The sequence below is a fragment of the bacterium genome (assembly GCA_030685015.1).
Classification (GTDB): Bacteria; CAIWAD01; CAIWAD01; order CAIWAD01; family CAIWAD01; genus CAIWAD01.
This window is the reverse complement of record JAUXWS010000043.1, coordinates 56379-114049: the sequence shown is the minus strand read 5'-3', so window position 1 is coordinate 114049 and position 57671 is coordinate 56379. Positions and strand designations below refer to the sequence as shown.

Genomic DNA, 57671 nt, shown 5'->3' with positions numbered 1-57671 from the left:
TTGAGCTACATCGTCCGCAACGACCGCGACCCCCAGCGGCGACAGACGGCGATCCAATTGTTGGAGAAGCACTGCCGAGGGCAGGAGTCCTGCCAAGTGCTGGTCTACGCCATGACCCAGGATCCGGTGGCCTCGGTCCGCCGCGAGGCCGCCTTGGCCCTGCAGGACGATCGCCAGAACGAGATGGTCCGACAGTCCTTCATCAAGATGATGGTCGAGGATCCTGCCCAGGATCTGCGCCAACTTGCTCACGGCGTCCTGTCGGAGGAGACGGAGCAGATGCAGGTGCAAGAGATGGGGCGCTAAGGGCAGAAATCCTGGAGTCCAGGCGGGAGGTTGGCATGCGATTGACCCGGGTCTTCCTGGTTGCACTGGTGGCGGCCCTGGCCCCCATCGCCCATGGTGCGCAAAGCCATTTCTTCAAGGACATCACCGTCCAGGCCGGCGACACCCTGGATGGTGATTTGTCGGTCTACCGCGGCAAGCTCATCGTCTGGGGGACCGTGCGGGGCAATGTGGCCGTGATGTTCGGCGATTGCCGGATCGAGGAGGGAGGAGCGGTTCTTGGCAATCTGGTGGTGGTGCAAGGCGGGCTCGAGTTGCATGACCCTGCCCAGATCACCGGCCGCATCTCCCAACGGGATTTCCTTGAATCGGCGGCGCGGGATGGGTCGTCGCCCTTCGCCATGGAATCCGTTCCCCTTTCCAGTGAGAGTTCTTCCAGCAGTGAAACGGAGGTAGAAACGACCCGCACTTGGGAGAGCGAAGACACCGACCTCCATCTCTCCTTCAACCGGGTGGCGGGCTTGCAGATCGGTCTCGCGTTGCCATCTGGCCGAAGACCGGTCAGCATCAAGGATCTGGTCGATCTGAACGGTTACGCGGCCTGGGCCTTCGGCACCAAGCGGCCAGAATGGAAACTGAAACTGCGCCGCAAGCTGCTCCACAACGGCCGTTTCTACCTCGCCGCCGGCATGCACCGCTACACGGACACGCAGGATGGCTGGATGCTCAGCTCGACAGAGAACTCCCTGTCCGGTTGGCTCTTGAAGCTGGACTTCCATGATTTCTACGACAATCGTGGCTACATGGCGGAGACGGGCAGCTTCCTCTTCAAGGACCGCTTGCAAGTCAATGTCGGCGCCTTCCGCGAGCACTACGGTCCACTGGATGTCGGCACCCAGTGGAATTGGTCCGGCAATGACAGCCCCTATCGCCTCAATCTGTATTCAGACAGCACGGGTTATCCAACCAGTCAGAACCAGGGAGTGCGCGTCGGACTGGATCTGTACATGTGGAAGGCAACGCGGCATGAGGATGCGTGGGCCAAGCGCGCGGGGCTGACCATCAATTACGAACGTGGCCTCGAGGGAAGTGGCCACGACTATGCCTACGAGCGGATTCTGGCGAACATCCGCTTTGGAATGCCCTTTGGCGCTCGCCACCGTGAGCACTTCGGCGGCCGCATCCTGGCGGGCAACCAGTCCGGACGCCTGCCGGCCCATTATCTCTTTCGTCTGGGCGGACCCGATGCCCTGCCTGGCTACCGGCCCAAGTCGATTGATCTTGTGGGGAAGGACGACTCCTTCGATCGGATGAGTCCCACCTTGGTCGGCGGCAGCTCCATGGTGTTGGCCAGCATCGAGAATCGCTTCTCTGGCGACCTGTTCAACATCTGGCCGCTATCTTCCTTCGATTTGCTGCTCATGGCCGACCTGGGTCAAGTGGTGGCGGGGGGCATCCGTGACATGACCAAGGCCGGTTTCCGCTCGGATTTTGGCATTGGCATCGCCGACGAGGACGACGACTTCAGACTGGCCCTGTTCCGCGCCACCGATTCGGGGGAGGCGGACTGGAGGCTGTTGTGCCGGATTCAGCGCCGATTCTAGCGCTGGGGAGACCATCATGTGGAACGCCATGATCTCGAGTCTGCTGGTGCTTGCCACTCTGGCCGTGCCAGCGGCGCTGGCCCAGCAGGTGCGCCTGCAGCGGGAGTTCAATGCGGACGGCGCCAAACGGTTGGTCCTCAACCTGCAGGTGGGGGCTGCCACCATGACCATGACCACGCACAAAGGTCCGCCCATGGTGCGGCTGGACATCAGCCATGCCAGTGGATCCGCGCCCAAGATCGACTACGCGGTGGTGGGCGGGGATGGCCGCTTGAACATCAGTTCCGGCCAAGGGGAAGGACAGGGTTTCTCCATCCTGGGAAGCCGCAAGGGCGGCACATTCAAGGACACCTGGACGATCAGCCTGTCGCGTGACCTGCCCTGCAACCTGGATGTTGAGTTCGGATTGGGCTCCGGCCAGGCGGATTTTGGAGGTTTGAACATCGAGGAGCTGAAGTTCGCAACGGGGTTGAGCGAGGTTGAACTGAACTTCTCGACGCCATGCCAGGGGGAGGCCCGCAACGTGGAGTTGGCCACGGGATTGGGTTCGATGGAGGTGCGTGGCCTGTCCAATTTGCGCATGAAGCGGTTCCAGTTCGCCGGCGGACTGGGATCAGCCGTGCTGGAATTCAGCGGACAATATCGCCAGAGTCTGGATGTCACCCTGGATGTGGGCATGGGAAGCCTGGATCTGCGCGTTCCCGAAAACATCGGTGTCAAGATCCGTCACGACGACAATTTCCTCTCCAGCCATGAGTTCGACCGGTTGGAGCGAACCAGCAGCGACACATGGTTCTCGTCCAATTGGCGCGAGGGGCCGGGCAATCTCTCCTTGCAGTTGTCAGTGGGCATGGGCAGCGTCGATCTGGAATGGATTCCGGTCAAGGGCCGCTGAGCTCTGTCGATGGCAGATCCTCGCTTGATCCCTCCGACTTCGCCTTGCCAAAGGGTCGACTGATTGACACGTTGTTTCCATGGCAAGAGTCTTCCTTGATCAGCTTTGGCGCTTGTCACTGGACATCGCTCCCCTCCTGCTTCTGGGCTTGATCGTGGCCGGTATCCTGCATGTGCTGGTCTCGGAGCGGGCCGTGCTGCGCCATCTGGGCCGGCCGGGCTGGTGGACTGTGGTCAAGGCCACACTGCTGGCGATTCCCCTTCCCTTGTGCAGTTGCAGCGTGGTGCCAGTGGTGGCCTCACTGCGGCGCAAGGGGGCCACCAATGGAGCCAGCGTCAGTTTTCTTATTGCGGCGCCCCAGATCGGCGCCGATTCCTTCCTTCTCACCCAAGGCCTGCTGGGGCCGCTCTTCGCCCTCTTTCGCATTGCCGCTTCGGCCGTCACGGCCCTGGTGGCCGGCGTGGCCCTGGATCGGACCGCCCAACCTTCCGGGCAAGCCGTTCCCCAGCTGCTTGAATCCCCTGGGATCGTCTGGCGGACGGCACCGCTGGCCTTCTGGCGTCATGTCCGCGAGTTGACAGGCAGCCTGGCCAACAACCTGCTGATCGGCCTCGCCGTCGCCGCCCTCATTCTCGTCCTGCTGCCGGAAGGCTGGTTGGACAGCTGGCAGGGCCGCAATCCCTTGCTCTCCATGTTTCCCATGCTGCTCATTGGCTTGCCGGTCTATATCTGCGCCACGGCGGCCACACCCATCGCCGCCGCCTTGGTGATGAAGGGATTGCATCCGGGGGCGGCCCTCGTCTTCCTGTTGGCTGGACCAGCCACCAACATGGTCACCCTCGTCCTGCTGCGCAGCACCCTGGGTTGGCGCTCATTGGCCGTGTACATCGCATCCATCGCCGGCGTCTCCTTGTTGGCGGGCTGGCTCCTTGGCGAATTCTGGACGGGATCGGCCCTGCCCGCCGCCCATAGCCATGCCCATGGGCACGAAATCAGCTGGTTGACCGGGGCGGGGTGGCTGGCCATGGTCCTGCTGTTGGCGTGGCACTACGTCGACAAGCTCGGCGCGACCTTCCGGCAAGGCGGGCCGGATGCGGCCCTGCCCAGCGCGGAAGATCTGAGTCTAAGCGTGGCAGGCATGACCTGCACCCATTGTGCCGGCCGGGTGGATCTGGCCCTGCGCGACACGGGGCTGGTGGCCGACCTGTCGGTGGACCTGGCTTCGGGCAGCGTCCGGGTTTGGCCGCGGATCGGCGTGGACCGCACCACGCTGCTTCCTCAGCTCAGATTGGCCGTGCGTGAAGCTGGATATGACGCGCCCGAAGATTGAGAGGAAGCGTCGCCAGCCATCGGTGGCGGGCAGTCGGTTCAGACGAAGGCGATGATAAGCGTCCAGGCCAGGACATGGGCGGCCAGCAACTGTCCGGCCGCCAGCACCATATGCCGCCCCGCCAGAACCCTCTCCTCGTCAAGCCACACCGCGCCCTGATCGTCCATCATGTCATGCTCCGGGCGGCGGATCCATGGCAACCAAGCATGCATGAGCACCTCCTGCCCGGGCAGTTGCAGCATCCGTGCCAGGAATTTCCATTCATCTATCGGATAGCCGAAGCAAGCAATGCGGAAATCGGATTCGTCAACCGAGGCATCTGGTGCAGTTCAGCGGGGTTGGTTGAAGTGAGCCATGCGGGCCTACCCCTCGATCGCTAAGTTGCCCCCATGTTCAACGCGGCAGCCACGCGACCCGGCATCCGATTTCAGCTGAAGGATTTCGAGGGTCCGCTCGATCTTCTCCTCTTTCTCATCAGCGAGAACGAGCTGGACATCTGGGACATCCCCATCGTCGCCATCACCCGGCAATACCAGGATTGGATGAACGACATCGGGGAGCTTGACCTCGAAGACGCTGGCGATTACATCCTGATGTCCGCCACTCTGCTTCACATCAAGGCGCGTCTGCTTTTGCCGCGGGAAGACGAAGAGGCGGACGAGGTGGAGGATCCGCGCCGGGAGTTGGCCCTGCGCCTGTTGGACTACCAGCGGCTGCGCGAACTCAGTCAGGGCCTGGGCCGGCTGGAGGAGAGGGGCGCATCCATCTGGCTGCGCGGATGGAGCGCCATGGATCTGGTGGAGCCTGGCCTGCGGGACGACAGCCTGCGCGCCGTGTCGCTCTACGACTTGGGCCGCTGTTATGCCGAACTGGTGGCCAGACCCGAGCGACCCCGGCACCACCATGTCGAGCTCTTTCCCCTCACGGTCGAGGACCAGATTCGCGCCATCCGCGAGCAGCTCACGCGACGGCAGGTGATGCCCCTTTCGGGTCTGGAAGGCGGGGAGCGGGACCGTCCCCGCCACATCATCAGCTTCCTGGCTGTCCTGGACATGATGCGCCAGCGCGAGGTGATCGCTCGACAGACGCGCACCAGCGGAGACCTCTGGCTCTTCCCGCCCCGGCGTCAGCACCAATGGTTGAAGGAATTACGGGATTTGGCCGAATGAGACAGCATCCCAGACTTGTGCCTGGACCTGAAGAGATCCAGCCCGGGCTTTTCGCGACGGAGGAGGCGACATCGTGGGAGGGGGGCGATCCCCACTTCGAGGAGACGCGGCCGGAGGACCTCCCGATGGATGGCCGGGATGTCCTGGAGGTGCTCGTTTTCGCTTCCGATGAAGTGCTGGAGACAGCCCGGCTGGCCAGGCTCCTGGAACGCAGCGAAGAAGAGCTGCAGGATCTCATCGCCGCCCTCAACCAGGACTATGCCGCCCAGGGCCGCTCCTTTCGCCTGGTTCATCTGGCCGGCGGCTGGCAACTGGCGGCCTGTCCCCGCTATGCCCCCATCCTGCGCCGACTCCTGAAGGAGCGGGTCCGGCCGCGATTGAGCCGGGCGGCCCTGGAAACCCTTGCCGTGGTGGCCTTCCGCCAGCCGGTGACCAAGGGTGACATCGAAGCCGTCCGCGGCGTGAAATCGGACGCCGTGCTGCGCACCCTGCTCGAGAGGAGCCTGGTGATGATCAGCGGACGAAGCGAGGGAGTCGGTCGCCCGCTGCTCTATCGCACCACGCGGGAATTCCTGGAGACCTTCGCCCTGGGGTCGCTGCAGGATCTGCCCCGACTGCGGGAGGTGCAGGACTGGCTCAAGGGCGCCCGGGATCGGGGGCCGGAGGACTTGCCGCCCGATCCCCTCGCTCCCCGGCAGCCACCTCTGGACGAGGGGTTGGACATCGCCCATAGCGGGATGGTTGGCCAGGATGGGCTGCCGGCATGAGGTTGAACCGCTTCATCTCCCAGGGGGGGCATTGCAGCCGGCGTCGGGCGGACGATCTGATCCGCACGGGCCAGGTGCGGGTGAACGGTCAGGTGGTCACGGAGCTGGGCAGCCAGGTTGATCCCGCCGTGGATGAGGTGCGGGCCGAGGGCCGGCTGGTCCAGTCCGCCGCCCGCCAAGTGGTCCTGCTCCTCAACAAGCCCAAGGGGGTTCTCTGCACCGCCAGCGATCCGCACGGCCGGCGGACCGTGTTGGATCTGGTGCAGCTTGACCTGCGCGTCGTGCCGGTGGGACGGCTGGACGGGGATTCCTCCGGCGCCCTGCTCCTGACCAATGATGGTGATCTGATGCATCGCCTGCTCCATCCCTCGGGCCATGTGCCCAAGGAGTACATCCTGTTGACGGACCGGGAATTGACGGCAGAGGAGCTGCAGCGCTTGACGGCCGGCGTGCGCCTGGACGGGCGCCGCACCAAACCGTGCGAACTGGAGCGGATCGGTCGGCCGGGCAGCCGGCCCCGCTACCGGATGGTTCTGACCGAGGGCCGCAATCGGCAGATCCGCCGCATGATGACGGATCAGGGTGTGACGGTGGAGCGCCTGCATCGCCGCAGCATCGCCGGCTTGACCGTGGAAGGGCTTGAGCCCGGTGAATGGCGCGTGCTGCTGCGCAAAGAGATCGATCAGCTGCGTCGCTTGTGTCGGCCGCTGGTCGACGGCGAGGAAAAAAGCCTCCCGCCCGGCTCCACTCCCGCCCCGGGTGTTGGCCAGGTCCGGAAGCGGGTTCCAGGATCGAGGCAGGCCGGATTCAAAACGACCAAGGCCAGGAAGCCAAGCCGGAACTCTCATCATGGCTGAGGGAGGGGCCGTCTTCCAGGTGGCCATCGACGGACCGGCGGCCTCCGGCAAGAGCAGCACGGCGCGGCTGGTCGCCGCCGGGCTGGGCATCCGCTACCTGGACACTGGCGCCATGTATCGCGCCCTCACGCTGGACATCCTCCGCCAGGGTGTCTCCCCCGAGGCCGAAGCGCTTGTGGTGAAGCGCTTGGAGACGCTGGATCTGCGCTTGCAGGAGGGCCGGATCTGGCTGGCCGGCGAGGACGTGGGGGAGGCGATCCGCGCCAACGAGGTGAGCGTACGCATGGGTCCCATCTGCGCCATGCCCACCGTACGCGCCTGGATGGTGGCCCTGCAGCGACGCCTGGGCAGCCTCGAAAGCACAGTGCTGGACGGCCGCGACATCGGCACGGTCGTCTTTCCCGCGGCCCGCTTCAAGTTCTTTCTCGTGGCCGACCTGGAGGAGAGGGCCCGCCGCCGGCAAAGAGAACTGGCCGCTGTCGGCCAACCGGTCGAGCTGGCGCTCCTGGCCGAAGAGCTGCGCCGGCGGGATGAAAGCGACGCCGCCCGCAGCACGGGTCCCTTGACCAAAGCCGCCGATGCCGTGGAGCTGGATACCACCCGGCTTGGGCTGCAAGAGCAGGCGGAACTCATCCTTGGCCTGATCCGCGCTGGCCTGGAGCGCGGCGGGGAACCGTCCTGAGATGCGGCCCAGCTATCGTCTGGCCGCCTTCCTGCTGCGGTCCCTCTTTCGACTGACCTATCGCTTGGACGTGGTCGGCCTGGAACAGGTGCCCCTCGATCGTCCGCTCATCCTGGCGGCCAACCACCAGTCCAACCTCGATCCTCCCCTCATCGGCGCCTTCTACCCGCGCGAGATCAGCTTCGTGGCCAAGAAGCAGCTCTTCGCCCGCGCCTGGATGGCCCGCCTGCTCCACCATTTCAACGCCATTCCCATCGATCGCGCCGGGGTGGACCGGCGGGCCATCCGCGCCATCCGCTCCCGCTTGGAGGAAGGACGCGACCTGATCGTGTTCCCGGAGGGCACGCGCAGCAAGGATGGACGCCTGGGACGCCCCCGCGCCGGACTGGGCATGATCGTGGGGGCGGCGGAAGCCGATGTCCTGCCTGTCCTGGTACTGGGCAGCCGCCTGCGGCCCGGCCTGCCCGGCTTCCGGCCCACCCTGCGTCTGCAGTTCGGAACCGTCATTGCGCGGGCCAGCCTTCCGCTGGAAGGAGCGGTCGCGGGTGGCGAGTCCCGCTCGCGCAGCGCCCGGGCCGAGGCGCTGACCGCCGCCGTCTTCGGCCGGATCGAGGCCATGCACGCCGCTGCGACCCGCTCCTGAGCGTTGCGGCGGCCCCTATGACGTGTTACTCTGGTGACAGGAACAAGGGAGTGATCCATGGCCTTGCCGCTGTCGCGCGAACAGGTTCTGCACGAGATAGAATCTCTTGGTTATCATCCGGATCGACTGGCCATCCGCGAACTGCGGCGCCTGGTTGAGCACCTGGAGGTCCTGGCCGGCGAGCCCTTCATCCGGATGGAGTTTGGCGTGCCGAATTTGCCTGTGCCCCAGGTGGCGGTCGATGCCGAGATTGAAGCGATCCGCACCCTGGAGGTGCAGCGCAGCTACCCGCCCTTCGACGGTATTCCAATCCTGAAAGAAGAATGCGTCCACTTCGTGCGCAATTTCGTGGGGATCGAGGTGCCGCCCGACGTGTGCATGCCCACCTGCGGCGCCATGCAGGGCGGTTTCGTCAGCCTAATCCTGGGAGCCCGCATGGTGAAGGGCCGGGACACCGTGCTCTTCCTTGATCCCGGCTTTCCCGTCAACAAGATGCAGGCCCGTTTCTTTGGCCTGAAGTCCGACTCCATTGACTTCTACGACCATCGCGGTGCTCGGCTCATCAAGGCCGTGGACGAGCGATTGGCCCGGGGCGACGTGGGGGCCGTCATCTGGTCCAGCCCCAACAATCCGGCCTGGATCTGCCTGACCCAAGAGGAACTGGACGGTTTGGCCCTATGTGGCGACCGCCATGATGTGCTCTTCATCGAAGATGCGGCCTATTTCGGAATGGACCTGCGCCAGGATGTGTTCCACCCGGGCGAGCCGCCTTACCAGCCCAGTGTGGCGCGTTGTGGACACACCTGGGTCCTGCTCTTGTCCGGATCCAAATTGTTCAGTTTTGCAGGGCAGCGAGTGGGCATGATGGTGGTCAGCCCCACCCTGGCCGCACGCCGCTTCGAGAACTTCCTGCCGTACTTCGGCACCGACCGTTTCCTGCACGCCTTTATCCATGGCGGGATCTACTGCAGCACGGCGGGTGTCACCCACAGCGGGCAGCATGCCCTGGCCGCCCTTCTGCGCATGGCCAACGAAGGGGACCGCTCCTTCCTGGACAACGTGCGGGAGTACGCCAGTCGCGCCGCCTGGCTCAAGGCCTGCTTCCTGCGCCACGGCTTCCGGCTGGTCTACGACAACGACCTGGGCCAGCCCATCGCCGACGGCTTCTACTTCACCATCTGCCGGCCTGGACTCAGCGGCACGGAGCTACAACTGGAGCTGCTCCGCCACGGGATCAGCATGATCACGCTCGAGATCACGGGGAGCAGCCGCCACGAGGGACTGCGCGCATGTGTCTCCTTCACGGGGCACGACCAGTTCGAGCGCGTGGAGGGCCGCCTCGAGGCCCTGGCCCGCGAGCAAGGCCGTTGACAGGAATCGAGGGCGGAAAGCCTTTTCCCGACGCTTCTTAGATCCTATCTTCACGGCTTGCCCAATCCGGCACGTCAGGCCGGGGGCACGTCCAGAAACCATCAAGCAGGCAACAAGGAATCAACATGTCCGACGACAAGCGCAAGGTCCCCGGGGGCTTCGGGGACGAGGCCATCTTCCAGGATGAGTTCAGCTATTCCACCGACGAGCGCCAGGAGCTGGAGCAACTCTACGACAAGACCTTCAGCAACAATGAGGAGAACTCCATCACAACCGGCACGGTGGTGAACATCACCGAGCGGGACGTGGCGGTGGACATCGGCTTCAAATCCGAGGGTTGGATTCCCATCGACGAGTTCGAGGATCCCACCAACCTCAAAATCGGCGACCAGGTGGACGTCTTCATCGAGAAATTCGAGGGCGTCAACGGCGCGTTGCAGCTTTCCAAGAAGCGCGCCGACGTGGAACGCACCTGGATGCGCCTGAAGGAGCTGGAGACCGAGGGCGCCGTGATCGAAGGCAAGGTTGTGCGTCGCATCAAGGGCGGCCTGGTGGTGGACTTGATGGGGATCGACGCCTTCCTGCCCGGCAGCCAGATCGACATCCATCCCGTGCGCGACTTCGACAGCCTGCTGGGCAAGAAGATGGACTTCCGTATTGTCAAGATCAACGACGTGCGCAAGAACATCGTGGTCAGCCGCAAGGTCCTCATCGAGGAGGATATGCGGGAGATCCGCGACAAGGTCCTGACCGAGCTGGAGGTGGGCCAGATCCGCGAAGGCGTGGTCAAGAACATCACCAATTTCGGCGTGTTCGTGGACCTGGGCGGTGTGGACGGCCTGCTGCACATCACCGACCTCAGCTGGGGCCGGGTCAATCATCCTTCCGACGTGGTCAAGCTGGACCAGAAGATCACGGTCAAGGTGCTCAACTTCGATCGCGAGCGGAACCGCATCAGCATCGGCCTCAAACAGCTGCTTGAGCATCCGTGGAACGACGTGGAGGCCCGCTTCCCCATCGAGACCCGCGTCAACGGCAAGGTGGTGAGCCTGACCCGCTACGGCGCTTTCGTCGAGCTGGCTCCCGGCGTGGAGGGCCTCATCCACATCAGCGAGATGAGCTGGACCCAGCACGTCAAGCATCCCAGCCAAATCCTGTCCGTGGGGCAGGAGGTGGAGGTGATGGTGCTTGAGGTGCGCAAGGACGAGCGCAAGATCAGCCTCGGTCTGAAGCAGACCGAAGCCAACCCCTGGGAAGCCCTGGCCGAGAAGTACGCCGTGGGCAGCGTCCATGAGGGCGTCATCCGCGACTTGGTGCCCTTCGGCGTCTTCGTCGAGCTGGAGCCGGGGATCGAGGGACTGGTCCACATCAGCGACCTTTCCTGGACCCGCAAGCTGCGCCATCCGGGCGAGATGGTGAAGAAAGACGACGCCCTGCGCGTGCAGGTGCTTTCCTTCGATCGTGACGAGCGGCGCATCGCCCTGGGAGTCAAGCAGCTCGAGGAGAATCCCTGGGAGAGCTTCGAGGGGCAGTACGACGTGGGCTCCGAGGTGGAGTGCGAGGTGGCCAAGGTCATCGACAAGGGAGTGGTCGTCACGCTGCCCTTCGGCCTCGAGGGCTTTGTGCCCAACAGCAAGCTGCGTCCCATGGAAGTGGACGGCAGCAAGGTGGCTCTGAAAGAGGGCGACACCACGGTCTTCAAGGTGATCGAGTACGACCGCGACAACAAGAAGGTCATCCTGGCCACGCCCCGCCAGTTGAGCGAGGAGGCCAAGACGGTGGCCGAGTACAAGAAGACCACCCGGCCCGCCGGAGGCGGTGCCATTGCCGATGCTTTCCGCGAGGCAGGCTTCGGCGGGGACGACCGGGACTCCTGATCCCGTTCCATCGGTTGACACGATCCGTGGGCGGTCCGCGCTGATTCAGTGCGGACCGCCTTCGCCTGAGGCCGGAACGCATGGCGGAAGAGCGGCGCATCGCGGCAGCCACGCTGGGCTGCAAACTGAACCAGTACGAGACCGAGGCCGTGGTCGGCCAATTCCGTCGTTTGGGCTGGGTGCGCGTGCCCTTCGAGACGGAGGCGGATCTCGTCCTGATCGACACCTGCACCGTGACGGACCGGGCCGACCAGAAGGCCCGCCACCTGGTCCGCCAGGTCATCCGACGGAATCCGGAGGCCATCGTCGTGGTGATGGGCTGCTACGGCCAGTCCGCCGCGCGGGAGTTGGCGCGCATACCAGGCGTGGACTACGTGGTGGGCACGCGCGGCAAGCTGGAGCTGCCGCAACGTCTGGAGCCACTCGCCAAGCAGGATGAACCGATCCTGCTGGTGGCCAGGCCGGGTGGCCGGGAGGATCGCGAGCTGCTGTCCCTGGACGGCTTCGAGGGCCAGACCCGCGCCTGGTTGAAGATCCAGGACGGCTGCGACGTGTTCTGCAGCTTCTGCATCATTCCCTTCACCCGGGGCCGCAGCCGCAGCATGCTGCCCGACGCCGTGCTGCGACAGGCCCGCCGGTTGATCGAGACGGGCTTCCGCGAGCTGGTCGTCACCGGCGTCCACATCGGGGACTACGGCCGGGATCTGCAGCCCGCGCGCTCGTTGGCCTGGCTGTGCCAGGGCCTGTTGGAGCTGCCCGGCCTGATCCGCCTGCGCCTCTCATCCATCGAACCGTGGGACATCACCGACGACCTGCTGCGGGCCATGGCGGCCGATCCCCGCTTCTGCCCCCATTTGCACACCGCCCTGCAGTCTGGTTCCGACGCCATCTTGGCGGCCATGGGCCGTCGCATCGACCGGCGTGGCCTGCTCGACCTCTTCGGCCGCATCGAGCGCCTGCTGCCCGGCGCCGGCCTGGGCACCGACCTGATCGCCGGCTTCCCGGGGGAGGAGGACGCTCATCATCGCGAGACGATGGAGCTGCTGCGTCGCCTGCCCCTCAGCCGGCTCCACGTCTTTCCCTTCAGTCCCCGCTCCGGGACGGGAGCCGCCCGCCTGCCGGGCGCCGTCCCGCGGGACGTCAAACGCGCCCGTTGCCGCGAGTTGCTCGACCTGGGCCAAGACCTGCAACGTGCCGCCCACCAGGCCGCCCTGGGCCGCCGTTGCCAGGTGCTGGTGGAGGGTTCGACCCAGGGCGACTCCCTCTTCGGCTACACGGCGGACTACCTCCGGGTTGAGCTGCCCCTGGCGGGACTTCCCGCGGCCGCCCTGGCCGGCGGCTTGCACGAGGTGATCCTGCTGGAGGACCGGGGCGATTGGCTGCGGGGAAGGCTGGCGGCGGATGGCGCGCTTCTTGCTTAACTATGTTGATCGTGCCTCCCGGCACCAGAATGGCCGCCACAGCGGGCGTCTTTCCTGACACTTCGTATCGGAGAGTGAATCCATGATCCGTCTCCTCATGCTTCTTGCGGCCTTCCAGCTGGCCGCTGCCCAGATCCCCGAACTCGACCTGCCCCAGGCGGCCCCTGGGTTGCACGCGCAGGATCGCGACCGTCCCACGGTGGCCTGGCGTGAGTTTGGACGTGAGAGCGGATGGCATCCGGTGGATTGGGACCGTCACCATGCCTTTCCGCATCGCGTCTTCGGTCCGGCCCTGGAACTGCCCGGCGGCCCCATCCGGGACAAGGGTGACCTGGACCAGCGCCTGCGCGCCTTCCTGGCCGGGCACCCCGGTCTGCTGCATGGCGGCGACGCGGGGCTGGACCAGCTCCGGCCCTCCCATCTGGACCGGCACGGCGATGTCTGGCATGCCGCCTATCACCAGACCTGGCAGGGGCGTCGCGTGGCGGAGTCGGAACTTGTTTTCCGAGTCAGTCCGGAGGGGCGGCTGATGCTGGCGGGCAGCGATCTCCACCCCCGCCTCTCCTGTGCGCCGCCGCGGCTCAGCGGGGCGGAGGCGGCGCAGCGCGCCGGGGCCGCCTCCACCGGGCTGGCCGTCGTCACGGCCGAGGCGGAGCCGGACTGGGTGGTGTTGCCCCTGTTGGGCGCGGCCGCGTTCCACTTCCGCAGCGCCTGGCCCTGCCTCGTGGTGCTGGACGACCCCGAGCACATCTACCGCGTGTTCGTGGACGGGATCACCGGCGAGATCCTGTGGGCCTGGAACGAGGTGCGCCATGTCACGTTGCAGGGCCGGGTGCGCGGCCGGGTGGAGGAGCAGCAGCCCTCCGATCCTGAGCTGCCCTTGCCCATGCCTCATCTCAGGCTGGTGGCGAACGGGGTGGAGTTCCACACCGACAGCACGGGCCATTTCAGCGTGGACGTGACGGGGGGCGGACCCTGGGATCTGGAGGGCCAGTGCTTCGGGCACTTCGCCGACGTGCAGCGCATGGACGGCCCCGACGCCGCCTTCACACTGCAGATGACCGCCACGGAGCAGGATCTGCTCATCGAGCTGGACCAAGCCCAGATCGAAGAGCTGGACGCCTATCACCACACGACCCGTGTCCATGACTTCATCACCGGCATGGACCCCTCCTTCACCTGGCTCAACGAGCCATTGCCCGTGCGAGTCAACATCAACCAGACCTGCAACGCCTACTGGGACGGGTCCAGCATCAACTTCTTCCGGGAGGGCGGCGGCTGCCCCAACACGGCGCGGGTGGCCGGCGTGGTCTACCACGAGTATGGCCACGGCATCAACGACCGCCAGTACCGGCAGGCCGGCGCCCCCTGGGGCATGAGCAACGGCGCCATGCACGAGGGCCTGGCCGACGTCACCTCCATCTACCTGCAGGATGAGAGCTTCGTGGCACCGGGCTGGTTCATTCGCAACCTGGACAACACCAACCGCTACCCGGAGAACATCAGCGGCCAGGTCCATTCCGATGGGCTCATCATCGGCGGCACCATGTACGACCTGCGCCAATCCATGGGCCTGGACCTGGTGCGCCCCCTGCACCACTTCGCGCGCTGGGGCACACCGGACGATCCCAACCTGGGCCGGGCGGGCTTCGAGTACTTCCTGGAGATCCTGCTGGTCGATGATGACGACGGGGATCTGGGCAACCTCACGCCGAACTACGAGCTGATCAACCAAGCCTTCAATGCCCATGGGATCGGCAGCGTGCTGACCTGGCTGGGCACCACGTTCAGCCTGGACGAGCCGCCATTCATCCATCCGCCCATGACGGAACTGCCTTTACGGGCCGTCATCCAGGCCCCCGCCTTTGTCATTCCCCAGGCCGTGCTGGTCCACTACTGGACGGCCGACCAGCCGGCGCAGACGGTGACGCTGGATCTGCAGGATGATGGCGCGTGGACGGGTCTCCTGCCCGGTTTGCCATGGAATTCCGTCCTGCAGTATTACGCCGAGGTGCAGAACGATGCCGGCGTGGAGATCGTCAGCCCCCCCGGGGCGCCCGACCAGGTCTACCGCACGCGCTTCGTGTGGAACGCCGGCATCCGCCAGGGCTTTGAGTTGGAACCCGCGGCCGAGGCGATGAACGAGGTCTGGCAGTGGGGTACGCCCCAGGACGGCCCCGGTGGCGCTTTCGAGGGTGAACGCTGTTGGGGCACCAACCTCACCGGCAATTATCCGGACATGACCATTGCACGCCTGGTGACCGACGAGCAGGTGGTGGACGACCCGACCCAGGTGATTGTCAGCCTGCGCCACTGGATGGCCGTGGAGGAGGGCTGGGATGGTGTCAACGTCGAACTGTCGCGCAACAACGGCCCCTGGCAGCTGATCACGCCGCTGAGCGGCTACGACTTCACGACGCCGGACAACAACGCCCTGCCCCTGGTCGAGGCGCTGACCGGCAACACGAACGGGTGGGAGCGTCTCACCTTCGATCTTACCGTGCTGGTGGAGCCGGAAGACCACGTGCGCCTGCGACTAAATCTCCTGACCGACACGATGGTCTCGGATGCGGGCTGGTATGTGGACCAGCTCGAGTTTCTGGGCTTCCGCTCGCCGCCGGTCGTCTTGCACGAGGCCTTGCGGGACAGCGAGAACGGCGACCAGCAGGCCTTCACCGTCACCGCATCGGTGGACGAGGCCACCGTCATCGAGCGCTTCGACCTCATCTGGCGCGTGGAGGGTGGAGCCTCCCAGGTCCTGGCCATGCAGGCGGCGGAGGGTGGGTACCAGGCAGCCATTCCCGGTCCCTTCTGGGAACAGACCGTCGAGTACCGCCTGGAGGTGGAGGGCGAGAGCGGCTTTGTCGGATTCCTGCCGCAGGACCCTGCCTCCTGGTTCTCCTTCCACGTCGGTCCGGACCAGACGCCTCCCACGGTGGCCTTCCGCCGTCCGCCCCATGACGTGGCCGGCTGGTCGGCGCTCTGGCAGGTGGACGTGGAGGCGGTGGACAACCTGGACCAACCCCTGCAGGCGGTCTGGCTGGAGTGGCGCGAGGCCGCGGGGGACTGGCAGCATGTGGCGGACCTGGCTTGGTCGCCGCCCGCCCAATGGACGGCCGATCTGGACTTCCAGACCCTGCCCGGCGCAGGAGAACTGGAGTTCCGCGCCCTGGCCCGCGACGGCTCCGCCCAGCAATGGGAATCCGCCACCACGGCCCTGCCCGTGCAGATGGGCGTGCAGCAGCTGATTGATGATTTCGAGAATCCGCTCTTGCCCGGCTGGCAGCTCATGGGCAATTTCACTGCCCAGCAGAACCGTGTCCACAGTGGCTCCTGGGCCTTGGGCACGGGCGACACAGGTTTCTACGATCCCTTCGCCAGCGGCCGGGCCACTTGTCAGACGACCTTGGACCTTCGTCAAGTGACGGACCCCGCCCTTGTGCTGTGGGAGTCCTGGTTCCTCGAGACGGGCGACGACGAGGCCTGGATCGAAGTGTCGAGCGACGGCGTGATCTGGGAGCAGTTGGCCAGTCGCACGGGGGGACGCAGTTGGGCGGAGAGCCGCTTGTCCCTGGCGCCATGGGAGGGCGTGCCGACGCTGCGGCTGCGATTTGGCTTCCAGGCGGACGGCGACAACGACGGTTTCCACATCGGCTACTTCGCGGACAATCTGCGCCTGGTCAACCAATCAGGCCTGGCCGTCGCGCCTCCCACGGAAGCGCCCGCGGGCTTCTCCCTGGGAGCTCCCTGGCCCAATCCCTTCAATCCCATCTGCCGGGTTGACCTGGAGAACCGGTCGGCCCAGGCCCTGCGCCTGGCTCTGCACAACCTGCTGGGCCAGGAAGTGGCCATCCTGCACAACGGCCCCCTCGCGGCCGGGCGGCACGCCTTCATCATCGACGGACAAAGGCTGGCCAGTGGCCTCTACCTGCTCAGTGCCAGCCAGGAGGGCCGGCGGGAGACTCGTCGCGTCCTGCTTGTGAGGTGAGAGGGGTGGATCGCATCAGCGTCCTCCATCGCATGTGTGGCATCATGGCGGGCATTCCGCCGGGCAAGGTGTTGAGCTATGGCCGTCTGGCCGAACTGGCCGGGGCGCCGGGCCAGGCGCGATTGGCCGCCTGGTTGTGCCGGCATCTGCCTGCGCCGGACATGCCCTGGCACCGTGTCCTGTCGGCCGATGGCCGCAGCCGCATTCCGGACGAGGCCGCCCGGCGGGAACAGTTCGAGCGGCTCTGGCTGGAGGACGTCCCTTTCCGGGCCTCGGAGCAGGTGGACATGGCCCTGGCCTCCTGGTGCCCGCAGGACGAGGTGCGGGACATGCCGCCGGCCGGATTTTGAACACGATGGACAGCCATGACCCTGGATCCACCCCTTTGCAAGTCGTGATCTGCAAGCCTGGCAATGATTTCCCGCAAGCAAGTTGTTGGCATGATTGATGCTGTGCCAGCCACGGCGCTTGTCGTGACCCTTTTCATCGGCTCCTGAATGTGGGGATACGATCGGGAATCGATGAAGGACGAGTGCCAAACCGGATCTGCCCCGCTACGGCAGAGCCCTTTCGGTTTGCCCTATGGACGGCTTCGCGTCGTCCGCCATGGAGAAGGCGCCCGCCCGATTCGTCGGGCGGGCACTTTTTTGTAGGGGCATGACAGGCGGCGCGGGCCCGTCCCGCCCCCAGCGTCGGGCAGCCAGAGGAGTCAATCCCAGATGGAATTGAGCGGCATCTTCCAGGTGGAGGGCACCTGCGGCCGGGCCAGGGCGGGACGGCTGGCGCTGCCGCACGGCGACGTCCCCACGCCCGTCTTCATGCCTGTCGGCACGCGGGCCAGCGTCAAAACCCTGGACAGCCGGGACCTCCAGGAGCTGGAGGTGCGCATGCTGCTGGGAAACAGCTACCACCTCTATTTGCGGCCGGGGACGGAGATCCTGCGCCGGGCCGGCGGCCTGCACCGCTTCATGCGCTGGCCGGGACCCATCCTGACGGATTCCGGCGGCTTCCAGGTCTACAGTCTGGGCGAGCTGCGCAAGCTGAAGGAGGAGGGCGTCGAGTTCCGCAGCCACCTGGATGGCAGCCGCCATCTCTTCACGCCGGAGTCCGTGGTGGAGATCCAGCGTGACCTGGGCAGCGACATCATGATGCAGCTGGATGAGTGTCCGCCCGGCCAGTGCAGCGAGGAATACGCCGCCCGCAGCCTGGAACTGAGTGCCCGCTGGGCCGGTCGGGCCCGCCGCGCTTGGCTCGGGGGGGCACCCCGCCATGGGTTTCCGCAGGCACTTTTTCCCATCGTGCAAGGCGGTGTCCACGAGGATCTGCGGCGCCGTTCCATGGAATTGCTGCTGCAGGATCCGTGGCCCGGCATTGCCATCGGCGGCCTGTCCGTCGGCGAGGCGAAGACCGACATGCGGCGCGTGACGGATTTGTGCGGGCGACTGCTGCCCGCCGAACTGCCCCGCTATCTGATGGGTGTGGGAACACCGGAGGACATCCTCGAGAGCATCGCCCTGGGCGTGGACATGTTCGACTGCGTCCTGCCCACGCGCAATGCCCGCAAGGGGACGCTGTTCACCACCCAGGGCCGCTTCGCCGCCCGTTCCGCCCGCCATCGCGAGGCTTTCGACCAGCCGCTGGACCCAGACTGCGATTGCCTGACCTGCCGCACCTACGATCGCGCCCACCTGCGCCACCTCTTCCACGTGGAGGAGTTCAGCGCCATGCGATTGGGCACCCTGCACAACCTGCGCTATTTCCTGCGCCTCGTCGAAGGGGCCCGGCAGGCCATCCTGGCGGGCGGGTACCCGGCCTACGTCGAGCGCTGCCTGGCTCCCTACCGCGGGGCCGGCGCCGACGAGGAGAATGCGCGGATCCAGTGATACATTGCCGCCGGTCGCCAGCCGGACAGGCGCGGCCCGCCTCCCTGGAAGCAGTTCCCGCCAAGGACGCCGCGTGCCCTGGCCGTCGGTGCGGGCGCCCGGCCATGCCGGATCAAGCGCCAGGGAGAGGCCATCCCATCGACAGAAGCCAAGGGAGGTATCGTGCGCATTGTCGTTTGCCTGAAACGGGTTCCCGACACGGAGAGCGTCATTCGCCTGGCAGCGGATGGATCGGCGGTCGAGACGGGCGAGCTCAGCTTCATCATCAACCCCTACGACGAATACGCCATCGAGGCGGCTCTCCAGCTGAAGGAGGCGGAGGGGGGCGAGGTGATCCTTCTCACGGTGGGCGAGGCGGCGGCCGACAGCACCATCCGCAAGGGTCTGGCCATGGGGGCCGACGAGGCGGTCCTGCTCCAGGTCGAACAGGACCTGAGCGACCCCCTGTCAACAGCCGGATTGCTGGCCGGCTGGCTCAAGGCCAATCCCGCCGACCTCATCCTGGCGGGCAAGCAGGGGGTGGACTTCGACCATGGCGCCACGCCGGGCATGCTGGCCGAGCTGCTGGGTTGGCCGGGCGCCACGGCCATCTGCCGCCTCGAGCGTGAAGGAGGCGGCGTGCTTGTGGAGCGGGAGGTGGAGGGAGGCCGCGAGCGCGTGCGCCTGCCCCTGCCCTGCGTACTCAGCGCCGACAAGGGCTTGAACGAGCCTCGCTACGCCTCGTTGAAGGGGATCATGATGGCCAAGAAGAAGCCCCTGACCATTGTGGCGGTGGAGGCCCGACCGGCCTCGCCGGGACGTTTTGAGACTCCCGCCGCCCGGCCGGCGGGACGCATCGTGGGTCAGGGCGCGGGCGCGGCGACGGATCTGCTGCGGCTGCTGAAGGAAGAAGCGCGGGTCCTCTAGGAGAACATGTCATGCGGTTGCTTTGCTGGATTGATCTGCACGAAGGCCGGGAACGGCCCGCCGCCCGCGAGGTGCTGGGCGCGGCCCGCCTGTTGAAAGAGACCCAGGCCGGCAGCGAGGTCCTGGCCCTGGTGCCGGGCGGAGGTGAAGGCCTGGCCTCCCTGGCCTCCTGGGGCGCGGACCGGATCCACTCCCTGCCTTCACTGGCCGGGGCTTTCTCCAGCGATGCCTGGAGCGCGACCATCGCCGAGGCGACGGAGCACGTGCAGGCGGATCTGCTGCTCTTCAGCGCCGGACCGCGGGGACGGGAGCTGGCGCCCCGCATTGCCGCGCGCCTGGGGCGGCCCTTGATCAGCGAATGCTCGCAGCTGGAGGCGGGCGGATCAGGCCTGACCGCCACGCGGCCCGTCTTTGCCGGCAAGGTCCTGCTCAAGACGCCGGTTATCCTGCCGGCCGTCGCCACCCTGCGCCCCAAGTTGTTTCCCGCCCTGCAGAAGGATGCCGTGGCCGAGCTGGCCCCCCTCGACCTGCCGCTGGGGGAGATGAAGGCGGTGGTGACGGAGCTGCTCGCCGCGGCCGGATCCCGACTGGATCTCAGCGAGGCGGACATCATCGTCAGCGGTGGCCGGGGTGTGGGGGGACCGGAGGGCTTCCAGCCGCTGGAGGACCTGGCTGCCCGCCTGGGGGCGGCGGTGGGAGCCTCGCGGGCCGTGGTCGACGCCGGCTGGCGCCCGCACAGCCAGCAAGTCGGGCAGACCGGCAAAGTGGTCAACCCGACCCTCTACATCGCCTGCGGCATCTCCGGCGCCATCCAGCATCTGGCCGGGATGAAGAACTCCCGCTACATCGTCGCCATCAACAAGGATGCAGAGGCGCCCATCTTCAAGGTGGCGGACTACGGCATCGTCGGCGATCTCTTCGAGGTCGTGCCGGCCCTGACCAAGGCTCTGGCTTGACACAACCCTTCCATGATGGGCAAGCGGAAACAAAAAGGGCCCCGGGGTGGGGCCCTTCCCGTTGACGGGGCTTGTCAACGGCTGTCGCGTCACACACAGCTATACAGAGAGGGTTGGGTAGGCGGATGTCTCAGGCTTTGGACCCTTGCCGGGCCTCGGCCCTTGACGCTGCTTGCTTTTGCAACAAGCGTGCCACCTCAAACGCCCGCCTGCATCTTTTGTTCCCGTGGTGAAGTCGAAGCTGGACAATGGCTTCGATCTGGCGCAATCGAGAGAGCAGCGAAACGGTCGCTCATGCCTGCACCATTTTGGTTGTGTTCATCCATCCTGGGTTAACTGGTCTGGTGGCATGGCAGGTCTGGCTTACACATCCGCCGCCTTGCCCAGGGAGCGGGCCACCACCTGGGCCAGGTCCAGCACGGGAAGATCCCCGCGTCCCTTGTCGGTCATGCCATCCTTGATCATGGTGCGACAGAAGGGGCACGAGACACAGACGGTCCCGGCTCCCGTGTCCAGCAGCTCCTCCGTGCGGATGTGGTTGATCCGCCGCCCCTCGCGCTCCTCCATGAAGAGCTGGGCGCCACCCGCCCCGCAGCAGAAGCTGCGCCGTCCATGCCGCTCCGCCTCGCGCACGCGGACACCGGCGCCGCGCAGCACCTCGCGCGGAGCGTCCACCCCTTCATCCACGTAGCGGGAGAGGTAGCAGGGGTCGTGGTAGGCCAGGTCCTGAACCGGAGCGCCATGGGTCGTGGACAAGGGCAGGCGTCCCTGCTCGATCAGTTGGCGGATGAACTGGCTGTGGTGCAGGATGGGCCGATCCAGCAGCCGCATCTCGTCCGGCAAGGACTTGTATTCGTCCAGGCTGCGGATGCAGTGGGGGCAGGTGGAGACGATCAGGTCGGGGGCCGCCTCGTTGATGAGGGCGGCATTCTCCATGGCCAATTGTTGGAAGAGGAACTCGTTGCCTGCCCGGCGGGCGGCGTCACCCGTGCATTTCTCGTCCTTGAGCACGGCGAAGTCCACGCCGGCGGCGCGCAGGATCGCGACAAAATCCAGGGCCACGCGACGATAAGCCTCATCGTAGCGCGCCATGCAACCCATCCAATAGAGGACCTTCTGTGAGCCGTCATGCAGGGGTATGCCCGCCTCGCGCAGGAAGGCGCTTGCATCGACCGCGGCGTGGCGCCACGGGTTGCCGCTGCGTTCCAGGTTGTCGAAGAGGGTGCGCAGGGTGTCGGGGAAGCGCCCTTCGCTCGTCAGGCCGCGCCGGAACTCGAGAATGCTGAGGGGTTGATCGTTGCCGGTGGGGCACTGCTCGGCGCAGGCACCGCAGGTGGTGCACTGCCACAGCCAATCCTCCGGCACCTGCGGCCCGACCGCGGGCTGCTCCGGGTCCGTCAGGAAACCATCCCGCATGCGGAGGACCAGCTCCTTGGGATCCAGGGCCTTGCCCGACTGCGTGGCCGGGCAGTGTTCCATGCATCGGCCGCACTCGACGCAGGCGAACAAGGCCAGGGCGTTGGCCTGGCCCAGCCCGGCCAAGGTGTCCACGCCCATCTCCTCGCGCTCGAAGTCCAGGGGCGCCAGCTCGCCCGGGGTCTCGTTGCGGTGGAAGACGGCAAAGGGGCCCAGGACCAGGTGCAGGTGCTTGGAGCGGGGGATCAGCACGAGAAATGCAAGCAGCACGATCGTGTGCAGGCTCCAGTTCAGCTCCGCCCTGGGTCCCTGGTCGGGCACCCAGCCGTGATGCCTGGCCAGGTAGGTCAACATGAGAAGCAGAATGAAAAGGGCGACGGCGCCGCTGGACCAGGACAGGTTGCGGCCCAGCTCCACCGGGCGCTGGACAAAGCGCCTGACGGCCAGCACGATGATGCCGGCGGCGGCGGCCCAGGCGAAGACGGCGACCAGTCCGTGAAACAAGACATGGAAAAGGCCCTGATCGGGCAGGAAGCCACGGGGCTGCCAGATCCTGCTCAAGTGGTCCAGCGTCTCCAGGAAGTAGGCGCCGAAGGCCCATACCAGCAAGGCATGGGCCAGGCCGGGCAGGGGCCGGTGGCGGATCACCTTCGTCTGGAAAAGCACCTCGCGCAGGACCCGGGCCCAGCGGCGCTCCGGACGATCCCGGGGCAGCGGTCCGCGCGCCCGGCGCAGGGCGGCCAACCGACGGGACAGCTCCCGCCAGAAGAGCCAGGCCGCCAGGAGGGTCAGTGCCGTGAAAAACAGTCCTTTCAGCAGCCAGGTCGCCATGGAGCCTCCGGGTTGGTGATGGGGGTCGGGCTGTCTCCCGCCCGCGCAAGGTACTTCCGTCCATTGGTTTCTATCATGTGGGCATTGGCCGGGAGCCATGATTCGTGATCAAGCCGCAAAAGGAGCGCCGATGAACACACTGGGCATGCCCATCCCGGACACCGATGCCATGCGCCAGCAGAAGGAGGATTACCTCGAGCTGTTGCGGACGCACGAGCAGCGCCGCGAGCACATCCGTCAGGGCGGCGGTGCGACGGCCCTGGAGCGCCAGCACAAGCGGGGCAAGCTCAGCGCCCGGGAACGCGTGGCAGCCCTGGTGGACCCGGGTTCCTTCTTCGAGTTGGGCTTGTGGGCGGGCGAGGGACTCTATCCGCACCATGGCGCGGTGCCCGCGGCAGGAACCGTGATGGGACTGGGCCGCATCCAGGGCCGCCTGGCCATGATCCTGGCCAATGACCCCACGGTCAAGGCGGGCGCCTGGTTTCCCATCACGGTCAAGAAGAACCTGCGCGCCCAGGAGATCTGCCTCGAGAACGGCCTGCCCATCGTCTACCTCGTGGATTCGGCGGGTGTCTTCCTGCCTCTCCAGGACGAGATCTTCCCCGATCGCGAGCACTTCGGCCGCATCTTCCGCAACAACGCGGTGATGAGTTCGCGGGGCATTCCCCAGGTCGCCGCCATCATGGGATCCTGCGTGGCCGGTGGGGCCTACCTGCCCATCATGAGCGACGAGGCCCTCATCGTGGAGGGCACCGGCAGCGTCTTCCTGGCCGGCAGCCACCTGGTCAAGGCGGCCATTGGCGAAGTGATCGACAACGAGAAGCTGGGCGGAGCCACCGTCCATTGCTCCATTTCCGGCGTGACCGATTACAAGGCCGCCAACGACTCCGATTGCTTGAACCGCATCCGCGAGATCTTCGGACAGTGGCCGGCCGTGCCGGCTGGACCCTTTGCCCGGGCTGAGCCGGCCGAGCCCGCATTCCCGCCCGACGATCTGCTCGCGCTGCTGCTGCGCGACCACTCCCGACCCTACGACATGAGGGAGATCCTGGCCCGCCTGGTGGACGACTCCCAATGGCTCGAGTACAAGCCCGACTACGGCCGCACCCTGCTCTGCGGCACGGCCCGGGTGTGCGGCTGGACGGTGGGCATCGTGGCCAACCAGCGCCTGGTGGTCAAGAGTGGCCGGGGGGAGCTGCAGGTGGGCGGGGTCATCTACTCGGACAGCGCCGACAAGGCGACCCGCTTCATCCTCAACTGCAACCAGCGCCGCATCCCCCTTGTCTTCCTGCAGGATGTGACGGGTTTCATGGTGGGCAGCCAGGCGGAGCACGGCGGCATCATCAAGGACGGGGCCAAGCTGGTCAACGCCGTGGCCAACTCCACCGTGCCCAAGTTCACCTTCATCCTGGGCAACAGCTTCGGCGCCGGCAACTACGCCATGTGCGGCAAGGCCTACGATCCCCGCTTCATCTATGCCGTCCCCAGCGCCCGCATCGCCGTGATGGGGGGAGCCCAAGCCTCCCAGGTCCTGCTCGACATCCGGCTGGGCCAGGCGGCCCATCGCGGCAAGGAGCTAAGCGAAGCGGAGAAGCAGGCGGCCCTGGCCGAGATCCATGAGAAGTACGTGCGGGAGATGGATCCGGTCCATGGGGCGGCCCGCCTCTGGGTGGACGAGATCCTGGATCCGCGTCTCATCCGCCGCGCCATCGACCTGGGCCTTGAAGCGGCCAGCCACAATCCGCACATTCCGCGCTTCAATCCGGGCGTCATCCAGACCTGACGGAGTGCCATGCTGGGAACAGTCAAGTATTTCGACGAGAAGCACGGCTTCGGCTTCATCACCTGTCTGGGCATTGACCAGGACATCTTCGTCCACTACTCCCAGATCAAGGCCAAGGGCCGCAAAGTGTTGCGTCCCGGCCAGGAGGTCAGTTTCCGCTTGGTGGAAGGGGAGAAGGGCCCCGCCGCGGAGGCGGTCCGCGTCATGGACGAGGCGACCTGACGCAGTCCCGGGGCGGTCCGGACCGCAGGCTGGCCTGCACCAGGCCGGACGGCAGTCCGTGCGGCTTCTGCATCCGCTGCGTGCCGGCGGGTTCGTGTGGTTGGTCAAGTGAAGCAGGGGGAAAAATGCCACAGAACCTGGTGGAAAGACTGACCCAGGCCCACGCCGTGGATCTGGATCCCGGCCAGTGGGTCCAGTCCGGCGACCTGCTTTCCATCCGGCCCGCCCATGTCATGACGCACGACAACACCGGCGCGGTCATGCCCAAGTTCAGGTCCATCGGCGCCGTGCGCATGGCGGATCCCGGCCAGCCGGTGTTCGCCCTGGACCACAACGTGCAGGACACCAGCGAGGCCAACCTGGCCAAGTATGCGCGCATCGAGACCTTTGCCCGCGACATGGGAGTCATGTTTTTCCCGGCCGGTCGGGGCATCGGCCACCAGATCATGATCGAGGAGGGCTTCGCCTGGCCCGGCACCCTGGTCGTGGCCAGCGACAGCCATTCCAACATGTACGGCGGGGTGGGGTGTCTGGGCACGCCGGTGGTGCGGACGGATGCGGCGGCCATCTGGGCCACCGGCCGCACCTGGTGGCAGCTTCCCCCGGTCGCCCGCGTCACGCTGCGGGGCGCCCTTCGACCCGGCGTGACGGGCAAGGATCTCATCTTGACCTTGTGCAGCGAGTTCTCCCGCGATGAGGTATTGAATCATGCGGTGGAGTTCGCCGGCCCCGGCGTGGCCACCCTTGGCATCGAGGATCGCCTGGCTGTGGCCAACATGACCACCGAGTGGGGCGCCCTGGCCGGGGTTTTTCCGGTGGACGAGCGGCTGATGGCCTGGCTCGAGGCACTGGCCGCCGCCCGTCCGGGGCATCCGCGCCTGAACGCCTACCGGCTGCGCGAGCTGCGGCGGAATCCTCCCGCCGCCGATGCGGACGCCACCTACGCCGTCGAGCTGGAGATCGATCTCGCCACCATCTCGCCCTGGGTGGCCGGTCCCAATGCCATCAAGCGGGCCCGGCCGGCCTCCGAGCTGGCGCTGGAGTGCATACCCGTGCAGAAGGCCTACCTCGTCTCTTGTGTCAACAGCCGGGCCGGCGACCTGGCCCAGGCCGCCGCCGTCCTGCGTGGCGGCCGGGTGGCGGACGGGGTGGAGTTCTATCTCTCGGCCGCTTCCTCGCAGGTGCAGGCGGCGGCGGAGCAAACAGGGGATTGGCAGGATCTGGTCGCGGCGGGCGCGCGCGTCCTGCCACCCGGATGCGGACCCTGCATCGGCTTGGGCGTGGGGCTTCTGGGGGAGGGGGAGACCGGCATTTCCGCCACCAACCGCAATTTCAAGGGGCGGATGGGACACGCGGACTCGAAGGCCTACCTGGCCTCGCCAGCGGTGGTGGCCGCATCCGCCCGCGCCGGCGTCATCTGCGCCGCCACTGACCTGCCCGCCCTTCTGCCGCGCGTGTCCCTGCATCGCCCGGAGCGACCCTGGCCGACCATCGCCGCGGTGCGCATCCTGCCGGGATTCCCGGAGGCCCTGGCAGGGGAGTTGATCTTCTGCGATGTGGACAATCTCAACACGGACGGCATCTACGCCGGCAAGTGGACTTACAAGGACGACATGGGTCCGGCCGACCAGGTGGCCGTGGTGATGGAGAACCATGATCCACGGTTCCGCCGGTTGGCGCGCCCCGGCGACCTGCTGGTGGGCGGCTACAATTTCGGCACTGGATCCAGTCGCGAACAGGCGGCCACGGCCCTAAAGCATTTCGGCATTCGTCTGGTGCTGGCCGGCAGCTTCAGCGAAACCTACAAGCGCAACGCCCTCAACAACGGCTTCCTGGCGCTGGAAGCACCGGAACTGGTGGAGGCGCTTCGCCAGGCCTTTCCCACTCCGTCCGCCCCCACGTTGAGAACGGGCTGGCAAGCAAGACTGGATGTGCGGCGCAGCCTGCTGGAGACAGAGGGACGCTCCTATCCGCTCTTTCCCATTGGCGTGGCCGCGCAGGAACTGGTGTTGGCCGGCGGGCTGGAGGAATGGGTGAAGGCCCGGCTGCAGCCTTGACATGGCCTCCGCTTCCAGCTATATTGCGTGTCCTCATTGCGGGGTGGAGCAGTTGGCAGCTCGTTGGGCTCATAACCCAAAGGTCACAGGTTCGAATCCTGTCCCCGCTATATCAAACTGGCAGTGTAGCTCAGCTGGTTAGAGCAGCGGAATCATAATCCGCGTGTCCGGGGTTCGAGTCCCTGCACTGCTATCAGTGCCTGGCTGGTGAGCTTGCTGGTATCGCTGAACCATCCCAAATCCACATGACCCGGACCATCGGCGACCCGAGATCACACGGGTCCCGCCCCTCAGGTAGGAAAAACGGAACAATTGATGCGCAATCACCGCAAAGCGGCCAATCCCGCGCCGCTGTCCGCCGCCTCTGACGTGTCCCGCAGGATCAATGCCCTCGTCTTCCTGCTGGAGGGCAAGGGTGTTCTTGTCCCTGGGGAGTTCGAGGACGCCATCATGAACCTCAAGGTCCAGCTGGGCGACCAGGTGCCAGCCAATGGCCGTCCGCGGCCGGCCGGGTCGGGCGCAGGCCCCATGGCGCAGCGTCGCGGCGGCAATGACTACATCGGCCCGGAGCGCCGTCGCCAGCTCGACACGGATCGGGAGGAGGGCCAGGACCGCCGCGATTCCGTGCGTTCCGCCGTGTCCCACATCTCGGGTGAGGTGGTGAGCGAGAGCGACCGCCACCCCATCAGCGGTGTCCAGTTGATCCTGCGCCGCTCTGGCGCCAACAACCCCGCCATCCAGTTCCGCAGCACCAAGACAGACATGCAGGGCCGCTTCGTCTTCCTCAACCTGCCCCTGGCCAAGGAGGCGGAGCCGGATTCCGCCTACACCTACCTGCTGGAGGTGCGCTACCGCAACCGCACCATCTATTCGGAGTCGGACGTGGCCTTGCAGCCCGGACAGACCACCCATCACCTGATCCAGGTTCCTCAGCTGGAAGAATGACCGCGACCCTCCTGGAGGCCGATCCACCCGTCGCCCAGTGCTGGCGCCAGTTGCTTCTTCCCTCAGAACGTCACTGGGTGGTCGCCGTCTCCGGCGGTGCCGACTCCGTCTATCTGCTGTTCCAGGCGGCGGTCATGGCCTCTTGTTGGCCGGCCCGCCTGGTGGTCGCCCATGTCAACTACGGCCTGCGAGGCTCGGCGGCTGACCGCGACGAGGCCCACGTGCGCGCCCTGGCGGCTGGCCTGCGACTCCCCCTGGTGGTGGAGGACCGACGTTGGACCCGACCGCCGGCGGGCAACCTGCAGGACGCCGCCCGCCGTTGCCGGCGGGCCTGCCTGGAGGAGCTGGCCGGAGCGGATGGCGTGATCCTGCTCGGCCACCAGGCGGGTGACCAGCGGGAATCGGTGCTGGCCACGCTGCTGAAGGGGAAGTCTCCTTGGGCTGCGGCCGGGATGGAGGCGCGGACGGGGCGCTGGATCCGTCCCCTGATCACATTGGAGCCGGACTGGATTCGGGATCGTTGCCGCCGCCTGGGCTTGCCCTGGCGCGAGGATGCCAGCAACCGCGAGCCGGATTATGAGCGGAACCACCTGCGCCACCACATCCTGGGGCCGCTGGCTCGGCGGGGAGGCTCCGAGGTGGAGCGCCTGCTGGACGAGGTGGGCCGAGAGGTCGCCGCGATGTCCCGGGAGCGGAAGCAAAAAGTCATGGAACTGCTTGACAAACTTGATCTTCAGCCCACCGAGTGCGGCAGCTCGCTTGAACGGGAAGCCATTCTATCATATCATGGAGCGGTGGTGCGGGAGACGCTCAGGCAACTGGGCAGGCGGCTTGGACTGTGGGGGCGCGATCCCTCGACAACCCACCTGGACCGCGCCGTGGCGGCACTGCAAAGCGGCCGGCGAGGGAGTCGGATCCGGCTGGGGTCGGCCTGGCTGGAGATCGGTGGACCTCGCGCCTGGCTGGTCATGCAGGCTGTCAGGCCCTTTGACCAGGAGTTGCGACCCGGCCAAGAGCTAAGGGCCGGCGTCTGGAGAGTGGGATGGGGTGCGCCACCCGCGGAGGTGGCGCTGCTCTGGCACCCCGCGGCAATGGGCGGACCTTCGGCCGTGCGCCTGCGCCGTTGGCGGGCCGGTGACCGCATCCGTCAGGGGCCGGATCGCAGGCCACTCCTGGCCGACCTGATGGGAATACTGGGTTATACCCCGGCGCAGAAGGGCCTGCAGCTGGTTGTGGAGCAGGGGGGCGAGGTCGTCTGGTGTCCGGGCGTCGCCCGCGCCTGGCCTGGGAATGCTGTGGGAAACGTAGAGCCAATCTGGATGATGCCATGCCACTGACCATCGAAAAGATGAACTTCGATGTCCTGATCAGCCGGTCGCAGATCGAGGAGCGCGTCCGCGTCCTCGGTCGGCGGATCTCGGAGGATTACAAGGGCTTGAACCCGATCCTCATGATCGTCCTCAATGGCGGTTTCGTCTTCGGAGCCGACCTCATGCGGGCGATCGACGTGCCCTGCGAGGTGGACTTCATCAAGATCTCCAGCTACGGCGACGAGCTGTCCAGCTCCGGCGAGGTCAAGATGAAGAAGGACTACGACAGCCTGGTGGGGGGGCGCCACATCCTGGTGGTGGAGGATATCGTGGACAGCGGTTTGTCCGTCAGTTTCCTCAGGCAGAAGTTCTCCCTGCAGGCCCCCGCCTCCGTCCGCTTCGCCACGTTGCTGCACAAGCCCGACAACAGCCGCCTCTCCTTCGACCTGGATTATGTCGGCTTTGAGATCGGCCCTGAGTTCGTCATCGGCTTCGGCCTGGATTTCCGCCAGAACTGGCGCAATCTGCCGGAGATCTACGTGCGCGTGGACGGCCGGGACAGCGGGCGGAAGGCCTGATGAACCAGAGACCCAAGCGGCCACCGCTGGAGCCCGGCACCAACTGGCGTCGGGCGGGCGGCACCATCACCTTCTGGGCCCTGATCCTCCTCATCATGGTCTTCCTCTCCCGCGCCTTCAACAACGAAGCGCCGGAGGAGCAGCTCACCTACACCAAGTACCGCGCCCTGATGGAGCAACAGGATCCCGGCATCCGCTCCATGACGGTGATCAGCGACGACGTGGCGCCCGTGCTCAGGGGCGAGCGGTTGATGGCGGGCGAGGACGGTGAGCAGGTCATGCGCCGTTTCGCCGTCATCCTTCCGCCCCAGTTCCGCGAGGAGATGGAGCTGTGGGACGGCAAGGGCATCCCCTACACCTTTGAAGAGCGCAAGACCAACTGGGCCGCCTACCTGGCCACCACCATCCTGCCATGGATCATTCTTTTCGGCATCTGGATCTTCATCATGAGGCGCATGCAGGGCGGGGGCAACAAGGGGGTCTTCTCCTTCGGCAAGAGCCGCGCCAAAATGATGAACGAGAACCAGGTCAAGGTCAACTTCAAGGACGTGGCGGGCGCCGACGAGGCCAAGGAGGAATTGCGCGAGATCATCGAATTCCTCAAGGATCCCAAGAAGTTCAGCCGGCTGGGCGGCCGCATTCCCAAGGGCGCGCTCATGCTGGGGCCTCCCGGCACGGGCAAGACGCTGCTGGCCAGGGCCGTGGCCGGCGAGGCGGGCGTGCCTTTCTTCAGCATGAGCGGCGCCGACTTCGTCGAGATGTTCGTGGGGGTGGGGGCCAGCCGGGTGCGGGACCTCTTCGAGCAGGGCAAGAAGAGCGCCCCCTGCATCATTTTCATCGACGAGATCGACGCCGTGGGCCGCCAACGCGGCGCCGGCCTGGGCGGCGGCCACGACGAGCGCGAGCAGACCCTCAACCAGCTGCTGGTGGAGATGGACGGCTTCGAGTCCAACGACGGCGTCATCCTCATCGCCGCCACCAACCGCCCCGATGTGCTGGACCCCGCCCTGCTGCGGCCGGGTCGTTTCGACCGCCAGATCGTGGTGGACCGCCCGGACGTGCGGGGCCGCGAAGGCATCCTCAAGGTGCATGCCCGCAAGGTGCCCCTGGGAGACGACGTCAATCTGAGCATCATGGCCAAGGGCACGCCCGGTCTGGCCGGTGCCGACCTGGCCAACCTGGTCAACGAAGCCGCCCTCCTGGCGGCGCGCCGCTCCAAGAACAAGGTGGGCATGGCCGAGTTCGAGGAGGCGCGGGACAAGGTGCTGATGGGCACGGCACGCAAAAGCCTGCTGCTCACGGAGGACGACAAGCGCATCACCGCCTACCACGAGGCCGGCCACGCCCTCATCAGCAAGCTCCTTCCCCATGCCGATCCGCTGCACAAAGTGACGATCATCCCCCGTGGCCGGGCCCTCGGCTTGACTTGGCAACTACCGGAGGACAAGGTCCACCAGTCGCGCAATCGTCTGCTGGCCGAGCTGCGTGTGCTCTACGGGGGCCGGGAGGCGGAGCGCCTTGTCTTCGAGGACGTGACCACGGGCGCCGCCAACGACATCAAGCGGGCCACCCAGATCGCCGAGGCGATGGTCTGCGACGTTGGCATGTCCGAAGCCCTGGGCCTGCGCAATTATGGCAAGAAGCAGGAGGAGATCTTCCTGGGACGGGAGATCGCCCAGCATCGCGACTTCTCCGAGCGGACCGCCGAGCTGATCGATCAGGAGATCAACCGCATCCTCGAAGAGGCGCGCCATGAGACGGCCCGCCTGCTCAGCGAGAACCGCGGGAAGCTGGAATCCCTGGCCGAGGCCCTCCTGGTGCACGAGATCCTGGATTCCGAGGAGATCGACCGCGTGTTGCAGGGCGAGACCCTGGATCCCCCCGCCCCGGCGGCCAAAGCCGAAGAGGAGGAGGTGGAGAGCCCGGCCGCGGCGACGGTCGATGAGGAAGAGCTTCCGGCCACTGGCGAGCCTGGCCTGGCCTAACCAGACCTGGGAAGCTGCTCGACCCATGGCCGGGAGTTCCCCCCTTGCCAGTCCGACCGGCGGACGCCAGGCGATGTGGGCGGGGGCAGGTGGCGAAGCCAACCAGGGTCCAGCTCGGCCAAGACCCGGAAGCCGCTGTCATCCATTCATTTGCGGCGGAGCGCATGGATCCACGACAGGAAGCCCTCATCCGCGAGGAAGTGCGACGGCAGATCGCGGAGGCGGATCAACGGCGCCGCGACGAGGAGGAGGCCCGCCGGGAGGCCGAGGAGCTGTTCCTGCAGGAGCAGGCCAGACGCCGCATCATGGCCGAAGAGGCCCGCTCCTATTACCAGAACTCGCCGGACTACTTCGAATACGTCAACGAGAACGGCGACACGGAGTGGCTCACCCGCAAGCAGATCCTGGCGCGCGAGGGCTACTTCGATTATGAAGAGCACGTGGAGAACCTGGAGGAGGCCCGGCGCCGTGTCTGGCTGCGGCTGGCCGGCTGGGTGGCCCTCATCGTCCTGGCCGTTGGATTGGGCGCCTGGTATCTGCTGGACGACCGGGGAACGGTGGTTGTGCTAAGCAACGTGCCCGGGGCGCGCATCTTCGTGGACGGCCAGGACACAGGATTGGTGACGGACGCCCGTCTGGAGCTGAGTCCGGGCGAGCACCTTTTGGAATTGCGCCTGCCTGGCTATCTGCCCGCCGACGAACCCTTCCAGGTGATCCAGCTGGAGCCGCGCGGCAGCGTGGACCTGTCCATCCGCTTGCGCCCGCTTCGATGAGCAACAAGCCTGTCTTTCATGCCGGGAAGGGCTTTCAGATGAACGATGAAGAGCCCGGCCGGCGGCGCCATCTGCTCTGGGCCAGCCTGCTGGGGGCGATTCTGCTCCTGTTGGCCACCTTGCTCTGGAGTCGGCGGGAGCAGGCGGGCAGCTGCCAGGTGACGGTGCTGAGCGAACCGGCCGGCGCGGAGATCCTGGTCAACCTGCGGGCCGGGCACGGCCTCACGCCGGGAAGCCTGAGCCTGCCCGCCCATCGTCCGGCCCTCATCCAGGTGCGGCTGGCCGGCCATGAGGCCGAACCGATCTCCCACCGCCTCGAGCGGAAGGACCTGGCCGCGGGAACACGAAGCCTCAGTTTCAAGCTGGTCGAGCTGGCCCAGCCCACCCCCGTGCAGCAAGTCGGCGGCGCACCTCCTTCCGCGGCCGCCGCGACGATCCCGACCCCCCGCCCCGTGGGGTTGGGCAGCCTGTTGGAGTTGGGCGCGGCGCCTTTTCATCCCGCGGACAGCGACCTGGTCGAGCAAGGCCACACCCTGGCCTGGTCGCGCTGGGATGCCGCCTTCCGCCTGAAGATCGACGGCCGCGTCCTGCCCCAAGGCGCCGCGCGTGCGCTCGATCCCGGACCCCGCCGCCTTCAAGTCGACCTGCGCGGCCGCGTCCTGCTGGACACTCTGCTGGCGCGGGGCGGCATGCACCGCCTGGCCCTGCCCCCCCGCGAGCACTTCGTCGAGCTGATGATCGAACCGCCCGAGGCCGAGATCATCCGGGGGGACGAACTGCTGGGACGCGGCCGCTGCCTGATCCATCGGTTCGAGCTGCCGCTTGTCCTGCGCTTCCCCCGTCTGACCGGCCTGCTCGCCCCGCCCCCGCTTTCTCTCACCGCCACGGCGCCCCTCAGCATGGAGCTTGCCCACCACGCGCCGCTGAGCTTGGAGTGGCGCCCCGCGGGCTCATCCGGCATACGCCTGGAGGCGACAGGCTATGTCATGCCGGGCGAGGACTTCCGCGCCGACGCGGCCAGCGGACCCCGGGCCGCGGGATCGGCGCTTGTGCTGGGCCGCGCCTTCATGGACCGTCGTCCCGGCGGATCCCAGGCCCTGCGTCTCGCCTTCGACCTGCCCATGAAAGTCAACCCGGAGTGGAGCGCCGAGCTGGTGCTGGTCGCCGCGGATTCCGGCCAACGCTACCCTCTGGTCCTGACGCGGGGCGCCGCCCTGACCGTGCTGATCAACGGCACCGTCCTGGCCCGCGAGTTGCCCCTGGCCGACTCGGAGCAGGCGCGGGCCTGGCCGGTCTCCAGCCTGCTGCAGACAGGGCGCAACCTGGTCCAGGTGCAGACCACCGAGGCGTCGCGTAGCCGCGCCCTGCTCTATCGGGTGGAACTGAGGATCGGGACATGAAGCTCCTGCGGATCTGGAACTGGGCCGGCGGCGACCTGCCCGGGGGCGTGCTGCCGCTGGTGGGCGCCCTGCTGCTCTGGGGCGTCCTGGTGCAGGTGGTCATCCGGCCCATCGGCGTCTTCCGCGATCGCAGCCCCCTGCCGTGGCTGGCCGCCGGTTGGCTGCTCATCGTCAGCATCCACGTCCTGTTGCGCCTGCAGCTCAGTGCGCCGCCCCCCGCGGGTCTGCTTCTTTGGCCGCCGGAGGAGAGGGACAGCCCCGTCGGCGAGGCCGTCTTCGCCCGCGCCGAACAGAACCTGCGTCCACCCGCGGCGTCGGGAACCCTGCGCTGGCAGGGCAAGCCCCTGCCGCTGCGCATCGTGCAGCATCTGCTCGAGACGGGCCGCACGCAGCCCGCGAGCGAGGCGGAGGCGGCCCGCTTGATGGCGGCCCTGGATGTCCGCCTGCTCGTGTCCCAAGTGGGGGCGCAGGATCGCCCCCACCTGGTCCTTTGGCGGTGGGATTGGCGGGTTTGCACGCGGGAGGGCGGCGAGCCCTGTCCCCACCCGGACCGCCCGGATTCACTGGCGGCGGCCCTGGACCGGCTGCTGGCCCGCCATGTCGAGGGGGCCGTCCTGGAGCGCCGACCCTGGGATGCCTCCTGGCGGATCCTCTACCAACCCGTGCCCGATTCCGCCCAGGCCTGGCTGGACCTGCCGACCGGCCCCCTGCCACCCTGGGAGGATCTGCGGCGCAGCAGCCTGCAGCTGGCCCTGGCCGGTCCCCTGCCCGAAGTGGCCGAGGGGGTCAACCGGGCGCTGGCCTGGGCAGCGGAGAGGACGGAACTGGGCGCCGAGCCCTGGCTGCTGGCAAGCGCCTGGTTCGCCCGCACCGGGGAGTGGGAGCAGGCGCGCCAGGCCCTGGCCAATGCCCTCAGCCGCGAGCCGGGCCATCCGCTCATCTACTGGCAGTTGGCCCACATGGCCAAGGAGGGCCTGGCCGCCTTCGGCTATCCCGACAAGGCCACGGCCCGCTCCCGCTGCCTGGACCTCCTGCCGGCCTTCCGGCCCGCCGTGCTCGTCCAGGCCAACCACTGGATGAACCACCGCCAGGGGCTGCGGGCGGTGGCCCTGGCCGAGGCGGCGCTGACCGCCTACCCCCGCGACGCGGAGCTGCACCTGCTGCGGGGGAACCTAGCCTATGAACTGATGGATCATGAGCAGGCGCTCGCCTCCTATCAGGCCAGCCTGGCGGTCCGGCCCGATGATCCCCGCGCCTGGCTGAACCTGGGCCAGTTGCACATCATCCTGAACCACTGGGCGGAGGCGGTGCCGGCCCTGGAGCGGGCGGTCGCCCTGGGCAGCCCCCCCACCGTGCTGCACCTGCTGGGACTCAGTCATCTGCGGCAGGGACGGCCGGAAGTGGCTGTCCAGTACCTGGAAAAGCGCCTGGCCCTGGGCGGCGATCCCGTGGATCTGGCCCAGTCCCGCCGCCTGCTGGAGCAGGCCCTGGCCATGAGGGCGCCGGACGAAGCCCCTTCGCCATGAACCGGGCCGCCGTCAACGCTTTCCTGGCCCGTCTACACGATGCGACGCGCCCCCCCCTCGTCATGGGCGTGCTCAACCTGACGCCTGATTCCTTCAGCGACGGGGGACAGCTCGTTGATACGGGTCGTCCGCACGAGTTCGGACGCGCCCTGGCTGCGGCCCGGCGGATGGTGGCGGCGGGGGCCGACCTGCTGGACCTGGGCGGCGAATCGACCCGGCCCGGCGCCCAGCCGGTGGATGAGGACGAGGAGATGGGCCGGGTGTTGCCCCTGCTCAGGGCGCTTGCCCGGGATGGGATCGCCTGGCTCAGCGTGGACACCCAGCGCGCCGCCCTGGCCGGCGCCGCGGTGGAGGCCGGGGCCGTCCTCGTCAACGACATCAGCGCCGGTCGGCGGGATCCCGCCCTCTGGCCCCTGGTGGCCCGCTGCCGCGTACCCACCGTCGTCATGCACATGCAGGGCACGCCGGCCACCATGCAGGTGGCACCCCACTATCAGGACGCGGCGGCCGAGGTGCGCGGGTTCCTGGTGGAGCGCAGCCGGGCGCTGACCGCCCTGGGCCTGCCCCGCGACCGCATCGTGGTGGATCCGGGCATCGGCTTTGGCAAGCGCCTCGGCCACATTCGCGAAGTGCTGGCCGGATGGACGCCCCTGCCCGGGCAGGCCATGCTGTTGGGCGTCTCGCGCAAGAGCTTCGTCGCGGCCCTGGAGGAGGAGCAAGGACAGCCCCCCGCGCCCCCCGGCGGGCGGTTGGGCGGCTCCCTGGCGGCGGCGATCTGGGGGGCGAGGCGAGGCGCGCGCATCCTGCGCGTCCATGACGTGGCGGAGACGGTCCAGGCCCTGCGGGTCTGGCGGTGGCTGGAGGACGGTGCCTCGTGGAGCTGATCGACCTGGACGATCGCCACGTGGCGGCCCTGGCCGCGCTGGAGAAGATCTGCTTCGCCGACGATCCCTGGCCGGCCGGCCTGTTTGCCTCGGCCCTGGCGAGTGGCGGTGTGCTCGCCCTCGGCCTCTGCCAGGACGACCGCCTGCAGGGTGCGGCGCTGGGTCGGGTGGCGGCCGACGAGGCGGAGTTGCACTCCATCGCCGTCCATCCCGTCCATCGGGGGGAAGGATGGGGGAAACAACTGCTGGGCGCCTTCCTGGACCGGGCCGCGCGGCGGCGGGCCCGTGTCGTCTGGCTGGAGGTGCGCGTCTCGAACGAGGCGGCGATCCGCCTGTACCAGGGTTGCGGCTTCCGCGCCACGGGGCGAAGGCCCCGCTATTATGGCGACGGCGAGGACGCCCTCATCTTCCGGCTGGATCTGGAGCCGGCCGAGGAGGCAGGTGGCCACTCAAGCGGCGGTTGACCCCACCCCGCCGTTCCTTACTTTTGTCCGGCGTCAAACAGGCAGGAATCCGCACATGAGTTGGTTCAAACGCAGCCCCGAAGGGCCACGCAAGGCGGTCGCCAGTACCGTGCCCGACGGACTGTGGATCAAATGCACCAGTTGCGGCCAGATCCTATACCGCAAGGAGCTGGAGAAGAACCTGGAAGTCTGCCCCCAGTGCCGCCACCACATGCGCATCAACAGCCGGCGCTACCGGGACATCCTGTTCGACACCGGATCCTTCGAGGAGTTCGGGCAGGACCTCCGCTCGCGCGACTTCCTGTCCTTCGTGGACACGGAGCCCTATGCCGGGCGCCTGGCCGCCGCCACGCGCAAGACCGGCCTCAACGACGCCGTGCTGACAGGCACCGGCCGCATCCACGGACTGGCCGTGACGGGCGCCCTGATGGATTTCTCCCATTTCGGCGGATCCGTGGGCAGCGTGGTGGGCGAGAAGATGGCCATCGCCATCCGGCGTGCCGTGGAGCGGCGGACGCCCCTGCTCATCCTCTCCGCTTCGGGCGGCATGCGCATGCAGGAGGGGACCCTATCCCTCATGCAGATGGCCAAGACCTCCGCCCTGCTCACCCGGCTGGCCGAGGCGCGGCTGCCCTTCATCAGCCTCTTGACCGATCCCACCACCGGCGGCACGACCGCTTCCTTCGCCATGCTGGGAGACGTCATCATCGCCGAACCGGGAGCCCTCATCGGCTTCGCCGGGCCGCGCGTGATCAAGCAGACCATTGGCGAGGACCTGCCGGCCGGCTTCCAGCGGGCCGAATTCCTGCTGGAGCACGGCTTTGTCGACCAGGTGGTGCCGCGCTCCGACCTGAAGGCGACCCTGCATCGCCTCTTCTGTCATCTATTGAACGTCCCGCCGGACCTGGCGCCGGCCGGCGCGGGGGAGGACTCCTCCGACGAGGGCGAGGAACCGGCCTTCGCGTGAAAATCCTTCTGAGCAATGACGACGGCTACCGTGCCGCGGGCCTGCGCGCCCTCCAGCGTGTCCTCGCCCCGGACCACGAACTGGTCGTCTCCGCCCCGGCCGGGGAGTGCTCGGCCACGGGCCACGGCCTCACCCTGCACGACCCGCTGCGGGTGCGCCGCGTGGAAGAGGACGGGGTTCTCTACCACGGCGTGACAGGACTGCCCGCCGACGCTGTCAAGTTCGGCCTGACCGTGCTCTGCCACGAGGCTCCGCCCGACCTGGTGGTGTCCGGCATCAACCACGGCGCCAACACGGGACAGAACCTGTTCTATTCCGGGACGGTGGCGGCGGCGGCGGAGGGCACCTTTGCCGGCATCCCCGCCATGGCGGTCTCCCTCGCCACCGGGCACGGTCCCGTGCGGGAGGAGGCGCTGGCGACGGCCGCCCGGGTCGTGCGGCGCCTGGTGGGGCTGATGGAGCGCCACCCTTTGCCCGCCGAGGTCCTGCTCAACGTCAATGTGCCGGATCTGCCACTTGGCCGCATGCGCGGCTTCCGCGTCTCCCGCATGGGCCACGCCCGCTTTCACGAGGCCTTCGCCGAGCGCGTCGATCCGGGAGGGGAGAGCTATTGGTGGATGGACGGCGCCAAGAACGGCGACGACACGGACCCCGAGCACGATGATTGCCAGGTCCACGATGGCTGGATCACCCTGAGCCCCCTCCGGCTGGATCTCAGCCACCCGGACTGGCGCGGGCTGCTGGCGCCCTGGCGATTGGACACCCTGCGAGCGGAGGAGCCATGAGCGAGACGCATCAGATCCTGGTGCTGGATTTCGGGTCGCAATACACCCAGTTGATCGCCCGCAAGATCCGCGAGCTGCATGTGGATTCGGCCATTCTCTCCTGCACGGCCACGCGGGAGGAGATCCTGGCCCACCAGCCGCGCGGCATCATCCTCTCCGGCGGTCCCAACTCCGTCTACGACGAGGGGGCGCCCGGCCTGCAGCTGGATCTGCTTGAGCTGGGCCTTCCCGTGCTGGGCATCTGCTACGGCCTGCAGATCGCCGGCCAGGCGCTGGGCGGAGAGGTGCGCGCCTCCTCGCGGCGGGAGTACGGCCTGGCCACCCTCACCCTCCAGGAGGAGGACCCCCTGCTCGCCGGATTGCCCCGGGAAAGCCAGGTGTGGATGAGCCACGGCGATTCCATCGCCCGTCCGCCCGCCGGCTCCCTGGTGCTGGCCACCACGGCCAACACGCCCTGCGCCGTGCTGCGCGTCCCCGCCGCCTCCTTCTGGGGCGTGCAGTTCCATCCCGAGGTGCACCACACCATCCATGGCCGGGAGATGCTGCAGAACTTCGTCTTCGCCATCTGCCGCTGCGAACCCAGCTGGACGGCCGGACGCTTCATCGAGCGCCAGCTGGAGATGATCCGCGCCACGGTGGGGGAGAAGAGCCGCGTCATCTGCGGCATCTCGGGCGGGGTGGACTCCACCGTCACCGCCGCCCTCATCCACCAGGCGATCGGCCCGCGCCTCACTTGCATTTTCGTCGACAACGGCCTCCTGCGCGAGGGGGAATCCGAAGCCGTGCAGCACATGCTGCGGGACAACCTCCAGCTCAACCTGGTCGCCGTCGACGCCGCGGAACGTTTCCTCACCTTGCTGCAGGGGGTGAGCGATCCCGAGCGGAAGCGGCGCATCATCGGCCACGCCTTCATCGAGGTCTTCGAGGAGGAATCCCGCCGGCTGGAGGACGTGGAGTTCCTGGCCCAGGGCACCCTCTACCCGGACGTGATCGAGTCGGTCATGCAGCGCGGACCCAGCCAGACGATCAAGACCCACCACAATGTGGGCGGCCTGCCCGATCGTCTGCAGTTCCGCCTGCTGGAGCCGCTGCGCGAATTGTTCAAGGACGAGGTGCGCGCCGTGGGCGCCGAGTTGGGCCTGCCCCATTCCATGCTCTGGCGGCACCCCTTCCCGGGGCCCGGGCTGGCCATCCGCGTGCTGGGGGAGGTCACGGCCGAACGGGTGCGCACCCTGCAGAAGGCGGACCGCATCCTGGTGGACGAGCTGCGCGCCAGCGGTTGGTACGACCGCACCTGGCAGGCCCTGGCCGTGCTCCTGCCCGTCTCCACGGTCGGCGTGATGGGGGACAGGCGCACCTATGAGAATGTGCTGGCCCTGCGCGTGGTGGACTCCACCGACGCCATGACCGCCGATTTCAGCCGCCTGCCCTGGGAGCTGCTGGGGCGGGTCTCCAATCGCATCATCAACGAAGTGGCCGGCATCAACCGGGTCGTCTACGACGTCTCCTCGAAGCCGCCCGCCACCATCGAATGGGAATGATCAACACGCGGCCCGGCCTGCGGGGCCGGGCGGCAGAGGGGAGCCAAGCGCATGTGCGGGATTGTCGGATATGTGGGGCCCAAGCCGGCCGTGCCCTTCCTGCTTGAGGGCTTGAAGCGCCTCGAATACCGGGGCTATGACTCGGCGGGCGTCGCCCTGCTGGGGGAGCAGGGCCTCCAGGTGATGAAGGCCGTGGGCAAGGTGAGCCACCTGGCTCAGCGCGTCAGCCATGGCCGCCCCGAGCACATCGGTTTCGGGCACACGCGCTGGGCCACCCACGGCGTGCCCAGCGAGGCCAACGCCCATCCTCACCTCAGCGTCGACGGACGCATCGCCCTCATCCACAACGGCATCATCGAGAACTATGCCCCCCTGCGCGAGGAGCTGCGCCAGGAGGGCGTCGTCTTCCGCAGCGAGACCGACACCGAGGTGCTCGTCCATCTCATCGCCCGCCACTATCGGGGGGATCTGGCCGAGGCGGTCCGCATCACCCTGGGGCTGGTGGACGGTGCCTACGGCATCTGCGTCCTCCATCAGGACGAGCCGGACCGCATCGTGGTGGCGAAGATGGGCTCACCCCTGCTCATCGGCCTGGGAGCTGACGAATCCTTTGTGGCCAGCGACCAGCAGGCCCTGGTCGGCCATTCCGACCGCGTGATCGTGCTGGAGGACGGCGAGATGGCCGTCGTCCGCGCCAGCGACGTCTCGGTCTTCACCATCGACATGCGCCCCGTGCACCGGGAGGCGGTGGAGCTGCAGGAGGAGCTGGAGCGCATCGACAAGGGCGCCTATCCGCACTTCATGCTGAAGGAAATCTTCGAGCAGCCGCGCACCATCGCCGACGCCTTTGCCGGGCGCCTGCTGCCGGAGGAGGGAGGGGTGCGGCTGGGCGGCATCGCCCCCGTCATCGAGCGTCTCAAGGGCTGCCGGCGCCTCATCCTCACCGCCTGCGGCACCAGCTGGCATGCCGCCCTGGTGGGCGAGTACATCCTCGAGGACATGCTGCGCATCCCCGTGGAGGTGGAGTACGCCAGCGAATTCCGCTACCGCAATCCCGTCATCGACGAGCACTGCTGCGTCATCGCCATCAGCCAGTCGGGTGAGACAGCGGACACGCTGGCGGCAATGAAGGAGGCCAAGCGCAAGGGCGCCCTCGTGCTGGGCATCTGCAACCGGGTGGGCAGCGCCATCGCCCGCGAAAGCCACGCCGGCGTCTATCTCCACGCCGGCCCCGAGATCGGCGTGGCCAGCACCAAGGCCTTCACCAGCCAATTGGTCGTGCTCATCCTGCTTGCCGTCCACATGGGGCGGCTGCGCCACCTGGGCTACAACCATGGCCGGCAGGTGGTGGACGATCTCAAGGCTTTGCCCGAGCGCGTCCAATGGATCCTGGACCGTGCCGGCGACATCCGTCGCATCGCCCTCAAGCTGGCCGGCCACAACAACGCCCTGTACCTGGGCCGCGGGCTCTTCTTCCCGGTGGCCCTCGAGGGCGCGCTCAAGCTGAAGGAGATCAGCTACGTCCACGCCGAGGGCTACCCGGCGGCGGAGATGAAACACGGCCCCATCGCCCTCATCGACGAGCACATGCCCGTCATCGTCATCGCGCCGCGGGACGACAACTACGAGAAGGTCATCTCCAACATCCAGGAGGTGAGGGCACGGGGCGGCAAGGTGGTGGTGGTGGCCACGGAGAACGATCTGAAGCTCAGGGAACTGGCGGACGAGATCATCCTCATTCCGGAGGCGCAGCCCGCCACCCTCCCCATCCTGGCCGCCATCCCCCTCCAGCTGCTCTCCTACTACATCGCCGTGGAGCGTGGCTGCGATGTGGACCAGCCCCGCAACCTGGCCAAGTCCGTGACGGTGGAGTGAATGCGTCGCCCATCCGCCCTCATCCGTCTCCTGCTGCTGCCGGTCTTGCTCCTCAGCACACCGGCGGGCGGCGCGACCCCGGAGCTTGACCAGATCCTGGTGCTGGCGACCCGGGGCGGCGGTTGCGAGGATCCCGCCCAACGGGCCGCCCTGCGCCTGCTGGTGGACGAGGGTCTGGCCGCCCGCGACGCCTCGGCCAGCACGTGGGCCTGGCTCGATCTGTGGCTGAGGGCCGAATGGGAAGACGACAGCCTGCTGCCCCGTCGGCGGGAGGAGTTCAGGCGCGCCTGGCCTGCTGCCCGCTACCAGGAGTCGGCCGACTGGATGCTGGCGCGGTGGCTGGCCCGGCGCGGCCAAGGGTCGGCGGCGGCCCACCTGCTGCTGGATCTGGCGGCCACGGGTGGAGACGGACGGTTACGGGAGGAGGCCGGAAGACTGTTTGCCGAGCTCTGGCGCGAGCAATTGGATGGCCGGCAACGCGACGAGCTGTCGTCCTCCGCCGGAGGGGCGGGCCGCCGCTGGCTGGCCGCCTGGCGGGACTCCCGCCGCGTGACGCGCACCCTGGCCGTGGTGGCGCCCCTGAGCGGATCCGAGGCGATCCACGGCCGGGCCCTGGCCGAAGGGGCGGAGGCGGCCATTCGCCTGCACCGCCGAGGCGGCGGCGCCTCCTGGCAGGTGTCCGTCCATGACAGCCAGTCGGATCCCTGGCTTGCCCGCGACCTGCTGCAGCGGGCCGCCAGCCAGGGCCCTGATGCCATCCTGCTGTCGGGGGATGCGTCCTCCCTGTCCGCGGCGGCCGGCTGGCGCGCGGGTCGGCCCATCGTCGTGCCGGAGCATGGGGGGCCGCCGCTCCACACGCTCTCACCCGATTTGCTGCAGTTCGGACTGGATGCAGAAGCCCTGGGATCCATCCTGGCGGAGGTGGCCGTCGACAGCCTGGACGCCTCCGGCATCTGCTTTCTCGCGCCCGCCTCCCGACCGGCCCATCGGGTCCTGCAGGGGCTGCATGGGGGGCTGCGCCGGTCAGGGCGGTCAATGGGGCCGGAGCAGTGGTACTTTCCCGGCGCGCGCAGCCTGGAGGTCCAGCTGGGGAATCTGCAGGATTACCGCGCCGGCCTGTCCGGCCCCGCGGTGTGGGTGATGCTGGGGGCGGAGGAGGAGGGTGAGCGGCTGGCCGAGGTCCTCACCCGCATTCCGGTCGGCGACCGGGTGCTGGGTGACCGGGATCTGGGCGTGGCGCTGGAAAATTGCATGCCTCCCGGCCTGGAAGGCCGCCTGCTCCTGCTGGCCGACTGGCTGCCGCCGGGCTATGCCGGCCAGGCGGGTTTGGGCGCGGCGGGGGAAGCCTACCGCCGGGACTTGTTCCAGCGCGAGAACCGCGCCCCGACCGCGGCGGAGAGCCGCGCCCACGAGTGTGTCCGCCTGGTGATCGGAGCCGGCGAGCGCGCCGCCGCCACCGGCCTGGACCTGGGCGGCACCCTGGCCCGCCTGCCGCTGCCAAGCCTGGCCGGGCCCTCCCTCGACCTGGAGCGTCAGCGCGCGGCGGGAGCCTGGCTGCTGGGCTGGAACGGCCGGAGTTATGAGATGTTGGGCGGTCGCATAAGGGCGGAGGGGACCAACTGATGCTGGACGCCATGCTGCTGGGCATCCTCCAGGGCCTGACCGAGTTCCTGCCCATTTCCAGCTCCGGACACCTGGTGCTGGGCGAGCATTTCCTGGGCATGGCGCCCCACGGCAGCCAGGGTCTCCTCCTCGAGGTGGTGTTGCATCTGGGAACGCTGCTTGCCGTGGTGGTGGCCTATCGCCAAGACCTCCTGCGCCTGGCTGCCTCGCTCTGGCCGGGGACCGCCCGTCGCATGGAGGAGGACCAGCGTCGTCGCCACCATCGGCTCCTGCTGGCCATGGTGGTGGCCACCCTGCCCGCCGCGCTGGTGGGTCTTACGATGAAGGGGCCGATCGAGCAGGTCTTCGGCAATCCACGGCTGGTCGCCCTGCTGCTGATGGGAACGGCGGCCATCCTCTTCGTGGGCGATCGTTTGCGCCAGGGCAACCGGCTGGCCGAGCAACTGGGCCTGCCGCGGGCCCTGGGCGTGGGAGCGGTACAGGCCCTGGCCATCCTGCCCGGCATCAGCCGCTCCGGATCCACCATCGTCGCCGGGCTGCTCTGCGGCCTGCGCCCGGTTGAGGCGGCGCGCTTCTCCTTCCTGATCAGCGTTCCGGCGGTGAGCGGAGCGGCCTTGCTGGAAGCCCGCGACCTGTGGACCGGAGAGGCGGTCCTCAGCACCTCCCCCGCCGCCTTGGGTGCCGGCTTCATCTGCTCGGCGGTGGTGGGCTACCTGGCGTTGCAGTGGCTGCTCATTGCCGTGCGGCACCGCAGCCTGACCTATTTCGCCTGCTACTGCTTCGTCGTCGGACTGGCGGCCCTTCTGCTGGGGAGCTTTGCATGAGACCCCTGATCGGCATCAGCATGGAGGCCAGCTTCGACCCGGCGGGAGCGCGCCCCCTCAAGCCGGGCCATCGGCTGGACTACCTCCTGTCCACCTATCCCGCCATGGTGCGGGCCGCCGGAGCGAGGCCCGTCCTGCTGGCCGTGGGGCAGGATCCCGTCGAAGCGGCTGAGCTGGTGGAGCGGCTGGACGGCCTGCTCCTGTCGGGCGGCTCGGATCTGGATCCGGTCTTGTGGGGGGAGGAGGAGCTGGAGGCGGGCGGCCATGTGCTGCCCCTGGGCGAAAGCGAACGAGTGCGCAGCAGATGGGAGGACGTCCTGGTCAAGGCCGCCCTGGAGCGCCGCCTGCCCCTGCTGGGGATCTGCCGCGGCATGCAGCAGCTCAATGTCAGCCTGGGCGGCGACCTGTGGCAGGATCTGGAGCGACAGGTGGGGCGGGCGGGCCATCCCGGCGGCGACGATCCCTTCGACTTGGTGCACGGCCTGCTCGCTGTCGGACCAGCGGAGGACCCCCTCATCGGGGCGATGGGCGGAGCATGGGTCACCAGCACCCACCACCAGGGTCTGCGGCGGTTGGGGCAGGATCTGGAAGTCCTGGCCACGGCGGTGGGCGAGCCGGAGGTGGTGGAAGCGGTGCGCCTGGGCGGCCACCCTTTCCTGCTGGGCGTGCAGTGGCATCCGGAGCGGATGGCCGGATCTCCCCTGACCACCGCCCTCATGGCCTCCTTCCTGGTGGCCGTCGAGCGGCGGCGGGGGAGGGCCGGCTGAGCCCGACCCAGGCCGGCACGGCCCGCACGGGCCTTTGGAAGCGCCTGCCCACCGAGGAGGATCTGCGCGGCGGCCTGCTGCCGCCCATTGTCCTGCTCACAGGAAGCGGCCGGACCGAGGGCGCCGAGGAATACCTGGTCGAGGAGGCTTTCCGCTTTTTCTGGGAGAAGGTGACGGATCCTGCCACCGCCGATTTCAATCGCGACCTCTTCCACGCCGACGAGGTGCGGGCCGAGGAGTTGTTCGCCCAGGCGGGCTCCTTTCCCATGATGGCGGAACGGCGGCTGGTGGTGCTCAAGCGCTGCGAGAAGGCGCCGGCGGCCCTGCTCAAGGACTTGCTGAGCTACCTGGACCAGCCCTCGCCCACCACCTGCCTTCTCCTCATCGGCTGGCCCCTGGACAAGCGGCGCAAGGTCTGGACGCGCGTGCTCAAGGAGGCGGCCGTCTTCGAGTTTCCGCCGCTGGGATCACGCCAGCTGGCCCTTTGGCTGGGCGAGGCCTGCGCCGGGCTGGGCCGCCGGCTGCCGCCCGCCCTGGCGGCCGGCCTGGCCGAACAGCTGGCCCACATCCCGCTGCGCATGGCCCGGCAGGAGGTCGAGAAGATCTGCCTGTTGGTGGAGGATGGCGCGGAGGTGCGGGAGCTCGACCTGGCCCACGCCCTGGGCATGGAGGCCGACGCCCGGCCCTTCGACCTGGTGGACGCCATCCTGGCGGAGAACACGCCCCGCGCCCTGACCATCCTGCGCAGCCTTTCGCGTGTTCCGGACAACGCCTTCATCCTGCCGGGCATCCTGGGCAAGAGCCTGGGCCGCCTCGCCTTCGCCGCCCAATTGCGCGACCGGGGGCATCCCCTGCCTGAAATCGAAGCGCGGCTCAAGTTGAACCCCTACCAGATGCGTCCCATGGCGGGCGCGCTGGCCCGATGGCCGCAGGACAGGCTGGAGGAGGCCCTCCGCCTGGTGCTCGAGGCGGACATGGCCCTCAAGGGCGACAGCCCGCTTCCTCCGTCACAAATCACCTTCCAGTTGGTGGTCCGACTATGCCGACGCCCATGACCCATCTGACCGATGAAGAGGTGATGGAACGCTTCCAGCAGGATGAGCAGGAGGCATTCGACGAGTTGGTCCGTCGCTATCGTGACCGCTTGTTCACTTTCATCGACCAGATGGTGCGCAATCGCCCCCTGGCCCAGGATCTCCTGCAGGAGACCTTCATCCGCCTGTGGCGCCACAAGCTGAAGTACCGCAACATCGCCCGCTTCTCCACCTGGATCTACACCATTGCCGGGAATCTGGTGCGCTCCGAGATGCGTCGACAGGCCCGCGAGCCGCGGGTGGACCTCGAACCGCGCGAGCCGGGCGACCGGCCCATCGAGCTGCCGCACCCCGGCCCCGCCGTGGACAGTCAGGTCCACCGCAACATGACCATCGAGCTGGTGCGGGCGGCCATCGATCAACTGCCGGACGAGTTCCGGGAAGTGATCATCCTGCGGGAGCTTGAGGAACTTTCCTATGACGAGATCGTTGAAATGCTCGGTGTGCCATTGGGTACGGTCAAGAGCAGGATCAATCGCGCCCGTGGCCGGTTGATGACACTGTTGGCGAAAAACATCAAGGATGAGAGCCCATGATTCCTTGCGACCAGGTTTCTTCGGAACTGTGGGATTGGCTGGCGGACCCGGCGGGCCATCCGGAGGGTGGCGCCATCCAGGGGCACCTGGAGCTCTGCGCCGCCTGCCGCTTGACGGCCGACCGCATTGCCAGCCTGCGCGCCAGCCTCCCCGGCTTGCGCCAAGCGCCCGACCCCTCCTTTGAACAGGACCTGTTCAGCCGTCTGGAATCGCTGCGCGCCAACGGCAGCGACCCGGCCGCCGACCGCTTTGAGCCTGATGCCAAGCTGGAAGGGGGCGCCGGGCTGGCGCCTCGGGGCATGGTGGTGGAGCTGCGCCATCGCTCCTGGTGGCGGCGTCCCGCCGCCCTCGTGGTGGCCGGCGCGGCCGCCGCCCTCGTGCTTGGCCTGCTGGGCAGGTGGTCGGGTCCGGCCTCTCCGGGAGCCGGGCAATTGGCCAATGCCACCGCGGAGGGTGAAGCGGCCGGTCCGGTCATGCTGGAGGATAGTTTGGCCACGACCACCCCCACCCCGCCGCAGTACGGCGTCCTGGCTGAACGTATTTGGGAGGAGGATTCCTCCGCCGCCGCGTCGCGCCGCCCCGACCATCAGGATCGCCTGACCCCGGTGACCACCCTGCCTTGAGGTCTGGCGGTGCTTCTTTACCTTCAATCGGCGTGAGCAGGCCGGCGGATCAGTTGATGAACAAGATGGGCGCCGGGCGGGCCGCCCCTCCGCAGCGGGAGGGAAGGACGCGGTCCAGCCGGGGGATCCTGCCTTTCCCGCCGGGGCTGTGTTGAGCCTCCAGTTGAAGGGCACCATGAAGGGCATCCTCCTCGCGGGTGGAACGGGATCACGCCTGCACCCCCTCACCAAAGTCACCAACAAGCACCTGCTCCCTGTCGGCCGTGAGCCGATGATCCACCACCCTCTCAAGAAGATGCTGGAGACGGGCATCCGGGATATCCTGGTGGTGACCGGCCTAGAACACATGGGCGATGTGGTCAACCTGCTGGGCAGCGGCCGGGCCTTCGATTGCCGCCTCACCTATCGCGTGCAGGACGAGGCGGGGGGCATCGCCCAGGCCCTGGGCCTGGCCGAGGGCTTTGTCGGCACGGACCCCATGCTGGTCCTCCTGGGGGACAACATCTTCCAATCCTCCCTGGTCGACGCCAGCGCGGCCTTTCTTGGCTCCGGCGCCGAGGCGCAGATCCTGGTCAAGGAGGTGTCCGATCCCGGCCGCTACGGTGTGGCCGAGGTGGTGGAGGGCCGGGTGTCCGGCATCGAGGAGAAGCCAAGGCAGCCCCGCAGCAACTATGCCGTGACCGGCATCTACTACTACACCGCCGCTGTCTTCGAGATCATCCGCACGCTCAAGCCATCAGGCCGGGGCGAGCTGGAGATCACCGACGTGAACAATGCCTACATCCGGCGTGGCACTCTGCGCAGTGAAGTGCTCGACGGGTGGTGGACGGATGCCGGCACCTTCGAGTCGCTGGCCTTGGCCAACCAATTGATTGCAGGAGTCGCAGGATGAAGATCACCGTGATCGGCACGGGCTATGTGGGCCTGGTGGTGGGGGTCTGTTTCGCCGAAGTGGGGAATGATGTCGTCTGCGTGGACGTGGACAAGGGCAAGATCGACCTGCTCAACGCGGGCCGCATCCCCATCTTTGAACCCGGCCTCAAGGAGCTGCTGGACCGTGTGGTCAAGCAAGGGCGACTGGGCTTCACGACGGACACCGCTGGCGCCGTTGCCCGTTCACAGGTGGTGTTCATCGCTGTGGGCACCCCCCCCGACGAGGACGGCAGCGCCGACCTGCAGCACGTGCTGGCCGCAGCGCGGGATGTGGGAGGCGCCATGACCGGCTACACGGTGGTGGTGGACAAGTCCACCGTGCCCGTGGGCACGGCCGACAAGGTGCGCGAGGTGATCCGCGCCGCCACCAGCCACGAGTTCGATGTGGTCTCCAACCCCGAATTCCTCAAGGAAGGCGCCGCCATCAACGATTTCCTCAAGCCCGACCGGGTGGTGGTCGGAGCGGACACGGAGCGGGCGCGGGAAGCCATGCTCGAGCTGTACGCCCCCTTCGTGCGCACGGGCCACCCCATCATCATGATGGACGTGCGCAGCGCGGAGTTGACCAAGTATGCGGCCAACGCCATGCTGGCCACCAAGATCTCCTTCATGAACGAGATCTCGCGCATCTGTGACCGGGTGGGCGCCAACGTGGAGATGGTGCGACAGGGCATCGGCAGCGACACGCGCATCGGCCAGCAGTTCCTCTTTCCGGGCGTGGGCTATGGCGGCAGTTGCTTCCCAAAGGATGTCAAGGCGATCATCCGCACGGCGGGCGAGCACGGTTATGACTTCCGCATTCTCAAGGCCGTGGAGGAGGTGAACGCCGAGCAGAAGCGCCTGCTTGTGGAGCGGGTCAAGGCCCGCTTCGGACAGGATCTGAGCGGTCGCACCCTGGCGCTCTGGGGCCTGGCCTTCAAGCCCCGCACGGACGACATGCGCGAGGCGCCGGCCCTGGACATCATCGCCGGGTTGCACGCGGCCGGGGCCGCCTTCCAGGTCTACGATCCGGAGGCGATGGACGAGGCCCGGCGCCGGCTGGGGGAGGACGTGGCCTTCGCCGCGGACAACTACGAGGCCCTGCGCGGGGCGGATGCCCTCATCGTGGCGACGGAATGGTCCGACTTCCGCGAGCCGGACTTCGCACGAATGCTGGACCTGATGAAGTCGCCCATCGTGTTCGACGGCCGCAACATCTATCGGCCCGATCGCATGCGCAAGCTGGGCTTCGAGTATCAGTCCATCGGCCGCCCATAGGCCACGCGCGGCGCAGCAACCGGGGACCCGCCGCGGCGGGTCCTCCCAGTTCCGGAAGGTCCATGCGCACTCTCGTCACCGGCGGCGCCGGTTTCATTGGCAGCCACCTCTGCCGCCGCCTGCTGGCTGAAGGCCATCAGGTCATCTGCCTGGACAACCTGTTTACAGGCTCCAAGGCCAACGTGGAAGACCTGTTGCCCGACAGCCACTTCGAGTTTGTCCGCCATGACATCACCCAACCCTTGCTCCTGGAAGTGGATTGGATCTTCAACCTGGCCTGCCCCGCCTCGCCCATCCACTATCAATACAACCCCGTCAAGACGGTCAAGACCAGCGTGCTGGGGGCCATCAACATGCTGGGGCTGGCCAAGCGGGTCCGTGCCCGCATCCTGCACGCCTCCACCAGCGAGGTCTACGGCGACCCGGCCGTCCACCCGCAGACCGAGGACTACTGGGGCAACGTCAACCCCATCGGGCCGCGCAGCTGCTACGACGAGGGCAAGCGCGTGGCCGAGACGCTCATGTTCGACTACCACCGCCAGAACGGAGTGGACGTGCGGGTCATCCGCATCTTCAACACCTACGGACCGCACATGGCGCAGAACGACGGCCGGGTGGTGTCGAACTTCATCATCCAGGCCCTCAAGGGGGAGGAGATCACTCTCTATGGCGAGGGCAACCAGACGCGCAGTTTCCAATTTGTGGACGATCTGCTCGAGGGCATGTTGCGCATGATGCGCCAGGACGGCTTCATCGGTCCGGTCAACCTGGGCAATCCGGAGGAGTTCACCATCCGGCAGCTGGCGGAACAGGTGGTGGCGATGACGGGCAGCTCCTCGCCCATTGTGCGGCATCCCCTGCCCCAGGACGATCCTCGTGTCCGACGGCCGGACATCTCCCTGGCCCGGCGCATGCTGGACTGGAGTCCCCGAGTGCCGTTGGCCCAGGGTCTGCCGCCCACCATCGAGTGGTTCCGGCGCACCCTGAAGGGATGAAGCCGGATCGGGACGAGGGTTTCAGCCGCAACCGGTATCTGATATGCGCAAGCGTTGGTCGGCACGGCAGGCGGAGATTGCTTCAACAATGCATGTTGGTCGCCCTGACCCACACCACCCGCCCGGCAGGGCCGCCGCGTCCATGGATGGCCTGGACCGCGGCTTGATGCGCCGGCTGTGCGGCCGCCCATTGGCCTGGCTGCTTGGGGTAGGCATCGGCCTTGTCCTGTTGCTGGTCGGGTGCGCCCGCATCCAGCCCCCACCGGGCGGACCACCCGACACTCAGCCGCCGACCCTTCGTCTGGATCGGCTCAAGCCGGGGGCCACCCAGGTGGAGGCCCGCCCAGATTTCGTCTTCCATTTCAGCGAGTACATGGATCGGGCCAGCGTGCGCTCCGCCCTCAGCCTCAATCCGCGCCCGGAGGGGGAGCTGGAGCTGGACTGGCGGGGGCGGCGCCTGCGGGTCAGGCCATCCCGCCCCTTGCCGCCCGATCGCACCTGGACCCTGGAACTTGGCACGGCGGCCCGCGACCTGGCGGGCAACCACCTGCCCTCACCCCTGCGCATCCCATTTTCCACGGGTGCGAAACTGGACACCCTCTTCCTCATGTTGGAAGTGACGCCGCCCGATGGCGGCGGTCGGGCCGAACTGTGGTTGTGGCCCGCCGAAGAGCGTCCGTCGCGGCGCTTCACGCGGGCTCCCTGGCGCAGCAGTCCCGACGAGCGGGGCCGCGTCCTTTTCCAGGGACTGCCCCCCGGCGCCTGGTTCGCCCTGGCCGTGGAGGACCTCAACCGGGACGGCTGGTGGGACCCCGACCGGGAGCGCGCCGCCCTGCCCAGTCGCGCGCTCGCCGTGCCGGACACGCTGGCCGGACAGCCCGTCCTCTTCCGCCTGGGCACCTTGGCCGGTCCGGATACACTCTCCTTGCTGGGCGGCCACTTTCTCGACCGGGAACGCATCCAGTTCCGCGCCTGGCTGGAGGCGCCCGCCCTGGCCGGGTGGGCCGATTCCCTGCGCCGCGGCCCGGCGGCGGACAGCCTGCGGCTGGACCTGCTGCGCCTGACGTGCGAGTCCGGGCGTCAGGTTCCACTTTCCGGATTGAAGGCGGCGCCGGAGGGATGGCTGCTTTTCCTGGCCGAGGAGGCGGATTCCCTGCCCCATCACCTGGCGCTCGTGGACGGGCGGGACACCTTGCAGCTGCGGCCGCCCCCCGCTGCCTTCCGGGAGTCCCTGATCGATCCCGGCGGCCTGGGCCAGGCCTGGCGCCAGGGCGTCCTGACCCTGGAGGCGCGCCATGCCGTCTCCTGCCGGCCGGAGGGAGCCTGGCAGCGGAGCGGGGAGGACAGCCTGGGCGTGGCCGTGCACCGCCGCTCGGCCAGCACGCTGGAACTGGGTCCGGTACGCGAAGGGGGCCAGCTCTGGGTGGAAAGAGGATTCCTCAGCGCCGGCCCGCATGTCTGGCCGGACAGCCTCCTGGTCCTGCCCGTGCCGGCCGCCGCGCCGCCCCGGGCCAGCGGCGGTGTCCAGTGGTCCTGGAACCGCGGTCCCCGGGACAGCTCCTGGCGGCTGGTGCTGCGCCATGCCGAGGGGGATCGCGACCTGCCCATCGCCTATGGGGGATCGGCCGACCAATTGCCCGCCGGCCGCCTGCTCTTTGCGCTCTATGACGACCGCGACGGCTCCCGGAGCTGGTCGCCCGGGCGCCTGGACGGGCTGCCGGCGGAACCATGGGTGGTCCTGGCCGACACCGTGGAGGTTCTTCCGGGCTGGATCCAGGGCGACATCCAATTGCATTTGCCGGAGTGGATACCATGAGCGAACGCGTCTGGGCCGTGGTGATGGCGGGAGGCGTGGGGGCGCGCTTCTGGCCCCTGTCGCGCATTGAACGGCCCAAGCAGTTCCTGTCCGTCTTCGGGGAGCAGCCCCTGCTGGTGGAAACCGTGCGCCGCCTGCTGCCCCTGGTTCCGGCCGATCGGATCCTGGTCATCACCAGCGCCCTGCACGCGCAGCGCAGCCGGGAGCTGTTGCCCGCCCTTCCGCCCGGCAACGTGATCGGCGAGCCCATCGGACGCAACACGGCGCCCTGCATCGCCCTTGCCTCCCTCATCGTCCGCCGGCGCGATCCCGACGCCCGCGTCATCGTGCTGCCGGCAGACCATTACGTGGGGGACGACGAGGAGTTCCTCTGCACCCTGGAGCGGGCGCTCACGGCCTGTCGCGGTGGCCATCTGGTCACCCTGGGGATCGCCCCCGACCGGCCGGAAACGGGCTACGGCTACATCCAGCATGAGGAGGAGGAGCTGCATCCCGGCGTGCACGCGGTGCGCACCTTCGCCGAGAAGCCCAACCTGATGACGGCCACGCGCTTCCTCCGCTCAGGGGACTTCCTCTGGAACGCGGGCATTTTCGTCTGGGAGAACGATGTCCTGATCGACGCCCTGGAAAACTGGCTGCCCGACACCTGGGAGGCGGTGGCCGCCCTGGAGCCGGAGCTGGACGAACCCGGTTTCGAGGCGGCGCTTTCCCTGTGTTATACCGGTCTACGTTCCGTCTCCATCGACGTGGGGGTGATGGAACCCGCCGGACGGATGGCGGGCAAGGTCCGGGTGATCCGCTGCTCCTTTCCCTGGAACGATGTGGGCACCTGGGCCGAGATCCACCGCATGCTGGAGAAGGACGAGGCAGGCAACACGACCCAGGGCGAGGCCCTTTTCGTGGTCAGCCGGGGTTGCCATGTCCAGGCCGATCGGCGCACGGTCGTGCTGCTGGGCATGCAGGACACGATCGTGGTGGACACGCCCGACGCCCTCCTCATCTGCGCCATGGAGCGTCATCAGGAATTGCCCCTGGTCATCCAGCGCCTCAAGGACGAGGGTCTGCACGAGCTGCTTTAGGCCTCCCCCGGACACGGCCGTCGGGAGTACTCCGTCGCCCGGCATGGCCGAGCAGGGTCCTGGGGCCCTGGCTTGGAGCCGCCCCGTGCGGGCGCTACCTTCTGGCCATGGACATGTCCCGCACAGCCACGCGCGAGGCCAGGGACCGGGAGCTCCTGGCCGGCCTGGAGGAGGCGGCCCGGACACTGGGGTTCACAGTGCGCACCGAACGAGGCTCCTTCCGCAGCGGTCGGTGTCGTTCCCGCGACGAGCAACTCATCATCCTTAATCGTCGCTTGTCCCTGCATGATCGATCCCTGGTCCTGGCCCGCATCCTGGCGGGTGAGGATCTGGAGCGGGCTTTCCTGCTGCCCGCCGTCCGCGAGCAGATCACCCGCCTTGCCGCCGGCGGGCGCGAGGTCCAGAAGGAACCGGAAGCCCGGGAGGAAGCCTCATGATGACGGATCCCCTCTTCCTGCGCAGTGTCATCCTCTTCGAGGATCTGGAGGACGGCGACCTGATGCGCGTGGCGGAGCGCCTCAGCGTCAAGCGGTACCGCAAGAACAACCTGATCATCTTCGAGGAGGACGAGGGCCAGGTCCTCTTCGTCATCCGCAGCGGCCGGGTCAAGATCTCCCGCATCAACTCCTCCGGGGAGGAGGTCATCCTCGCCATCCTCGGCCCAGCCGATTTCTTCGGCGAGCTGTCCATCGTGGACGGGGGGCCGCGCAGCGCCACCGTCACCTCGCTGGAGGAGGTGGAGCTGCTCAGCCTGCGCCGCAAGGACTTCTTCGACATCCTGCAAAGCCATCCATCGGTCGCCATCACCCTCTTGAAACTGATGGCCGGCCGCATCCGCAAGACGGACGCCCAGCTCGTCTCCCTCTCTTCGCTGGACGCGCGGGGACGCGTGATCAACACCCTGGTCCATCTTTGCCGGGACCTGGGACGGGAGTCCGGCACGGACATGATCCTGGTCAACCTCCCCCTGCAGCGGGATCTGGCCTCCATGGCGGGCACCAGCCGCGAGACCATGTCCCGCCTGCTGGCCCGGCTGGAAAGCGAAGGCTGGCTGGAGCGCAGCGGCTCCGACCTCGTGGTCCACAACTTTGCCGAGTTTCGCAAGCTGCACGGCTGACCGGCCTTGCCGCGTCTTGCGGCCAGGCCTTCGGGCACGATGCTTGCTCTCCAACGCCAGCATGTCCCTGCTTTCAGGTGAAAGCCATGAAGGACAAAGGAATCCCCCCGCCACGACGGGCGCGGATGGCAGGTGCTTCCCAGGCTTGGGAAGGAAGGGGCCGGGAATTGTCAGATGCAAGGGAGTGTCATGGCCGACCAGTCCCCTCCTTCCACGCCGCTCTTCGCGGCGTTTCCGAAATCAAGCGCCGCGGATTGGGCCGCCAGGGCCAGGGAAAGCCTCAAGGGGCGTAGTCTCGAATCGCTGCCGGGAGAGACGGAGGACGGCCTCCCGCGGGAGCCCATCTACAGCGAAGCCTCCTGTGCCCAATTGCTGCATCTGCAGCTGGTGGACCCCCCGGGGGCGGTGGTGGAGGGGGAGCTGCCCGCCGCCTGGGAGATTCGCCAGCATCCGCAGTGCACCGAGGCCGCCGCCCTGGGCCGCGAACTGGCGTGGCTGGCCGCTCGCGGCCAGCGGGTGCTGCCCCTCACCTTGGGCCGGCAGGTCCCGCGTGATGGGCAGGCCCTGGGCCGCTTGCTCAGTGGCCTCCCGTCCGGCAAGGCCGTGGTGGAGCTGGAAGCGGGGCCGGAGGTGGCCCTGGCCCACCGCCTGCTCGGCACCCTGCCGGGAGGACCGCATGTCCTGTTGGCGGACTGGATCAGCCCGGCCCTCATCCAGGGCAAACATCCCCTGGCCACCACCGCCCGCGACCTGGCCCACCTCTGGGCGGCGTCGAATCCGGAACCGCTGAGCGCCTCCTGGCTGGCCAGCGGAGTGACCGCCCACGAGGCGGGAGCCAGCCCGGCCCAGGAGCTGGCCTGCTGGCTCGCCTGCTGGACAGCCGGCCTGCGCGACCTGGAGGAGGCGGGGGCTCCCCTCGAAGAGGCCCTGGCTGGCGCGCGACACGAACTGGCCGCCGGGCGCGAGGTATTCGACACCATGGCCAAATTGCGCGCCGCCCGGCTCCTGGCGGCTCGCATCCTCGAGGCCTGCGGCCGACCGCCGGAGCAGCGCCGCATTGTGCTGCGCGTGCGCGGCGCCTTGCGCACCCAAACCCGCCACGATCCCTGGACCAACCTGCTGCGCGCCACGCTGCAGGGTTTTGCCGCGGGCGTCGGTGGTGCCGACAGCCTGCACCTGCCCTCCATGGCGGAGGGACTGGGCCAGACCGACGAGCAGGCCCGGCGCCTGGCCGCCAACACTCAGGTCATCCTGCAGGAGGAGGCCCATCTGGCCCGCGTGGCCGATCCGGGGCGGGGCAGCTGGTATCTGGAAAGCCTGACGGCCGGGATGGCGGAGGCGGCCTGGAGCCTCTTCCAGGACCTGGAGTCCGCCGGCGGCTGGTGGGCGGCCCTGGTGGAAGGCCTGCCCCAGGGCTGGATCCGCGAGGCGGCGGAGCGCCGCGCCGCCCGTTTGGCCCGGCGCCGGGAGGCGCTGGTGGGCACCAGCGTGTATCCCAACCTGGCCGAGAAGCTGCCCGACTGGGCGCGGGACAGCCATGACCCGGAAGCAGTGGCGTCCACCGGCGACGATTTCGCGCCCCTCCGGCCCCGGCGCCTGGCCGAGGAGCTGGAGGCCCTGCGCCGCCGCGGGGAGGCGGCGGCCACCCAGGGCGCCGGCCCCGTCTGGCTGGCCTGCTGTGGCCCGCTGCGCCAGCACAAGGCCCGGGCCGACTTCTGCCGCGGCCTGCTGGCGGCGGGAGGCTGGCGAAGCATCCAGGGAGAGGGCGCCGCTGACGGGGATCTGGCCGCCGCCGCCGCCTTCCAGTCCGGCGCGCCCGTGACCATCCTCTGCTCGACGGACGAGAGCTACCCTGAACTGGCCCCCGCCTTCGTGGCCGGCTTGCGGCGACGGGAGGGGGAGGCCGGACGCCGGCCCGCCCTCATCCTGCTCGCCGGCCATCCACCCGAGCAGGTGGATGCCCTGCGGGACGCCGGCGTGGCGGGCTTTCTCCACGTCAAGGGCAGCATGAGCGACCTCTTCACCCAAATCCTGCATCACGTGGAGGTGTCCACATGAGCCGCCTGCCGGATTTCAGCCGCCTGCCCTGGAAAGCCGTGGCGGGTTCGGGTCTGGCCCTGCCGCGCGACGGGGCCGGCCGGTGGCAAACGGCCGAGCAGATCGAGGTGGCCTCCCGTCACGACCAGCGTGATGGGGAGGGCCTCGAGCACCTGGGCTTCACGGCCGGCCTCGCCCCCTTCCTGCGCGGACCCTATCCGCTCATGTACGTCACCCAGCCCTGGACGGTGCGCCAGTACGCCGGCTTCTCCACCGCCGAGGAGTCCAACGCCTTCTATCGCCGCAACCTGGCCGCCGGGCAGAAGGGGCTGTCCATCGCCTTCGACCTGGCCACCCATCGAGGCTATGACAGCGACCACCCCCGGGTGACGGGTGACGTGGGAAAAGCCGGCGTCGCCATCGACTCCATCCTGGACATGCGCATCCTCTTCGACGGCATCCCCCTGGACCAGATGTCCGTCTCCATGACCATGAACGGGGCCGTCCTCCCCATCATGGCCCTCTACATCGTGGCGGCCCGCGAGCAGGGCGTCGCGCTGGATCAATTGGCCGGCACGATCCAGAACGACATCCTGAAGGAGTTCATGGTCCGCAACACCTACATCTATCCACCGGCGCCCAGCATGCGGATCATCGCCGACATCTTCCGCTACACCAGCCGCCACATGCCCCGCTACAACAGCATCTCCATCAGCGGCTACCACATGCAGGAAGCGGGTGCCACGGCGGACCTGGAGCTGGCCTACACCCTGGCCGACGGCCTCGAGTACGTGCGCAGCGGCCTGGCGGCGGGCCTGGACATCGACGCCTTCGCCCCCCGCCTCTCCTTCTTCTTCGCCATCGGCATGCACCACTTCTTGGAAGTGGCCAAACTGCGCGCCCCCCGCCTGCTCTGTCCGCGCCTCCTGCAGCCCTTCCATCCGCGCAATCCCAAAAGCCTGGCCCTGCGCACGCACTGCCAGACCAGCGGCTG

Annotated in this window: 50 protein-coding genes and 2 tRNA genes (2 of these 52 cut by a window edge); 50 read left to right on the top strand and 2 right to left on the bottom strand. The window is 67.8% G+C overall.

Going from position 1 to position 57671, the window contains the following annotated elements; genetic code table 11:
* The 4 genes from Q8O14_05745 to Q8O14_05730 all read left to right on the top strand — a co-directional run.
* Nucleotides 1-306, top strand: partial view of a HEAT repeat domain-containing protein gene (locus Q8O14_05745; protein MDP2360238.1) — the 3' end only. It extends 588 nt beyond the left edge of the window; only the last 306 of its 894 coding nucleotides appear in the window; its start codon lies beyond the left edge, outside the window; the stop codon is at nt 304-306.
* A gap of 35 nt (nt 307-341) precedes the next feature.
* A complete protein-coding gene (locus Q8O14_05740; protein MDP2360237.1) occupies nt 342-1889 on the top strand; it encodes a hypothetical protein in 1548 nt (515 codons plus the stop codon).
* 16 nt (nt 1890-1905) lie between these two features.
* Nucleotides 1906-2784 carry a hypothetical protein gene (locus Q8O14_05735; GenBank protein ID MDP2360236.1) on the top strand — a complete coding sequence of 293 codons (879 nt, stop codon included), beginning with the start codon at nt 1906-1908 and terminating at the stop codon, nt 2782-2784.
* 79 nt (nt 2785-2863) lie between these two features.
* A complete protein-coding gene (locus Q8O14_05730) occupies nt 2864-4114 on the top strand; it encodes a permease (protein MDP2360235.1) in 1251 nt (416 codons plus the stop codon).
* 38 nt (nt 4115-4152) lie between these two features.
* Here Q8O14_05730 and Q8O14_05725 read toward each other — a convergent pair whose 3' ends face one another.
* On the bottom strand, nt 4153-4326 hold the full coding sequence (locus tag Q8O14_05725) for a hypothetical protein (protein MDP2360234.1): 174 nt from the start codon (nt 4324-4326) through the stop codon (nt 4153-4155).
* Nucleotides 4327-4503: 177 nt separating this feature from the next.
* On the opposite strand from Q8O14_05725, the gene Q8O14_05720 reads away from it, so the two are divergent.
* The 13 genes from Q8O14_05720 to Q8O14_05660 all read left to right on the top strand — a co-directional run bounded on the left by Q8O14_05720 (nt 4504) and on the right by Q8O14_05660 (nt 20634).
* Entirely contained in the window at nt 4504-5283 is a 780-nt protein-coding gene (locus Q8O14_05720; GenBank protein ID MDP2360233.1) for a segregation/condensation protein A, read from the top strand.
* The gene (scpB, locus tag Q8O14_05715) at nt 5280-6050 is read left to right on the top strand and encodes an SMC-Scp complex subunit ScpB (GenBank protein MDP2360232.1); all 771 of its coding nucleotides are present in this window, start codon (nt 5280-5282) and stop codon (nt 6048-6050) included. Before Q8O14_05720 ends, scpB begins: the two co-directional genes overlap by 4 nt.
* Nucleotides 6047-6907 carry a pseudouridine synthase gene (locus Q8O14_05710; GenBank protein ID MDP2360231.1) on the top strand — a complete coding sequence of 287 codons (861 nt, stop codon included), beginning with the start codon at nt 6047-6049 and terminating at the stop codon, nt 6905-6907. Before scpB ends, Q8O14_05710 begins: the two co-directional genes overlap by 4 nt.
* A complete protein-coding gene (gene cmk / locus Q8O14_05705; GenBank protein ID MDP2360230.1) occupies nt 6900-7589 on the top strand; it encodes a (d)CMP kinase in 690 nt (229 codons plus the stop codon). The genes Q8O14_05710 and cmk overlap by 8 nt, the downstream gene beginning before the upstream one ends.
* A 1-nt stretch (nt 7590) precedes the next feature.
* Nucleotides 7591-8232 carry a lysophospholipid acyltransferase family protein gene (locus Q8O14_05700; protein MDP2360229.1) on the top strand — a complete coding sequence of 214 codons (642 nt, stop codon included), beginning with the start codon at nt 7591-7593 and terminating at the stop codon, nt 8230-8232.
* Nucleotides 8233-8289: 57 nt separating this feature from the next.
* Nucleotides 8290-9603, top strand: a complete 1314-nt coding sequence (locus Q8O14_05695) for a pyridoxal phosphate-dependent aminotransferase (GenBank protein MDP2360228.1) — start codon at nt 8290-8292, stop codon at nt 9601-9603.
* Nucleotides 9604-9728: 125 nt separating this feature from the next.
* Nucleotides 9729-11480: a 30S ribosomal protein S1 gene (gene rpsA / locus Q8O14_05690; protein ID MDP2360227.1), complete on the top strand. Its 1752-nt coding sequence runs from the start codon at nt 9729-9731 to the stop codon at nt 11478-11480.
* A gap of 80 nt (nt 11481-11560) precedes the next feature.
* A complete protein-coding gene (gene mtaB, locus Q8O14_05685; GenBank protein ID MDP2360226.1) occupies nt 11561-12901 on the top strand; it encodes a tRNA (N(6)-L-threonylcarbamoyladenosine(37)-C(2))-methylthiotransferase MtaB in 1341 nt (446 codons plus the stop codon).
* An 82-nt stretch (nt 12902-12983) separates the two neighbouring features.
* On the top strand, nt 12984-16889 hold the full coding sequence (locus Q8O14_05680) for a hypothetical protein (protein MDP2360225.1): 3906 nt from the start codon (nt 12984-12986) through the stop codon (nt 16887-16889).
* A 5-nt stretch (nt 16890-16894) separates the two neighbouring features.
* Nucleotides 16895-17239: an MGMT family protein gene (locus tag Q8O14_05675; GenBank protein ID MDP2360224.1), complete on the top strand. Its 345-nt coding sequence runs from the start codon at nt 16895-16897 to the stop codon at nt 17237-17239.
* A 369-nt stretch (nt 17240-17608) separates the two neighbouring features.
* A complete protein-coding gene (gene tgt / locus Q8O14_05670; GenBank protein ID MDP2360223.1) occupies nt 17609-18772 on the top strand; it encodes a tRNA guanosine(34) transglycosylase Tgt in 1164 nt (387 codons plus the stop codon).
* A 162-nt stretch (nt 18773-18934) separates the two neighbouring features.
* Nucleotides 18935-19678, top strand: a complete 744-nt coding sequence (locus Q8O14_05665; GenBank protein MDP2360222.1) for an electron transfer flavoprotein subunit beta/FixA family protein — start codon at nt 18935-18937, stop codon at nt 19676-19678.
* Between the two features lie 11 nt (nt 19679-19689).
* Nucleotides 19690-20634 carry an electron transfer flavoprotein subunit alpha/FixB family protein gene (locus tag Q8O14_05660; GenBank protein MDP2360221.1) on the top strand — a complete coding sequence of 315 codons (945 nt, stop codon included), beginning with the start codon at nt 19690-19692 and terminating at the stop codon, nt 20632-20634.
* Nucleotides 20635-20997: 363 nt separating this feature from the next.
* Here Q8O14_05660 and Q8O14_05655 read toward each other — a convergent pair whose 3' ends face one another.
* Nucleotides 20998-22881, bottom strand: a complete 1884-nt coding sequence (locus Q8O14_05655; protein ID MDP2360220.1) for a (Fe-S)-binding protein — start codon at nt 22879-22881, stop codon at nt 20998-21000.
* A 130-nt stretch (nt 22882-23011) separates the two neighbouring features.
* Between Q8O14_05655 and Q8O14_05650 the strand changes: the two genes are divergently transcribed.
* The 33 genes from Q8O14_05650 to scpA all read left to right on the top strand — a co-directional run.
* Nucleotides 23012-24664, top strand: a complete 1653-nt coding sequence (locus Q8O14_05650; GenBank protein ID MDP2360219.1) for a carboxyl transferase domain-containing protein — start codon at nt 23012-23014, stop codon at nt 24662-24664.
* Between the two features lie 9 nt (nt 24665-24673).
* Nucleotides 24674-24886, top strand: a complete 213-nt coding sequence (locus tag Q8O14_05645; protein ID MDP2360218.1) for a cold shock domain-containing protein — start codon at nt 24674-24676, stop codon at nt 24884-24886.
* A gap of 125 nt (nt 24887-25011) precedes the next feature.
* Nucleotides 25012-26943, top strand: coding sequence for a homoaconitase (gene lysF, locus Q8O14_05640; GenBank protein ID MDP2360217.1), 1932 nt, complete (start codon nt 25012-25014; stop codon nt 26941-26943).
* A gap of 37 nt (nt 26944-26980) precedes the next feature.
* A tRNA-Met gene (locus Q8O14_05635) sits at nt 26981-27053 on the top strand.
* Nucleotides 27054-27062: 9 nt separating this feature from the next.
* A tRNA-Met gene (locus Q8O14_05630) sits at nt 27063-27136 on the top strand.
* Between the two features lie 122 nt (nt 27137-27258).
* On the top strand, nt 27259-27888 hold the full coding sequence (locus Q8O14_05625; protein ID MDP2360216.1) for a carboxypeptidase-like regulatory domain-containing protein: 630 nt from the start codon (nt 27259-27261) through the stop codon (nt 27886-27888).
* Entirely contained in the window at nt 27885-29225 is a 1341-nt protein-coding gene (gene tilS, locus Q8O14_05620) for a tRNA lysidine(34) synthetase TilS (GenBank protein ID MDP2360215.1), read from the top strand. The genes Q8O14_05625 and tilS overlap by 4 nt, the downstream gene beginning before the upstream one ends.
* Nucleotides 29216-29776, top strand: a complete 561-nt coding sequence (gene hpt / locus Q8O14_05615) for a hypoxanthine phosphoribosyltransferase (GenBank protein MDP2360214.1) — start codon at nt 29216-29218, stop codon at nt 29774-29776. Before tilS ends, hpt begins: the two co-directional genes overlap by 10 nt.
* A complete protein-coding gene (gene ftsH, locus Q8O14_05610) occupies nt 29776-31761 on the top strand; it encodes an ATP-dependent zinc metalloprotease FtsH (protein ID MDP2360213.1) in 1986 nt (661 codons plus the stop codon). The genes hpt and ftsH overlap by 1 nt, the downstream gene beginning before the upstream one ends.
* Before the next feature lie 164 nt (nt 31762-31925).
* Entirely contained in the window at nt 31926-32534 is a 609-nt protein-coding gene (locus tag Q8O14_05605; protein MDP2360212.1) for a PEGA domain-containing protein, read from the top strand.
* 38 nt (nt 32535-32572) lie between these two features.
* Nucleotides 32573-33934: a hypothetical protein gene (locus Q8O14_05600; GenBank protein MDP2360211.1), complete on the top strand. Its 1362-nt coding sequence runs from the start codon at nt 32573-32575 to the stop codon at nt 33932-33934.
* Nucleotides 33931-35460: a tetratricopeptide repeat protein gene (locus Q8O14_05595; protein ID MDP2360210.1), complete on the top strand. Its 1530-nt coding sequence runs from the start codon at nt 33931-33933 to the stop codon at nt 35458-35460. The genes Q8O14_05600 and Q8O14_05595 overlap by 4 nt, the downstream gene beginning before the upstream one ends.
* On the top strand, nt 35457-36344 hold the full coding sequence (folP, locus tag Q8O14_05590; GenBank protein ID MDP2360209.1) for a dihydropteroate synthase: 888 nt from the start codon (nt 35457-35459) through the stop codon (nt 36342-36344). The genes Q8O14_05595 and folP overlap by 4 nt, the downstream gene beginning before the upstream one ends.
* A complete protein-coding gene (gene rimI / locus Q8O14_05585; protein MDP2360208.1) occupies nt 36335-36808 on the top strand; it encodes a ribosomal protein S18-alanine N-acetyltransferase in 474 nt (157 codons plus the stop codon). The genes folP and rimI overlap by 10 nt, the downstream gene beginning before the upstream one ends.
* A gap of 55 nt (nt 36809-36863) precedes the next feature.
* Nucleotides 36864-37775, top strand: coding sequence for an acetyl-CoA carboxylase, carboxyltransferase subunit beta (gene accD, locus Q8O14_05580; protein ID MDP2360207.1), 912 nt, complete (start codon nt 36864-36866; stop codon nt 37773-37775).
* Nucleotides 37772-38560 carry a 5'/3'-nucleotidase SurE gene (gene surE, locus Q8O14_05575; GenBank protein MDP2360206.1) on the top strand — a complete coding sequence of 263 codons (789 nt, stop codon included), beginning with the start codon at nt 37772-37774 and terminating at the stop codon, nt 38558-38560. The genes accD and surE overlap by 4 nt, the downstream gene beginning before the upstream one ends.
* Nucleotides 38557-40101, top strand: coding sequence for a glutamine-hydrolyzing GMP synthase (guaA, locus tag Q8O14_05570; protein MDP2360205.1), 1545 nt, complete (start codon nt 38557-38559; stop codon nt 40099-40101). Before surE ends, guaA begins: the two co-directional genes overlap by 4 nt.
* Nucleotides 40102-40152: 51 nt before the next feature.
* A complete protein-coding gene (glmS, locus tag Q8O14_05565; GenBank protein ID MDP2360204.1) occupies nt 40153-41976 on the top strand; it encodes a glutamine--fructose-6-phosphate transaminase (isomerizing) in 1824 nt (607 codons plus the stop codon).
* Nucleotides 41977-43599, top strand: coding sequence for an ABC transporter substrate-binding protein (locus Q8O14_05560; GenBank protein MDP2360203.1), 1623 nt, complete (start codon nt 41977-41979; stop codon nt 43597-43599).
* On the top strand, nt 43599-44423 hold the full coding sequence (locus tag Q8O14_05555) for an undecaprenyl-diphosphate phosphatase (GenBank protein MDP2360202.1): 825 nt from the start codon (nt 43599-43601) through the stop codon (nt 44421-44423). Before Q8O14_05560 ends, Q8O14_05555 begins: the two co-directional genes overlap by 1 nt.
* Complete coding sequence (locus Q8O14_05550; GenBank protein ID MDP2360201.1) at nt 44420-45190, top strand: gamma-glutamyl-gamma-aminobutyrate hydrolase family protein; 771 nt, start codon at nt 44420-44422, stop codon at nt 45188-45190. The genes Q8O14_05555 and Q8O14_05550 overlap by 4 nt, the downstream gene beginning before the upstream one ends.
* Nucleotides 45094-46245, top strand: coding sequence for a DNA polymerase III subunit delta (gene holA / locus Q8O14_05545; GenBank protein MDP2360200.1), 1152 nt, complete (start codon nt 45094-45096; stop codon nt 46243-46245). The genes Q8O14_05550 and holA overlap by 97 nt, the downstream gene beginning before the upstream one ends.
* Entirely contained in the window at nt 46242-46820 is a 579-nt protein-coding gene (locus tag Q8O14_05540) for a sigma-70 family RNA polymerase sigma factor (protein ID MDP2360199.1), read from the top strand. Before holA ends, Q8O14_05540 begins: the two co-directional genes overlap by 4 nt.
* Nucleotides 46817-47443: a hypothetical protein gene (locus Q8O14_05535; GenBank protein MDP2360198.1), complete on the top strand. Its 627-nt coding sequence runs from the start codon at nt 46817-46819 to the stop codon at nt 47441-47443. Before Q8O14_05540 ends, Q8O14_05535 begins: the two co-directional genes overlap by 4 nt.
* A 175-nt stretch (nt 47444-47618) precedes the next feature.
* Nucleotides 47619-48335 carry a sugar phosphate nucleotidyltransferase gene (locus tag Q8O14_05530; protein ID MDP2360197.1) on the top strand — a complete coding sequence of 239 codons (717 nt, stop codon included), beginning with the start codon at nt 47619-47621 and terminating at the stop codon, nt 48333-48335.
* On the top strand, nt 48332-49633 hold the full coding sequence (locus Q8O14_05525) for a UDP-glucose/GDP-mannose dehydrogenase family protein (GenBank protein ID MDP2360196.1): 1302 nt from the start codon (nt 48332-48334) through the stop codon (nt 49631-49633). Before Q8O14_05530 ends, Q8O14_05525 begins: the two co-directional genes overlap by 4 nt.
* 62 nt (nt 49634-49695) lie before the next feature.
* Nucleotides 49696-50628, top strand: a complete 933-nt coding sequence (locus tag Q8O14_05520; GenBank protein ID MDP2360195.1) for an SDR family oxidoreductase — start codon at nt 49696-49698, stop codon at nt 50626-50628.
* A 142-nt stretch (nt 50629-50770) separates the two neighbouring features.
* A complete protein-coding gene (locus tag Q8O14_05515; protein MDP2360194.1) occupies nt 50771-52444 on the top strand; it encodes an Ig-like domain-containing protein in 1674 nt (557 codons plus the stop codon).
* A complete protein-coding gene (locus Q8O14_05510) occupies nt 52441-53523 on the top strand; it encodes a mannose-1-phosphate guanylyltransferase (GenBank protein MDP2360193.1) in 1083 nt (360 codons plus the stop codon). The genes Q8O14_05515 and Q8O14_05510 overlap by 4 nt, the downstream gene beginning before the upstream one ends.
* A 113-nt stretch (nt 53524-53636) precedes the next feature.
* Nucleotides 53637-53960 carry a hypothetical protein gene (locus Q8O14_05505; GenBank protein ID MDP2360192.1) on the top strand — a complete coding sequence of 108 codons (324 nt, stop codon included), beginning with the start codon at nt 53637-53639 and terminating at the stop codon, nt 53958-53960.
* Nucleotides 53957-54640, top strand: coding sequence for a Crp/Fnr family transcriptional regulator (locus Q8O14_05500; GenBank protein MDP2360191.1), 684 nt, complete (start codon nt 53957-53959; stop codon nt 54638-54640). The genes Q8O14_05505 and Q8O14_05500 overlap by 4 nt, the downstream gene beginning before the upstream one ends.
* Nucleotides 54641-54829: 189 nt before the next feature.
* Nucleotides 54830-56698 carry a methylmalonyl-CoA mutase family protein gene (locus Q8O14_05495; GenBank protein ID MDP2360190.1) on the top strand — a complete coding sequence of 623 codons (1869 nt, stop codon included), beginning with the start codon at nt 54830-54832 and terminating at the stop codon, nt 56696-56698.
* On the top strand, nt 56695-57671 hold the 5' portion of the coding sequence (gene scpA / locus Q8O14_05490) for a methylmalonyl-CoA mutase (protein ID MDP2360189.1). The gene runs 1186 nt beyond the window's last position; 977 of the gene's 2163 nt are visible here — the first part of the coding sequence; it begins with the start codon at nt 56695-56697; its stop codon lies off the right edge, out of view. The genes Q8O14_05495 and scpA overlap by 4 nt, the downstream gene beginning before the upstream one ends.

Excerpts from the sequence above, each read along its gene's own strand:
- Q8O14_05550 (MDP2360201.1), top strand. The coding sequence starts at position 44,420 with ATGAGACCCCTGATCGGCATCAGCATGGAGGCCAGCTTCGACCCGGCG.
- Q8O14_05720 (MDP2360233.1), top strand. The coding sequence starts at position 4,504 with ATGTTCAACGCGGCAGCCACGCGACCCGGCATCCGATTTCAGCTGAAG.
- Q8O14_05560 (MDP2360203.1), top strand. The coding sequence starts at position 41,977 with ATGCGTCGCCCATCCGCCCTCATCCGTCTCCTGCTGCTGCCGGTCTTG.
- Q8O14_05600 (MDP2360211.1), top strand. The coding sequence starts at position 32,573 with ATGAACGATGAAGAGCCCGGCCGGCGGCGCCATCTGCTCTGGGCCAGC.
- scpB (MDP2360232.1), top strand. The coding sequence starts at position 5,280 with ATGAGACAGCATCCCAGACTTGTGCCTGGACCTGAAGAGATCCAGCCC.
- Q8O14_05710 (MDP2360231.1), top strand. The coding sequence starts at position 6,047 with ATGAGGTTGAACCGCTTCATCTCCCAGGGGGGGCATTGCAGCCGGCGT.
- Q8O14_05515 (MDP2360194.1), top strand. The coding sequence starts at position 50,771 with ATGGATGGCCTGGACCGCGGCTTGATGCGCCGGCTGTGCGGCCGCCCA.
- Q8O14_05730 (MDP2360235.1), top strand. The coding sequence starts at position 2,864 with ATGGCAAGAGTCTTCCTTGATCAGCTTTGGCGCTTGTCACTGGACATC.
- Q8O14_05555 (MDP2360202.1), top strand. The coding sequence starts at position 43,599 with ATGCTGGACGCCATGCTGCTGGGCATCCTCCAGGGCCTGACCGAGTTC.
- Q8O14_05625 (MDP2360216.1), top strand. The coding sequence starts at position 27,259 with ATGCGCAATCACCGCAAAGCGGCCAATCCCGCGCCGCTGTCCGCCGCC.
- Q8O14_05680 (MDP2360225.1), top strand. The coding sequence starts at position 12,984 with ATGATCCGTCTCCTCATGCTTCTTGCGGCCTTCCAGCTGGCCGCTGCC.
- Q8O14_05645 (MDP2360218.1), top strand. The coding sequence starts at position 24,674 with ATGCTGGGAACAGTCAAGTATTTCGACGAGAAGCACGGCTTCGGCTTC.
- guaA (MDP2360205.1), top strand. The coding sequence starts at position 38,557 with ATGAGCGAGACGCATCAGATCCTGGTGCTGGATTTCGGGTCGCAATAC.
- tgt (MDP2360223.1), top strand. The coding sequence starts at position 17,609 with ATGGAATTGAGCGGCATCTTCCAGGTGGAGGGCACCTGCGGCCGGGCC.
- Q8O14_05595 (MDP2360210.1), top strand. The coding sequence starts at position 33,931 with ATGAAGCTCCTGCGGATCTGGAACTGGGCCGGCGGCGACCTGCCCGGG.
- hpt (MDP2360214.1), top strand. The coding sequence starts at position 29,216 with ATGCCACTGACCATCGAAAAGATGAACTTCGATGTCCTGATCAGCCGG.
- Q8O14_05540 (MDP2360199.1), top strand. The coding sequence starts at position 46,242 with ATGACCCATCTGACCGATGAAGAGGTGATGGAACGCTTCCAGCAGGAT.
- mtaB (MDP2360226.1), top strand. The coding sequence starts at position 11,561 with ATGGCGGAAGAGCGGCGCATCGCGGCAGCCACGCTGGGCTGCAAACTG.
- Q8O14_05605 (MDP2360212.1), top strand. The coding sequence starts at position 31,926 with ATGGATCCACGACAGGAAGCCCTCATCCGCGAGGAAGTGCGACGGCAG.
- Q8O14_05510 (MDP2360193.1), top strand. The coding sequence starts at position 52,441 with ATGAGCGAACGCGTCTGGGCCGTGGTGATGGCGGGAGGCGTGGGGGCG.
- Q8O14_05535 (MDP2360198.1), top strand. The coding sequence starts at position 46,817 with ATGATTCCTTGCGACCAGGTTTCTTCGGAACTGTGGGATTGGCTGGCG.
- lysF (MDP2360217.1), top strand. The coding sequence starts at position 25,012 with ATGCCACAGAACCTGGTGGAAAGACTGACCCAGGCCCACGCCGTGGAT.
- glmS (MDP2360204.1), top strand. The coding sequence starts at position 40,153 with ATGTGCGGGATTGTCGGATATGTGGGGCCCAAGCCGGCCGTGCCCTTC.
- Q8O14_05740 (MDP2360237.1), top strand. The coding sequence starts at position 342 with ATGCGATTGACCCGGGTCTTCCTGGTTGCACTGGTGGCGGCCCTGGCC.
- Q8O14_05525 (MDP2360196.1), top strand. The coding sequence starts at position 48,332 with ATGAAGATCACCGTGATCGGCACGGGCTATGTGGGCCTGGTGGTGGGG.
- Q8O14_05520 (MDP2360195.1), top strand. The coding sequence starts at position 49,696 with ATGCGCACTCTCGTCACCGGCGGCGCCGGTTTCATTGGCAGCCACCTC.
- Q8O14_05660 (MDP2360221.1), top strand. The coding sequence starts at position 19,690 with ATGCGGTTGCTTTGCTGGATTGATCTGCACGAAGGCCGGGAACGGCCC.
- Q8O14_05725 (MDP2360234.1), bottom strand. The coding sequence starts at position 4,326 with ATGCATGCTTGGTTGCCATGGATCCGCCGCCCGGAGCATGACATGATG.
- Q8O14_05735 (MDP2360236.1), top strand. The coding sequence starts at position 1,906 with ATGTGGAACGCCATGATCTCGAGTCTGCTGGTGCTTGCCACTCTGGCC.
- Q8O14_05500 (MDP2360191.1), top strand. The coding sequence starts at position 53,957 with ATGATGACGGATCCCCTCTTCCTGCGCAGTGTCATCCTCTTCGAGGAT.
- rpsA (MDP2360227.1), top strand. The coding sequence starts at position 9,729 with ATGTCCGACGACAAGCGCAAGGTCCCCGGGGGCTTCGGGGACGAGGCC.
- Q8O14_05530 (MDP2360197.1), top strand. The coding sequence starts at position 47,619 with ATGAAGGGCATCCTCCTCGCGGGTGGAACGGGATCACGCCTGCACCCC.
- cmk (MDP2360230.1), top strand. The coding sequence starts at position 6,900 with ATGGCTGAGGGAGGGGCCGTCTTCCAGGTGGCCATCGACGGACCGGCG.
- ftsH (MDP2360213.1), top strand. The coding sequence starts at position 29,776 with ATGAACCAGAGACCCAAGCGGCCACCGCTGGAGCCCGGCACCAACTGG.
- Q8O14_05505 (MDP2360192.1), top strand. The coding sequence starts at position 53,637 with ATGTCCCGCACAGCCACGCGCGAGGCCAGGGACCGGGAGCTCCTGGCC.
- Q8O14_05655 (MDP2360220.1), bottom strand. The coding sequence starts at position 22,881 with ATGGCGACCTGGCTGCTGAAAGGACTGTTTTTCACGGCACTGACCCTC.
- Q8O14_05695 (MDP2360228.1), top strand. The coding sequence starts at position 8,290 with ATGGCCTTGCCGCTGTCGCGCGAACAGGTTCTGCACGAGATAGAATCT.
- Q8O14_05700 (MDP2360229.1), top strand. The coding sequence starts at position 7,591 with ATGCGGCCCAGCTATCGTCTGGCCGCCTTCCTGCTGCGGTCCCTCTTT.
- tilS (MDP2360215.1), top strand. The coding sequence starts at position 27,885 with ATGACCGCGACCCTCCTGGAGGCCGATCCACCCGTCGCCCAGTGCTGG.
- Q8O14_05650 (MDP2360219.1), top strand. The coding sequence starts at position 23,012 with ATGAACACACTGGGCATGCCCATCCCGGACACCGATGCCATGCGCCAG.
- accD (MDP2360207.1), top strand. The coding sequence starts at position 36,864 with ATGAGTTGGTTCAAACGCAGCCCCGAAGGGCCACGCAAGGCGGTCGCC.
- folP (MDP2360209.1), top strand. The coding sequence starts at position 35,457 with ATGAACCGGGCCGCCGTCAACGCTTTCCTGGCCCGTCTACACGATGCG.
- Q8O14_05495 (MDP2360190.1), top strand. The coding sequence starts at position 54,830 with ATGGCCGACCAGTCCCCTCCTTCCACGCCGCTCTTCGCGGCGTTTCCG.